Source organism: Cellulosimicrobium cellulans (assembly GCF_016921195.1).
In the GTDB taxonomy this organism is placed as follows: domain Bacteria; phylum Actinomycetota; class Actinomycetes; order Actinomycetales; family Cellulomonadaceae; genus Cellulosimicrobium; species Cellulosimicrobium cellulans_F.
The window spans coordinates 1-57,671 of sequence record NZ_JAFGYF010000006.1; the positions used below are offsets into that span (position 1 = coordinate 1).

Annotated in this window: 50 protein-coding genes (1 of these 50 running past the window's edge); 38 read left to right on the plus strand and 12 right to left on the minus strand. The window is 73.5% G+C overall.

Going from position 1 to position 57,671, the window contains the following annotated elements; translation table 11 throughout:
* Nucleotides 1-606 precede the first annotated feature (606 nt).
* The 7 genes from gatC to pucL all read left to right on the plus strand — a co-directional run bounded on the left by gatC (nt 607) and on the right by pucL (nt 6,679).
* A complete protein-coding gene (gatC, locus tag JN535_RS13230) occupies nt 607-903 on the plus strand; it encodes an Asp-tRNA(Asn)/Glu-tRNA(Gln) amidotransferase subunit GatC (RefSeq protein WP_047232578.1) in 297 nt (98 codons plus the stop codon).
* A gap of 1 nt (nt 904) precedes the next feature.
* A complete protein-coding gene (gatA, locus tag JN535_RS13235; RefSeq protein ID WP_205206031.1) occupies nt 905-2,446 on the plus strand; it encodes an Asp-tRNA(Asn)/Glu-tRNA(Gln) amidotransferase subunit GatA in 1,542 nt (513 codons plus the stop codon).
* The gene (gene gatB, locus JN535_RS13240; protein ID WP_205206032.1) at nt 2,443-3,948 is read left to right on the plus strand and encodes an Asp-tRNA(Asn)/Glu-tRNA(Gln) amidotransferase subunit GatB; all 1,506 of its coding nucleotides are present in this window, start codon (nt 2,443-2,445) and stop codon (nt 3,946-3,948) included. Before gatA ends, gatB begins: the two co-directional genes overlap by 4 nt.
* A 4-nt stretch (nt 3,949-3,952) precedes the next feature.
* Nucleotides 3,953-4,558, plus strand: a complete 606-nt coding sequence (locus tag JN535_RS13245; RefSeq protein ID WP_307868695.1) for a GNAT family N-acetyltransferase — start codon at nt 3,953-3,955, stop codon at nt 4,556-4,558.
* Nucleotides 4,559-4,876: 318 nt separating this feature from the next.
* Entirely contained in the window at nt 4,877-5,374 is a 498-nt protein-coding gene (uraD, locus tag JN535_RS13250) for a 2-oxo-4-hydroxy-4-carboxy-5-ureidoimidazoline decarboxylase (RefSeq protein ID WP_205206033.1), read from the plus strand.
* Nucleotides 5,371-5,739, plus strand: coding sequence for a hydroxyisourate hydrolase (gene uraH / locus JN535_RS13255; RefSeq protein WP_205206034.1), 369 nt, complete (start codon nt 5,371-5,373; stop codon nt 5,737-5,739). Before uraD ends, uraH begins: the two co-directional genes overlap by 4 nt.
* 1 nt (nt 5,740) lies before the next feature.
* Nucleotides 5,741-6,679, plus strand: coding sequence for a factor-independent urate hydroxylase (gene pucL / locus JN535_RS13260; RefSeq protein WP_205206035.1), 939 nt, complete (start codon nt 5,741-5,743; stop codon nt 6,677-6,679).
* 121 nt (nt 6,680-6,800) lie between these two features.
* Here the strand turns inward: pucL and JN535_RS13265 are convergent, their stop codons facing one another.
* Nucleotides 6,801-7,613 (minus strand): IclR family transcriptional regulator, encoded by an 813-nt coding sequence (locus tag JN535_RS13265; RefSeq protein WP_205206036.1) that lies wholly within the window; start codon nt 7,611-7,613, stop codon nt 6,801-6,803.
* Nucleotides 7,614-7,742: 129 nt separating this feature from the next.
* Between JN535_RS13265 and JN535_RS13270 the strand changes: the two genes are divergently transcribed.
* The 8 genes from JN535_RS13270 (at nt 7,743) to allB (ending at nt 18,433) form a co-directional block, all read left to right on the plus strand.
* Nucleotides 7,743-9,239 carry an NAD-dependent malic enzyme gene (locus JN535_RS13270; protein ID WP_205206037.1) on the plus strand — a complete coding sequence of 499 codons (1,497 nt, stop codon included), beginning with the start codon at nt 7,743-7,745 and terminating at the stop codon, nt 9,237-9,239.
* Nucleotides 9,240-9,281: 42 nt separating this feature from the next.
* A complete protein-coding gene (gene aceB / locus JN535_RS13275; protein ID WP_205206038.1) occupies nt 9,282-10,928 on the plus strand; it encodes a malate synthase A in 1,647 nt (548 codons plus the stop codon).
* Nucleotides 10,928-12,298: a DUF6986 family protein gene (locus JN535_RS13280; RefSeq protein ID WP_205206039.1), complete on the plus strand. Its 1,371-nt coding sequence runs from the start codon at nt 10,928-10,930 to the stop codon at nt 12,296-12,298. Before aceB ends, JN535_RS13280 begins: the two co-directional genes overlap by 1 nt.
* Before the next feature lie 80 nt (nt 12,299-12,378).
* Nucleotides 12,379-13,209, plus strand: a complete 831-nt coding sequence (locus tag JN535_RS13285) for a bifunctional allantoicase/(S)-ureidoglycine aminohydrolase (protein WP_205206040.1) — start codon at nt 12,379-12,381, stop codon at nt 13,207-13,209.
* Between the two features lie 198 nt (nt 13,210-13,407).
* Nucleotides 13,408-14,214, plus strand: a complete 807-nt coding sequence (locus JN535_RS13290; protein ID WP_205206041.1) for a hydroxypyruvate isomerase family protein — start codon at nt 13,408-13,410, stop codon at nt 14,212-14,214.
* A complete protein-coding gene (locus JN535_RS13295) occupies nt 14,190-15,179 on the plus strand; it encodes a 2-hydroxy-3-oxopropionate reductase (protein WP_307868697.1) in 990 nt (329 codons plus the stop codon). The genes JN535_RS13290 and JN535_RS13295 overlap by 25 nt, the downstream gene beginning before the upstream one ends.
* Before the next feature lie 42 nt (nt 15,180-15,221).
* The gene (gene gcl / locus JN535_RS13300) at nt 15,222-16,997 is read left to right on the plus strand and encodes a glyoxylate carboligase (RefSeq protein WP_205206043.1); all 1,776 of its coding nucleotides are present in this window, start codon (nt 15,222-15,224) and stop codon (nt 16,995-16,997) included.
* Nucleotides 16,998-17,074: 77 nt separating this feature from the next.
* The gene (gene allB / locus JN535_RS13305; RefSeq protein ID WP_205206044.1) at nt 17,075-18,433 is read left to right on the plus strand and encodes an allantoinase AllB; all 1,359 of its coding nucleotides are present in this window, start codon (nt 17,075-17,077) and stop codon (nt 18,431-18,433) included.
* A gap of 196 nt (nt 18,434-18,629) precedes the next feature.
* Here the strand turns inward: allB and JN535_RS13310 are convergent, their stop codons facing one another.
* From JN535_RS13310 to JN535_RS13320, 3 genes are all read right to left on the minus strand, one after another.
* The gene (locus tag JN535_RS13310) at nt 18,630-19,118 is read right to left on the minus strand and encodes an SRPBCC family protein (RefSeq protein ID WP_205206045.1); all 489 of its coding nucleotides are present in this window, start codon (nt 19,116-19,118) and stop codon (nt 18,630-18,632) included.
* Nucleotides 19,115-19,480: an ArsR/SmtB family transcription factor gene (locus JN535_RS13315; RefSeq protein WP_307868699.1), complete on the minus strand. Its 366-nt coding sequence runs from the start codon at nt 19,478-19,480 to the stop codon at nt 19,115-19,117. Before JN535_RS13315 ends, JN535_RS13310 begins: the two co-directional genes overlap by 4 nt.
* Before the next feature lie 108 nt (nt 19,481-19,588).
* Nucleotides 19,589-20,968 (minus strand): cryptochrome/photolyase family protein, encoded by a 1,380-nt coding sequence (locus JN535_RS13320; protein WP_205206046.1) that lies wholly within the window; start codon nt 20,966-20,968, stop codon nt 19,589-19,591.
* 51 nt (nt 20,969-21,019) lie between these two features.
* On the opposite strand from JN535_RS13320, the gene JN535_RS13325 reads away from it, so the two are divergent.
* Nucleotides 21,020-22,651 (plus strand): peptide MFS transporter, encoded by a 1,632-nt coding sequence (locus tag JN535_RS13325; protein ID WP_205206047.1) that lies wholly within the window; start codon nt 21,020-21,022, stop codon nt 22,649-22,651.
* Nucleotides 22,652-22,737: 86 nt separating this feature from the next.
* On the opposite strand, the gene JN535_RS13330 is transcribed toward JN535_RS13325, so the two are convergent.
* Nucleotides 22,738-23,337, minus strand: a complete 600-nt coding sequence (locus JN535_RS13330; protein WP_205206048.1) for a DoxX family protein — start codon at nt 23,335-23,337, stop codon at nt 22,738-22,740.
* Nucleotides 23,338-23,656: 319 nt separating this feature from the next.
* On the opposite strand from JN535_RS13330, the gene ilvD (JN535_RS13335) reads away from it, so the two are divergent.
* From ilvD (JN535_RS13335) to JN535_RS13350, 4 genes are all read left to right on the plus strand, one after another.
* On the plus strand, nt 23,657-25,522 hold the full coding sequence (ilvD, locus tag JN535_RS13335) for a dihydroxy-acid dehydratase (RefSeq protein WP_205206049.1): 1,866 nt from the start codon (nt 23,657-23,659) through the stop codon (nt 25,520-25,522).
* Nucleotides 25,523-25,948: 426 nt separating this feature from the next.
* On the plus strand, nt 25,949-27,667 hold the full coding sequence (gene ilvD / locus JN535_RS13340; RefSeq protein WP_205206050.1) for a dihydroxy-acid dehydratase: 1,719 nt from the start codon (nt 25,949-25,951) through the stop codon (nt 27,665-27,667).
* An 80-nt stretch (nt 27,668-27,747) separates the two neighbouring features.
* Nucleotides 27,748-28,422 (plus strand): 4a-hydroxytetrahydrobiopterin dehydratase, encoded by a 675-nt coding sequence (locus JN535_RS13345; RefSeq protein WP_205206051.1) that lies wholly within the window; start codon nt 27,748-27,750, stop codon nt 28,420-28,422.
* Nucleotides 28,423-28,500: 78 nt separating this feature from the next.
* Nucleotides 28,501-29,313 (plus strand): hypothetical protein, encoded by an 813-nt coding sequence (locus JN535_RS13350; RefSeq protein ID WP_205206052.1) that lies wholly within the window; start codon nt 28,501-28,503, stop codon nt 29,311-29,313.
* 38 nt (nt 29,314-29,351) lie between these two features.
* On the opposite strand, the gene JN535_RS13355 is transcribed toward JN535_RS13350, so the two are convergent.
* Complete coding sequence (locus JN535_RS13355; protein WP_307868701.1) at nt 29,352-30,671, minus strand: cytochrome P450; 1,320 nt, start codon at nt 30,669-30,671, stop codon at nt 29,352-29,354.
* A gap of 128 nt (nt 30,672-30,799) precedes the next feature.
* On the opposite strand from JN535_RS13355, the gene JN535_RS13360 reads away from it, so the two are divergent.
* The 10 genes from JN535_RS13360 (at nt 30,800) to JN535_RS13405 (ending at nt 43,545) form a co-directional block, all read left to right on the plus strand.
* Entirely contained in the window at nt 30,800-31,891 is a 1,092-nt protein-coding gene (locus JN535_RS13360) for a 3-oxoacyl-ACP synthase III family protein (protein WP_307868702.1), read from the plus strand.
* Entirely contained in the window at nt 31,888-32,679 is a 792-nt protein-coding gene (locus tag JN535_RS13365) for a glycosyltransferase family 2 protein (RefSeq protein WP_205206053.1), read from the plus strand. Before JN535_RS13360 ends, JN535_RS13365 begins: the two co-directional genes overlap by 4 nt.
* Nucleotides 32,676-33,983, plus strand: a complete 1,308-nt coding sequence (locus tag JN535_RS13370) for a cytochrome P450 (protein ID WP_307868703.1) — start codon at nt 32,676-32,678, stop codon at nt 33,981-33,983. The genes JN535_RS13365 and JN535_RS13370 overlap by 4 nt, the downstream gene beginning before the upstream one ends.
* Nucleotides 33,980-35,734, plus strand: a complete 1,755-nt coding sequence (locus JN535_RS13375) for a class I adenylate-forming enzyme family protein (protein ID WP_205206054.1) — start codon at nt 33,980-33,982, stop codon at nt 35,732-35,734. Before JN535_RS13370 ends, JN535_RS13375 begins: the two co-directional genes overlap by 4 nt.
* Nucleotides 35,731-36,711 (plus strand): NAD-dependent epimerase/dehydratase family protein, encoded by a 981-nt coding sequence (locus JN535_RS13380; RefSeq protein WP_205206055.1) that lies wholly within the window; start codon nt 35,731-35,733, stop codon nt 36,709-36,711. The genes JN535_RS13375 and JN535_RS13380 overlap by 4 nt, the downstream gene beginning before the upstream one ends.
* A 161-nt stretch (nt 36,712-36,872) precedes the next feature.
* On the plus strand, nt 36,873-38,741 hold the full coding sequence (locus JN535_RS13385; protein WP_205206056.1) for an alpha-glucosidase: 1,869 nt from the start codon (nt 36,873-36,875) through the stop codon (nt 38,739-38,741).
* Nucleotides 38,742-39,117: 376 nt separating this feature from the next.
* On the plus strand, nt 39,118-41,031 hold the full coding sequence (locus tag JN535_RS13390; protein ID WP_205206057.1) for an acetolactate synthase large subunit: 1,914 nt from the start codon (nt 39,118-39,120) through the stop codon (nt 41,029-41,031).
* Between the two features lie 13 nt (nt 41,032-41,044).
* Nucleotides 41,045-41,569: an acetolactate synthase small subunit gene (ilvN, locus tag JN535_RS13395; protein WP_205206058.1), complete on the plus strand. Its 525-nt coding sequence runs from the start codon at nt 41,045-41,047 to the stop codon at nt 41,567-41,569.
* A gap of 122 nt (nt 41,570-41,691) precedes the next feature.
* The gene (gene ilvC, locus JN535_RS13400) at nt 41,692-42,717 is read left to right on the plus strand and encodes a ketol-acid reductoisomerase (protein ID WP_205206059.1); all 1,026 of its coding nucleotides are present in this window, start codon (nt 41,692-41,694) and stop codon (nt 42,715-42,717) included.
* A 288-nt stretch (nt 42,718-43,005) separates the two neighbouring features.
* On the plus strand, nt 43,006-43,545 hold the full coding sequence (locus JN535_RS13405) for an ASCH domain-containing protein (RefSeq protein ID WP_205206060.1): 540 nt from the start codon (nt 43,006-43,008) through the stop codon (nt 43,543-43,545).
* Between the two features lie 68 nt (nt 43,546-43,613).
* Here JN535_RS13405 and JN535_RS13410 read toward each other — a convergent pair whose 3' ends face one another.
* Nucleotides 43,614-44,831 carry an ROK family transcriptional regulator gene (locus tag JN535_RS13410; protein ID WP_205206061.1) on the minus strand — a complete coding sequence of 406 codons (1,218 nt, stop codon included), beginning with the start codon at nt 44,829-44,831 and terminating at the stop codon, nt 43,614-43,616.
* Nucleotides 44,832-44,963: 132 nt separating this feature from the next.
* On the opposite strand from JN535_RS13410, the gene JN535_RS13415 reads away from it, so the two are divergent.
* Entirely contained in the window at nt 44,964-46,007 is a 1,044-nt protein-coding gene (locus JN535_RS13415; RefSeq protein ID WP_205206062.1) for a 3-isopropylmalate dehydrogenase, read from the plus strand.
* Nucleotides 46,008-46,215: 208 nt separating this feature from the next.
* Nucleotides 46,216-47,349 (plus strand): branched-chain amino acid aminotransferase, encoded by a 1,134-nt coding sequence (locus tag JN535_RS13420; protein WP_205206063.1) that lies wholly within the window; start codon nt 46,216-46,218, stop codon nt 47,347-47,349.
* Nucleotides 47,350-47,449: 100 nt separating this feature from the next.
* On the opposite strand, the gene JN535_RS13425 is transcribed toward JN535_RS13420, so the two are convergent.
* Complete coding sequence (locus tag JN535_RS13425) at nt 47,450-48,043, minus strand: hypothetical protein (RefSeq protein ID WP_205206064.1); 594 nt, start codon at nt 48,041-48,043, stop codon at nt 47,450-47,452.
* Between the two features lie 336 nt (nt 48,044-48,379).
* Here JN535_RS13425 and cimA point away from each other — a divergent pair, with 336 nt between their 5' ends.
* Both cimA and JN535_RS13435 read left to right on the plus strand, forming a co-directional pair.
* A complete protein-coding gene (cimA, locus tag JN535_RS13430) occupies nt 48,380-50,038 on the plus strand; it encodes a citramalate synthase (RefSeq protein ID WP_205206065.1) in 1,659 nt (552 codons plus the stop codon).
* Between the two features lie 112 nt (nt 50,039-50,150).
* Nucleotides 50,151-51,200: a lipoate--protein ligase family protein gene (locus JN535_RS13435; RefSeq protein ID WP_205206066.1), complete on the plus strand. Its 1,050-nt coding sequence runs from the start codon at nt 50,151-50,153 to the stop codon at nt 51,198-51,200.
* A gap of 24 nt (nt 51,201-51,224) precedes the next feature.
* On the opposite strand, the gene JN535_RS13440 is transcribed toward JN535_RS13435, so the two are convergent.
* On the minus strand, nt 51,225-51,971 hold the full coding sequence (locus tag JN535_RS13440) for a YggS family pyridoxal phosphate-dependent enzyme (protein ID WP_205206067.1): 747 nt from the start codon (nt 51,969-51,971) through the stop codon (nt 51,225-51,227).
* Nucleotides 51,972-52,080: 109 nt separating this feature from the next.
* Between JN535_RS13440 and JN535_RS13445 the strand changes: the two genes are divergently transcribed.
* Nucleotides 52,081-52,479: a YccF domain-containing protein gene (locus JN535_RS13445; protein ID WP_205206068.1), complete on the plus strand. Its 399-nt coding sequence runs from the start codon at nt 52,081-52,083 to the stop codon at nt 52,477-52,479.
* A gap of 81 nt (nt 52,480-52,560) precedes the next feature.
* On the opposite strand, the gene ybaK is transcribed toward JN535_RS13445, so the two are convergent.
* Together ybaK and JN535_RS13455 are read right to left on the minus strand one after the other, a co-directional pair.
* Nucleotides 52,561-53,064 (minus strand): Cys-tRNA(Pro) deacylase, encoded by a 504-nt coding sequence (gene ybaK, locus JN535_RS13450; protein WP_205206069.1) that lies wholly within the window; start codon nt 53,062-53,064, stop codon nt 52,561-52,563.
* Nucleotides 53,065-53,089: 25 nt separating this feature from the next.
* Entirely contained in the window at nt 53,090-53,815 is a 726-nt protein-coding gene (locus JN535_RS13455; protein ID WP_205206070.1) for a VIT1/CCC1 transporter family protein, read from the minus strand.
* Nucleotides 53,816-53,888: 73 nt separating this feature from the next.
* Here JN535_RS13455 and JN535_RS13460 point away from each other — a divergent pair, with 73 nt between their 5' ends.
* The 3 genes from JN535_RS13460 (at nt 53,889) to JN535_RS21290 (ending at nt 56,017) form a co-directional block, all read left to right on the plus strand.
* On the plus strand, nt 53,889-54,545 hold the full coding sequence (locus JN535_RS13460) for a GNAT family N-acetyltransferase (RefSeq protein ID WP_240201145.1): 657 nt from the start codon (nt 53,889-53,891) through the stop codon (nt 54,543-54,545).
* 61 nt (nt 54,546-54,606) lie between these two features.
* The gene (locus JN535_RS13465) at nt 54,607-55,521 is read left to right on the plus strand and encodes a GNAT family N-acetyltransferase (RefSeq protein WP_205206071.1); all 915 of its coding nucleotides are present in this window, start codon (nt 54,607-54,609) and stop codon (nt 55,519-55,521) included.
* A gap of 70 nt (nt 55,522-55,591) precedes the next feature.
* The gene (locus tag JN535_RS21290) at nt 55,592-56,017 is read left to right on the plus strand and encodes a carboxymuconolactone decarboxylase family protein (RefSeq protein ID WP_307868706.1); all 426 of its coding nucleotides are present in this window, start codon (nt 55,592-55,594) and stop codon (nt 56,015-56,017) included.
* A gap of 83 nt (nt 56,018-56,100) precedes the next feature.
* Here JN535_RS21290 and JN535_RS13475 read toward each other — a convergent pair whose 3' ends face one another.
* Nucleotides 56,101-57,671 carry the 3' portion of a DEAD/DEAH box helicase gene (locus tag JN535_RS13475; RefSeq protein WP_205206072.1) on the minus strand. The gene runs 1,162 nt beyond the window's last position, so only the last 1,571 of its 2,733 coding nucleotides appear in the window; its start codon lies beyond the right edge, outside the window; its stop codon occupies nt 56,101-56,103.

The window sequence follows — 57,671 nt, forward strand, 5'->3', positions numbered from 1 at the left end:
GTGGTGCCGCGTCTACCATCCGCCGCTCGTTCCTCGCGGCTCCCGCCAGGCCCGACCACGACGCGGCACCACCACCCACCCCGCCCTACGTCGTCTCGCCCTAGTCTCCGCTCACCCGGGCGACCGCCCGCGGTGGCGGTCTCGCACACGCAGTTTCCGCAGTGCATCCGGTCGCCGCACGACGCCGCTGCACCGCTGCACTGCCGTACCGCGGCTGTGGGTCGGGGATAGCCAGACCGTCGCGACCGTCCCTGATCGTGGCGACTTCACGCCGCGTCGTAGCGACGAAGGTGGGCCGACGGCTCAGGGTGGGGGTGGGCTCAGATGCGAACGAGCGTCAGAGCGGCGCTCCGTGATCCCACGGCCGCCGGACCGGGGTGAGTGCGCCGCAGCCCCGAGCACCGAGCCCACCCCACCGCGGACCCGACCACGCGGGCATGAATCCTGACCGCGGTTCTATCTCGCGGGACCAGGGTTCTATGTTGGCGACCACGCGTCTGTCCCATGCGGCTGGGCCTTCTCTTCGGTGGCACGGCCTCGGACACCGTGCCAGGAGGGCCGGCGACGCGGGTGGGCACGGGTGCTGGCCCCACTAGAATGGCGGTCATGTCCACCATCTCCCGTGACGAGGTCGCGCGCGTCGCCGCGCTGGCCCGCATCGATCTGCGACCCGAGGAGCTGGACCGGCTCTCCGGCGAGCTCGACGTGATCGTCGACGCCATCGCCAAGGTCAGCGAGGTCGCGACGCCCGACGTCCCTGCCACGAGCCACCCGCTCCCGATGACCAACGTCTTCCGGGACGACATCCCCGAGCCGCCGCTGCCGGTCGAGGACGTCCTGGCCGCGGCGCCGTCGGCCGAGGACGGGCGCTTCGCCGTCCCGCAGATCCTCGGGGAGGAGTGAGATGAGCGAGGACCTGACTCGCCTGTCCGCCGCCGAGCTGGCGGAAGGGCTCACCGCTCGTGACTTCTCGAGCGTCGACGCGACCCAGGCGCACCTGGACCGGATCGCCGCGGTCGACGGTGCCGTGCACGCGTTCCTGCACGTGAACGCCGAGGAGGCGTTGGCGACGGCACGCGCGGTCGACGAGCGGCGCGTGGCGGGCGAGGAGCTGCACCCGCTGGCCGGCGTCCCGATCGCCGTCAAGGACGTCGTCGTGACCCAGGGCATGCCGACGACCGCCGGCTCCAAGATCCTCGAGGGCTGGATCCCGCCGTACGACGCCACGCTCGTGGAGAAGGTCCGCGCCGCGGGGCTGCCGATCCTCGGCAAGACGAACATGGACGAGTTCGCCATGGGCTCGTCGACCGAGCACTCCGCGTTCGGCAACACGCGCAACCCGTGGGACCTCGATCGCATCCCGGGCGGGTCGGGTGGCGGGTCCGCCGCGGCGGTCGCCGCGTTCGAGGCACCGCTCGCGATCGGTACGGACACGGGCGGCTCGATCCGCCAGCCCGGTGCCGTCACCGGCACCGTCGGCGTGAAGCCCACGTACGGCGGGGTGTCGCGCTACGGCCTCATCGCGATGGCGTCGTCGCTCGACCAGGCGGGTCCCGTGACCCGTACCGTGCTCGACTCCGCGCTGCTGCACGAGCTGATCGGGGGCTACGACCCGCGCGACTCGACGTCGATCCCCGGCCGCGCGCCGGCGCTCGTCGAGGCGGCGGTCCAGGGCGCCACGGGCGACCTGTCGGGCGTGCGCGTCGGTGTGGTCAAGGAGCTCAACGGCGAGGGCTACCAGGAGGGCGTGAGCGCGCGGTTCGCGCAGTCGCTCGACCTCCTGCGCGGCCTGGGCGCGGAGATTGTCGAGGTCTCCTGCCCGCACTTCGAGTACGCCCTCGGCGCGTACTACCTCATCATGCCGTCGGAGGCGTCGAGCAACCTCGCGAAGTTCGACGGCATGCGCTTCGGCCTGCGCGTCGAGCCGGAGGAGGGCCCGGTGACCGCGGAGCGCGTCATGGCCGCGACCCGCGGGGCGGGCTTCGGCGACGAGGTGAAGCGCCGCATCATCCTCGGCACGTACGCGCTGTCGGCGGGCTACTACGACGCCTACTACGGGAGCGCGCAGAAGGTCCGCACGCTCATCCAGCGCGACTTCGCCGCGGCCTTCGAGCACGCGGACGTCCTGGTCTCCCCGACGGCGCCGACCACGGCGTTCCGGTTCGGTGAGAAGCTCGACGACCCGCTGGCGATGTACCTCAACGACGTCGCGACGATCCCCGCGAACCTCGCGGGCGTCCCGGGCATGTCAGTCCCGGCGGGCCTGTCGGACGACGGGCTGCCCGTCGGGTTCCAGGTCCTCGCGCCGGCCAAGGCCGACGACCGCATGTACCGGGTAGGCGCCGCGCTCGAGTCCGCGCTGCTCAGCGCGTGGGGCGGCCCGCTCCTCGACCGCGCGCCGGCGCTGCCCACGGCCACCATCGAGAAGGAAGGCCAGGTCGGATGACCGCCACGACCGTCGACCTCGTCGACTTCGCCGACGCCACGCGCCGCTACGACCCCGTCATCGGGATCGAGGTGCACGTCGAGCTCGGCACGCTGACCAAGATGTTCTGCCCGGCCGAGGTGAGCTTCGGCGCCGAGCCGAACACCCAGGTGACCCCGGTCTCGCTCGGGCTGCCGGGTGCGCTGCCGGTCGTCAACGGCAAGGCCGTCGAGTACGCGATCCGCATCGGGCTCGCGCTCAACTGCCAGATCGCCGAGACGTGCCGGTTCGCGCGCAAGAACTACTTCTACCCGGACGTCCCCAAGAACTTCCAGACGTCGCAGTACGACGAGCCCATCGCCTACGACGGGTGGATCGACGTCGAGCTCGAGGACGGGACCGTGTTCCGCGTCGAGATCGAGCGCGCGCACATGGAGGAGGACGCCGGCAAGAACACCCACGTGGGTGGCGCGACCGGCCGCATCCACGGCGCGGAGTACTCGCTCGTCGACTACAACCGGGCCGGTATCCCGCTGGTCGAGATCGTCACGCGGCCCATCACGGGGGCGGGTGACCGCGCCCCGGAGGTCGCGCGCGCCTACGTCCAGACGTTGCGCGACATCTTCCGCGCGCTCGACGTGTCGGAGGCCCGCATGGAGCGCGGCAACGTCCGCGCCGACGTGAACCTGTCCTTGCGCCCGACGCCGGAATCGCCCCTTGGCACGCGGACGGAGACGAAGAACGTCAACTCGTTCCGCTCCGTGGAGCGCGCGGTCCGTTACGAGATCTCGCGCCAGGCCGCCGTGCTCGACGCGGGCGGCACCGTGATCCAGGAGACGCGGCACTGGCACGAGGACACCGGCATCACGACGTCGGGGCGCGTGAAGTCCGACGCCGAGGACTACCGGTACTTCCCGGAGCCGGACCTCGTCCCGATCGCGCCCCCGCGCGAGTGGATCGAGGAGATCCGTGCCGGGCTCCCGGAGCTGCCGGTCGCGCGCCGCCGTCGTCTCCAGGGCGAGTGGGGCTACGCGGACGCCGAGATGCGCGACGTCGTCAACGCGGGCGCGATCGACCTCATCGAGGCCACCGTCGCCGCCGGCACGAGCCCGGCCGGCGCACGCAAGTGGTGGATGGGCGAGCTCGCCCGTCGCGCCAAGCAGGACGAGGTCGCCCTCGAGGCCCTGCCGGTGACGCCCGCCCAGGTCGCGGCGCTCCAGGGGCTGGTCGACGCGGGCCGGATCAACGACAAGCTCGCCCGCCAGGTCCTCGACGGCGTGCTCGCCGGCGAGGGAGACCCGGAGGCCGTCGTGACCACCCGCGGGCTCGAGGTCGTGTCCGACGACGGCGCGCTGCTCGCCGCGATCGACGAGGCGCTGGCCGCGCAGCCGGACGTCGTCGAGAAGGTCCGGGGCGGCAACCTCGGACCGGTCGGCGCGATCATCGGTGCGGTCATGAAGGCGACGCGCGGACAGGCGGACGCCGGTCGCGTGCGCGAGCTCATCCTCGAGCGGATCGGCTGACGCCGTGACGCGCGGACCGGTCCTGCTCGGGGAGATGGTGCGCCTGCGCCCGATCGAGGCGCGGGACGCCGACCGCATGTGGGAGTCGCTCCAGGACCCGGAGTCGAACCGGCTCACGGGGACGACGGCGACGTTCACGCGCGACCAGATCGACGCGTGGTCGGCGACGATCAGCGACCGCGAGGGTCGGTACGACTGGGCCATCACCGCCGGCGCGGTGCGCGACGGTCAGCCTGTGAGCGACGAGATGATCGGCGAGATCGTCCTCAACGACCTCGACGAGGACGCCCGCTCGGCGAACCTGCGCCTCGCGCTGCTCCCGAACTACCGGGGCCGCGGCTACGGCCGTGAGGCGATCTTCGAGGTGCTGCGGTTCGCGTTCGAGGGCGCGACCGACGTCGAGGGGATCCGGCACGAGGGGCCGCACCTGCACCGCGTGAGCCTCGACGTGCTGAGCATCAACCCGCGGGCGCGGATGCTCTACGAGTCGCTCGGCTTCCGCGAGGAGGGCCGGCTGCGCGACGTCTACCGCGACGGGGACGGGTGGGCGGACGCGACGGTCATGAGCATCCTCGAGGACGAGTTCCGGGCGGGCCTCGGCGCACCCTGAGCCGTCGGGTGACGCGGTCGCGCGCAAGGACGAGACGGGAGGGCCCGGCAGCATCCGCTGCCGGGCCCTTCGTCGTCCCCGGGGACGCGCAGCTCTCGGGCACGTGCGGTCCTCGGGGAAGGTGCTCCGGGGCGCGCGGTCCCGCGGTGGGTGGACTCGTGACGTGCGCCGCGGCCCGCCGCGGAGGACCGTGGTTGACAGGGGTCAGGGCCGGGACGTACATTCATAAGACGGAAACAAACTTCCGAGATGTGAAATCGGAGCCTGAGGCTGTGTCGGACACCGCCGACGGGCGGACGTCGAGAGGGACACGCAGCGATGACGCTGGACGAGTTCAACCGGTTGTCGCCGGAGGAGGCGCGCGAGGCGCTCCTCGCGTGCGCGCACGTCGCGCGGTGGGCAGACGCGGTCGCCGCGGGACGCCCGTACCCGACCGTGGAGGACGCCGCGGACGCGGCGCTCACCGCGGCGGACCCGTGGACCGACGACGAGGTCGACTCGGCGCTGTCCCGCCACCCCCGGATCGGGGAGCGCGCGCAGGGGGACGCGGCGGACGCGAGCATGTCGCGGTCCGAGCAGTCCGGCGTCGACACGTCCGACGACGACCTCCAGCGCCGACTGGCCGAGGGCAACCGCGCGTACGAGGAGCGGTTCGGGCACGTGTTCCTCATCCGGGCCGCAGGGCGCAGCGCCGAGGAGATCCTCGAGCAGCTCACCGAGCGGCTCGGCAACGACGCCGACACCGAGCGGGCGAACGCCGCCCGCAACCTGCGCGAGATCGCCGCGCTGCGGCTGAAGGGAATGCTGACGGCATGAGCACCCACGCCAGCCACATCACCACGCACGTACTCGACGCGGCCAGCGGTAGGCCCGCCGAGGGGATCGCCGTCCGCCTGGAGGCGGCTCCGGAGATCGCGGTCGGGACGACGGGGCAGGGCTGGTCCCTGGTGGCGTCCTCCCGCACGAACGACGACGGTCGCGTGCCCGAGCTCGGGCCCGAGACCCTCGTCCCCGGTACGTACCGGCTCGTGTTCGACACGGGCGAGTACTTCGACCGGCGAGACACCGTGTCCTTCTACCCGGAGGTCGTCATCGTCTTCCGGGTGGCGAGCGCCGAGCAGCACTACCACGTCCCCGTCCTGCTCAGCCCGTTCGCCTACTCGACCTATCGAGGGAGCTGACATGAGCACCACCACGACCGCCGAGCAGCCGGCGGCCACGCGGAGCAGCGGGGCCATCGTCCTGGGCGACAACCAGTGGGGCAAGGCGGAGGTGCGCCTCGTGCGCGTCGACCGCGCCACGCCGCGCCACGAGATCACGGACCTCAACGTCTCCTCGCAGCTGCGGGGCGGGCAGGAGGCCACGCACCTGGAGGGCGACAACTCCAAGTGCGTCGCCACCGACACGCAGAAGAACACGATCTACGCGTTCGCCCGCGACGGCGTCGGCGCGATCGAGGACTTCGCGATCCGCCTCGGCCGGCACTTCGTCGAGGACTTCGAGTGGATCGAGGGCGGTCGCTGGGAGATCGAGCAGTACTCCTGGAACCGCATCGAGACCGCCGACGGCGAGCACGACCACGCGTTCGTGCGGAACAACCAGGAGACGCGCACGACCGTCGTCCAGCGCGACGGCGACGAGGTCTTCGTCGTCTCGGGCCTCACGGACCTCGTCGTGCTGAAGTCGACGGGCTCGGAGTTCCACGGGTTCCCGCGCGACCGCTACACGACCCTCGTGGAGACGAACGACCGCATCCTCGCGACGTCGGTCACCTCGCGGTGGCGCTACACGACGACGGACGTCGACTTCGACGCCGTGTACGCGAAGGTCCGCGCGATCCAGCTCGAGGCGTTCGCGACCACGCACTCGCTCGCCCTGCAGCAGACGCTGTTCGCGATGGGCAAGGCCGTGCTCGAGGCCGTCCCGGAGATCGCCGAGATCAAGTTCTCGATGCCGAACAAGCACCACTTCCTCGTGGACCTCGCCCCGTTCGGCCTCGACAACCCGAACGAGGTCTTCTACGCGGCCGACCGCCCGTACGGCCTCATCGAGGCCACGGTCCAGCGCGAGGGCGAGCCGGCCGAGCCGCGCGCCTGGGCGACCGTCACCGGGTTCTGCTGAGCCGACCGTGACGGACGGACGCGCCCTGCCCGACCGCGGAGCACCCGCGGTCCGGCAGGGCGCGCCCGCACCGTCGCGTCCCGGCTCGTCGGCCCCGGGCACCGCCTCGGGGCCTCGCGCCTCAGGGTGCCGCGGTGATGAGCTCGCGCGTCAGCTCGCTCGCGACGTCGCGCAGCACCGGCACCGCCCGCTCCCCGAACTCGTACGTCACGCGTGCCGCGGGGCCCGAGACGGACAGGGCGGTGGGGGTCGGGGCGTCGGGCACCGCGACGGCGAAGCAGCGCACGCCGAGCTCCTGCTCGCCGTCGTCGATCGCGTACCCGCGCTCGCGCGTCGCCGCGAGCTCCGTGAGGAGCGCGTCGACGTCGGTGATCGACTGGTCGGTCGCGGGCGGCATGCCGACCCGGCCCATGATCTCTCGCACGGTCTGGTCGGGGAGCTGGGCGAGCACCGCCTTGCCCACGCCTGTGCAGTGCGTGTAGACGCGTCGGCCGACCTCGGTGAACATCCGCATCGAGTGGCTCGACGAGGCCTGGGCGACGTAGACGGCCATGTCGCGGTCGATCATCGCGAGGTTCGCCGACTCGCCGAGGTCGTGCGCGAGCCGCTCGAGGTAGGGCCGTGCTCCGGCGCCGAGCTGGCGACCGGCCGACTCGCCGAGGCGGATGAGCCGCGGGCCGAGCGTGTAGCGCCGCGACGGCGTCTGGCGGACGTAGCCCTGGGCGAGCAGCGTCCGCAGCAGCCGGTGGATCGTCGGCAGGGGCAGCCCGGCGTGCTGCGCGAGCTCGCTGAGCCCGGACTCGCCGCCGAAGTCGGCGAGCAGCTCGAGCAGCTCGATCGCCCGGTCCACGGACTGCACGCCCCCGGCGGGCTTCGCCGCCCGCGTGCCCGGGGCGGTCTCCGTCGGCTCCGTCGCCGCCGAGGTCTCGGCCATCTCACCATCTCCTGTCCACCAGGTGCCGCCCGACGGCGGGTGCACCTCGCCTGAGCAGTGCGGGAACCTCCCGCGCTCCCTTCCGCATCACGGAAGACACGCATCAGCATACGAGAAGAAGGAACGAACATGACGTCCGAGACGAAGGCTCCAGAGACGCAGGCCGCGACGGCGAAGAGCGCCGCGACCAGCCCGAGCTACTCCATCACGCTGCGCGTCGAGGCCCCCAGCGGGCACCGCACCGCGAGCGACCTGGTCGCGGCGGTGAGCGCGACCGGCGCCGCGATCACGGGCGTCGACGTCTCGGAGTCGGGCGCGGACCGGCTCGTCGTCGACGTCACGGCGGACACCGTCGACGCCGCGCACGTGGAGCGCATCCGTGACGCGCTGAGCGCGCTCGACGGCATCACCGTGCGGCACGTGAGCGACGCGACGTTCCTCATGCACCTCGGGGGCAAGCTCGAGGTCAACCCCAAGGTGCCGCTGCGCCACCGCGCCGACCTCGCCCGGGCCTACACGCCCGGCGTCGCGCGCGTGTGCCTCGCCATCGCCGAGCGCCCCGAGGACGCGCGTCGCCTGACGGTCAAGCGCAACACGGTCGCGGTCGTGACCGACGGCACCGCCGTGCTCGGCCTGGGCGACATCGGCCCGGCCGCCGCGCTCCCGGTCATGGAGGGCAAGGCCGCGCTGTTCAAGCAGTTCGCGGGCGTCGACGCCTGGCCCGTGTGCCTCGACACGACGGACACCGAGGAGATCATCCGCACGGTCAAGGCGATCGCGCCGGTGTACGGCGGGATCAACCTCGAGGACATCTCGGCGCCGCGCTGCTTCGAGATCGAGCGCCGCCTACGCGAGGAGCTCGACATCCCGGTGTTCCACGACGACCAGCACGGCACGGCGATCGTCGTGCTCGCGGCGCTGACCAACGCGCTGCGCGTCGTCGGCAAGTCGATCGAGGACGTGCGCATCGTCGTCTCCGGCGTGGGTGCGGCGGGGAACGCGATCATCTCGCTGCTCCAGGGCCAGGGCGCCCGACGCATCGTCGCGTTCGACCGACACGGCGCGATCCACCCGGGCGCGAACCTCACGGACGACCACCGCCGGCGCCTCGCCGAGACGACCAACGCCGAGGGCTTCACGGGCACGCTCCGCGAGGGCCTGGCCGGGGCCGACGTGTTCATCGGTGTCTCCGGTCCCGACATCCTCACGGGCGACGACGTCGCGACGATGGCCGACGACGCGATCGTCTTCGCGCTCGCCAACCCGACGCCCGAGGTCGACCCCATCGCCGCGGCGCAGCACGCGACCGTCGTCGCGACGGGCCGCAGCGACTACCCGAACCAGATCAACAACGTGCTCGCCTTCCCGGGGCTCTTCCGCGGTCTGCTGGACGTCGGCGCGAGCGAGATCACCGACGAGATGCTGCGCGCCGCGGCCGTCGCCATCGCGGACGCCGTCGCCCCCGAGGAGCTCAGCGCGAGCTACATCGTGCCGAGCGTGTTCGAGCCCGCGGTCTCCAAGGCCGTCGCGCGCGCCGTCGCCGAGGTCGCGGAGCGCGGCCGTGCGGAGCAGGCTCAGGGGAGCACCACGTCGGGCCACCACGTCGGGTCGGCGCCCCGGTCCTGACGCACCGTCGTCAGCCCGGCCGCCCCGCAGAAAGGACACACCATGACCACCACCACGGCCGTCGCCGTCCACGGACCCGCCGTCGAGCGGTCCGACGAGATCCTCACGCCCGACGCGCTCGACTTCGTCGCCGCGCTCCAGCGCCGGTTCGGTGCGCGCCGCGACGAGCTGCTCGCCGCGCGCGCCGCGCGGCGCGAGGAGGTCGCCCGCACCGGCCGCCTCGACTTCCTGCCCGAGACCGCCGACGTGCGAGCGGGGGAGTGGACGGTCGCCGGTGCGCCCGCCGACCTCCGCGACCGCCGCGTCGAGATCACCGGCCCGCCGACGCCCAAGATGGCGATCAACGCGCTCAACTCGGGCGCGAAGGTGTGGCTCGCGGACCTCGAGGACGCGTCGACGCCGCACTGGGCCAACGTCGTCGGCGGCCAGGTGGCGCTGCACGACGCCACGCGCCGCACGCTCGCGTTCACCTCGCCGGAGGGCAAGCAGTACGCGCTGCGCCCCGAGACCGACGGCGACGCGCTCGCCGTCATGGTCGTGCGACCGCGCGGCTGGCACTTCGACGAGGTGCACCTGACGGTGGACGGGACGCCCGCCGTCGGCGCGCTCGTCGACTTCGGCCTGCACTTCTTCCACAACGCCGCGGAGCTCCTCGCGCGCGGGTCCGGGCCGTACTACTACCTGCCGAAGATGGAGTCCCACCTCGAGGCGCGCCTGTGGGACGAGGTCTTCACGTACGCGCAGGAGGCGCTCGGGATCCCGCACGGGACGATCCGCGCGACGGTCCTCATCGAGACCATCCCGGCCGCGTTCGAGATGGACGAGATCCTCTACGAGCTCCGCGACCACGCGTCGGGGCTCAACGCGGGTCGGTGGGACTACCTGTTCTCCGTCATCAAGTACTTCCGCGACTCGGGACCGTCGTTCACGCTGCCCGACCGCGGCGCGATCACCATGACCGCGCCGTTCATGCGCGCGTACACCGAGCTGCTCGTGCAGACGTGCCACAAGCGCGGGGCGTTCGCGATGGGCGGCATGGCCGCGGTCATCCCGAACCGGCGCGAGCCCGAGGTCACGGCCCAGGCGTTCGACAAGGTGTGCGCGGACAAGCAGCGCGAGGCCGGCGACGGGTTCGACGGCTCGTGGGTCGCGCACCCGGACCTCGTGCCCGTGTGCCGCGAGGTGTTCGACGGCGTGCTCGACGAGCGGCCCAACCAGCTCGACCGGCAGCGCCCCGAGGTCCACGTCACGGCCGACCAGCTCCTCGACGTGTCGTCGGCGCAGGGCGACGTCACCGAGGCCGGGCTGCGCAACAACCTGTACGTGTCCGTCGCGTACGTCGCGGCGTGGCTCGCGGGCAACGGCGCGGTCGCGATCCACAACCTCATGGAGGACGCCGCGACCGCGGAGATCTCGCGCTCGCAGGTGTGGCAGTGGGTGCGCTCCGGTGCGTCGTTCACGGCGGGCGAGAGCGCGGGCACGACGGTCACCGCGGACCTGGTCCGCACGCTCCTGCGCGAGGAGACCGCGCGGCTGCGCGACGACGTCGGGCACGAGGCCTACGACGCCGGCCCCTACGACCGGGCCGCCGCGCTCGTCGAGGACATCGCGCTCAACGAGCACTACGTCGACTTCCTCACGCTCCCGGCGTACGAGGACGTCGTCGCGCACGAGCAGGACGCCTCCTGATGCCGGCGGGGCTCCCGGAGGGTTCGGGCTCGGCGTCGGGGACGGCCTTCAGCGAGCAGGGGATCGACGCGCTGCACGCGACGCTCGACGGTCTGCTCGGGCCCTGGGACGCGGAGCTCGAGGCGCGGTACCCGGGCGACGACGGCTCGCGCCAGCCCGTGCACACCGTCTACGTGCCGGGCGACCGGTACGCCGCGGGGCTCGCGCCCGAGTGGGCGGCGCGGGCGCGCGAGGCGGTCGACGCGGCGGGCGGCGGTGCCGACGGGGTGCGTCGCCTCGTCGACCTGCTCGGGATCGGCGCGGGGTCCGGGTGCGACCTCGCCGACGCCGTGGCGGAGCGCGTGCGCGCCAAGCTCGCCGTCGAGGCGATCGAGGACCTGCGGATCGACTTCGAGGACGGGTTCGGCGACCGCGGCGACGCGGCCGAGGACGCCGCGGTCGCGGCGGCCGCGCGCGAGCTCGCTCGCGCCGAGGCGCAGGGCACCGCGACGCCGTTCAGCGGGATCCGCATCAAGTGCCTCGAGGCCGCGACGCGCCGGCGCGGGGTGCGCACGCTCGCGCTGTTCGTGGCCGAGCTCGTCGCGGCGCGCGCGGCCCAGGGCCACGCGGGCCTGCCCGACGGCTTCGTCGTCACGCTCGCCAAGGTCACCGCGCCGGAGCAGGTCGAGGCGATGGCCCTCGCGTGCGAGCGCCTCGAGCAGGCGAACGGCCTGGAGCCGGGCAGCCTGCGGTTCGAGGTGCAGGTCGAGACGCCGCAGGCGCTGCTCGCGGCGGACGGCACGGCGACCGTGGCGCGCCTGGTGCACGCGGCGCCCGGGCGCGTCACCGCGTTGCACTACGGCACGTACGACTACTCGGCGTCGCTCGGGATCGCCGCGGCGTACCAGTCCATGGAGCACCCCGCGGCCGACCACGCGAAGTCGGTCATGCAGCTCGCGGTCGCGGGCACGGGCGTGCGCCTGTCGGACGGGTCGACCAACGTGCTCCCCGTCGGTGACCCGCAGGCCGTCGACGCGGCGTGGCGCCTGCACGGGCGGCTCGTGCGCCGCTCGCTCGAGCGCGGCTACTACCAGGGCTGGGACCTGCATCCCGCGCAGCTCCCGAGCCGGTTCGCGGCGACGTACGCGTTCTACCGCGAGGGCGCCGCCTCGGCGCTCGCGCGGCTCGCCGCGTACGTCGGGTTCGTGCCCGACGCCGGCGGCGTGCTCGACGAGCCCGCCACGGCCAAGGCGATGGCCTGGTTCCTCGGGCGCGGCGTCGACTGCGGCGCGCTCACCGAGGCCGAGGTCCGCGCCGCGACCGGTCTCGACCGTGCCGGGCTCGACGCCGTCCGCGTCTCGGGCCACGCCCCGCAGCCCGTCGCGGGCTGACCCACGCCCCACCTTCCCGTCCACCCGCCACGACGACAGACCGTCGTCGGGTCGGGCCCATCATCTCGAGGAGTGCCCCCATGACCCAGACCACCCCCTACTACACCCCGCAGGGTGGCCTGCCCGGCCAGACCGAGCTGCTCACCGACCGCGCGATCGTCACCGAGGCCTACACGGTGATCCCGCGCGGCGTGCTGCGCGACATCGTCACGAGCAACCTGCCCGGCTGGGAGAAGACCCGGCTGTGGGTGCTCGCCCGGCCGATCGAGGGGTTCGCGACGACGTTCGCGCAGTACGTCATGGAGGTCTCGCCGGGCGGCGGGTCGGACCAGGGTGAGGACGAGGAGACCGTGCAGTCCGTCGTCTTCGTCACCGAGGGCACGCTCGTGCTCACGCTCGCGGGCGTCGAGCACGTGCTGGAGCCCGGCGGGTACGCCTACCTCGCGGCGGGGGAGCGGTGGGCGCTGCACAACCGCTCGGACGCCAAGGCGGCGTTCCAGTGGATCCGCAAGGTGTACGAGCCGATCCCGGGTCACACCGCGACGTCGTTCGTCACGCGCGAGCAGGACGTCGAGCCGCGCGCGATGCCGGACACCGACGGCGCGTGGGCGACGACGCGGTTCGTCGACCCCGACGACCTCGCGCACGACATGCACGTCAACATCGTGACGTTCCAGCCGGGCGGGTCCATCCCGTTCGCGGAGACGCACATCATGGAGCACGGCCTGTACGTGCTCGAGGGCAAGGCCGTCTACCGCCTCAACGGGGACTGGGTCGAGGTCCAGGAGGGCGACTTCATGTGGCTCCGGGCGTTCTGCCCGCAGGCCTGCTACGCGGGCGGCCCCAAGCCGTTCCGTTACCTCCTCTACAAGGACGTGAACCGGCAGGTCAAGCTCGACCGCCGGCGCTGACGCAGGACCCGGTGGGGCACGAAGAGGGCCCGGTTCCGCTCGCGGGACCGGGCCCTCTTCGTGCCCACGACCGGACGGGGCCGGCTCGGCTGTTGACGCTCCGCAGCGAGGAGGCCTACACTTCCATACAGCAGAAGAAAAGTTCCGCACAATGGAATCGCAACGCAGCGAGACGCGGACGGACCCAGGGAGACGACGATGAGCCCCGCACCGACGTACACCGTCAACTGCTCGATCCTGCTCACGGACCTGCCGCTGCTCGAGCGGCCGGCCGCCGCCGCGGCCGCGGGCTTCCGTGGCGTCGAGTTCTGGTGGCCGTTCGCGTCGCCCACGCCGGCGCAGGACGAGGTGGACGCGTTCGTCGGTGCGATCGAGGCGGCGGGCGTCCAGCTCACCGGCCTCAACTTCTACGCCGGCAACATGCCCGGCGGCGACCGCGGCCTCGTGTCGTGGCCCGCGCGCTCGGCCGACCTGCGCGCCAACCTCGACGTCGTCACCGCGATCGGTGAGCGCACCGGCTGCCGCGCGTTCAACGCGCTCTACGGCAACCGCCAGGAGGGCGAGACGCCCGAGGCGCAGGACGAGCTGGGGGCCGAGAACCTCGCGCTCGCGGCCCGGGCCGTCGGGCGCATCGGTGGCACGGTGCTCGTCGAGCCCGTGAGCGGCGCGCCCGCCTACCCGCTGAAGACGGCCGCGGACGCCGTGCGCGTCATCGACCGGGTCGCGACCGACCACGGCGAGACGAACCTCGGCCTCCTGTTCGACGTCTACCACCTGGCCGTCAACGGCGACGACGTCGACCAGGCCCTCTCCACCTACCGTGGCCGCGTCGCGCACGTGCAGATCGCGGACGCGCCCGGGCGCGGCGAGCCCGGCACGGGCGACCTGCCGATCGAGCGCTGGACCAAGGACCTGCGCGCCGGCGGCTACGACGGGTGGATCGGCCTCGAGTACAAGACGGAGGCCGCCGACCCGTTCGCGTGGCTCCCCGCCGCCGAGCGCTGACGCGACCCGCGGTCGTTCGTACGCCGTCCGCCGCCCGCCCCAGAACCCCCCGACCCGACCCCACCGCAGAGGAGCACACCATGGCCTCCATCGCCTTCATCGGACTCGGCATCATGGGCAGCCCCATGGCCGTCCACCTGCAGAACGCCGGCCACGACGTCGCGGGCTACAACCGCAGCCCCGAGAAGGCGGCGCCGCTCGTCGAGGTCGGCGGGCGCGCGGCCGAGTCGGTCGCCGACGCCGTCTCCGGAGCCGACGTCGTCGCGATCATGGTGCCCGACTCGCCCGACGTCGAGGCCGTCCTCACCGGCGACGACGGCGTCCTCGCGAACGCCAAGCCCGGCGCGCTCGTCGTCGACTTCTCCTCGATCCGTCCCGACGTCACGGTCGCGCTCGCGCGGCAGGCGACGGACGCGGGCCTGCGCATCGTGGACGCCCCCGTCTCCGGCGGCGAGCCGGGCGCGATCAACGCGGCGCTGTCGATCATGGTCGGCGGTACGCCCGAGGACTTCGAGTCGGCCAAGCCTTTCCTCGACGTCGTCGGCAAGACGGTCGTGCACGTGGGCCCGAACGGCTCCGGCCAGACCGTCAAGGCCGCCAACCAGCTCATCGTCGCCGCGAACATCCAGGCGCTCGCCGAGGCGATCGTGTTCCTGGAGGCGTACGGCGTCGACACCGACGCCGCGGTCCAGGTGCTCGGCGGCGGGCTCGCGGGCTCGGCCGTGCTGAACCAGAAGGCGCGCAAGATGCTCGACCGCGACTTCGGCCCCGGCTTCCGCATCGAGCTGCACCACAAGGACCTCGGCATCGTCACCGCCGCGGCCCGCGAGGCGGGCGTCGTGGCGCCGCTCGGCGGCCTCGTCGCCCAGCTCATGGCCTCCGCCCGGGCCAACGGCGACGGCGGCCTCGACCACTCCGGCCTGTTCCGCGGCGTCGAGCGCCTGTCCGGCCGCGACGGCTCCTGACCTTCCCTGACGGCGACGTCACCTCCAGCAAGGAGAGAAACCATGCCTCGTATGCGTGCGGTGGATGCCGCAGTGGCGATCCTCGAGATCGAGGGCGCGACCCAGGCCTTCGGCCTGCCCGGTGCCGCCATCAACCCCTTCTACTCCGCGATGCGCGCCCACGGCGGCATCGACCACGTGCTCGCCCGCCACGTCGAGGGCGCGTCGCACATGGCCGACGGCTTCTCGCGCGCGAAGCCTGGCAACATCGGCATCTGCATCGGCACGTCGGGCCCCGCGGGCACCGACATGATCACCGGCCTCTACGCCGCGTGGGCCGACTCGATCCCGATGCTCTGCATCACGGGCCAGGCGCCGGTCGCCAAGCTCGACAAGGAGGACTTCCAGGCCGTCGACATCGCGAGCATCGCCGCTCCGGTGACCAAGATGGCCAAGACCGTCCTCGAGGCCGGCCAGGTCCCGCAGGTCTTCCAGCAGGCGTTCCACCTGATGCGCTCGGGCCGCCCGGGCCCGGTGCTCATCGACCTGCCGATCGACGTGCAGCTCGCGGAGATCGAGTTCGACCCGGCGACGTACCAGCCGCTGCCCGTGCACCGCCCGACGGCGACGCGCGCCCAGGCCGAGAAGGCGATCGACCTGCTGCTCGCCGCCGAGCGACCGCTCCTCATCGCGGGTGGCGGCATCGTCAACGCGGGCGGCGAGGACCTGCTCGTCGAGCTCGCCGAGACGCTGGGCGTCCCGGTGATCCCGACGCTCATGGGCTGGGGCGTGATTCCCGACGACCACGCGCTCATGGCCGGCATGGCCGGGCTCCAGACGTCGCACCGCTACGGCAACGCGAACCTGCTCGCCTCCGACTTCGTGCTCGGGATCGGCAACCGCTGGGCCAACCGCCACACGGGCGGCCTCGACACCTACCGCGAGGGCCGCACGTTCGTCCACGTCGACATCGAGCCGACGCAGATCGGACGGGTGTTCGCGCCCGACTACGGCATCGTCTCCGACGCGAAGGCCGCCCTCGAGCTGTTCGTCGAGGTCGCGCGCGAGCGCCGCGACGCGGGGCGGGCGCGCGACTACTCCGGGTGGGCCGCCGAGTGCGCCGAGCGCAAGCGGACGCTCCAGCGCAAGACGCACTTCACCGAGGTCCCGATCAAGCCGCAGCGTGTGTACGAGGAGATGAACAAGGCCTTCGGGCCCGAGACGCGCTACGTCACGACGATCGGGCTCTCGCAGATCGCGGGCGCGCAGTTCCTCCACGTCTACAAGCCGCGGCACTGGATCAACGCCGGGCAGGCGGGTCCGCTCGGCTGGACCGGCCCTGCGGCGCTCGGCGTCGCGAAGGCCGTGCCGGACGAGCCGGTCGTCGCGCTCTCGGGCGACTACGACTTCCAGTTCATGATCGAGGAGCTCGCGGTCGGCGCGCAGTTCAACCTGCCGTACGTCCACGTCGTCGTGAACAACTCCTACCTCGGCCTCATCCGGCAGTCCCAGCGTGCCTTCGACATGGACTACCACGTCCAGCTCTCGTTCGAGAACATCAACTCTCCCGAGACGAACGGCTACGGCGTCGACCACGTCAAGGTGGCCGAGGGCCTGGGGTGCAAGGCGATCCGCGTGACGGACCCCGAGGAGCTGGGCGACGCGTTCGCCAAGGCGCAGGGCATGGCGGCCGAGTTCCGCGTGCCCGTCGTGGTCGAGGTCATCCTCGAGCGCGTGACGAACATCGCGATGGGCGTGGAGCTCACGGGCGTCAACGAGTTCGAGGACCTCGCGATCTCGGCCGAGGACGCGCCCACTGCGACCGCGCTGCTCGACTGAATCGTCGACCGCCGAAGTAGAACGCTGGTACGCGAAGTAGAACGCTGGTCAGAGCCCTGGAAGAGAGGGAGGGTGGGATGAGCACGACCGTCCCGCAGGAGCACGAGTACGACCTCGTCGTCCGCGCCGAGCGCGTGCTCGTCGCGTCGGGGGAGCAGCCGCGCGAGGTCGGGGTCAGCGGGGGAGTGGTCCGCGCGATCGAGCCGCTCGGTGCGGGGCTCGACGGCGCGCGCGTCGTCGAGCTGGAGCCGCACCAGGTGCTCATCCCCGGGCTCGTGGACACGCACGTGCACGTCAACGAGCCCGGGCGCACCGAGTGGGAGGGCTTCGCGTCCGCCACGCGGGCCGCCGCCGCGGGCGGTGTGACGACGATCGTCGACATGCCGCTCAACTCGATCCCGCCGACCGTCGACGTCGAGGCGCTCGAGACCAAGCAGAAGGTCGCGCGCGACCAGGCCTTCGTCGACGTCGGGTTCTGGGGCGGGGCCGTGCCCGGCAACGCCGACGAGCTGCGGCCCCTGTGGGACGCGGGCGTGTTCGGGTTCAAGTGCTTCCTGCTGCACTCGGGCGTCGAGGAGTTCGGGTACCTCGAGCCCGACGAGCTCGAGGCCGACCTGCGCGTCCTCGCCGACTTCGACGGCCTCATGCTCGTGCACGCCGAGGACTCGCGCGCGATCGAGCGGGCGCCCACCCCGCACGGCGACCACTACGACACGTTCCTCGCGTCGCGTCCGCGCGGCGCGGAGAACGTCGCGATCGCCGCGGTGATCGAGGCCGCGCGCTGGACCGGGGCGCGCGCGCACGTGCTGCACCTGTCGAGCTCGGACGCGCTGCCCATGATCCGCAGCGCGAAGCGCGAGGGCGTGCGCCTCACGGTCGAGACGTGCCCGCACTACCTGGCGCTCGCGGCCGAGGAGATCCCCGACGGCGCGACGCAGTTCAAGTGCTGCCCGCCCATCCGGGAGATCGACAACCGCGAGCTGCTCTGGGAGGGGCTGCTCGACGGGACGATCGACTGCATCGTCTCCGACCACTCCCCGAGCACGCCCGACCTCAAGGACCTCGACACGGGCGACTTCGGGACCGCGTGGGGCGGGGTGTCGTCGCTCCAGCTCGGGCTCGCGATCGTGTGGACCGAGGCCCGGACGCGGGGCGTACCGTTCGCGCGCGTCGTCGAGTGGATGTCGTCGCGCCCGGCCGGCATCGCGGGACTCCAGCGCAAGGGCTCGATCGCGCTCGGGTTCGACGCCGACCTCGCGGTCGTCGAGCCGGACACGGCGTTCGTCGTCGACCCGAAGGCCCTCCACCACAAGAACCCCATCACGCCGTACGCCGACCGCGCGCTCTCGGGCGCCGTCGTCGCGACGTACCTGCGGGGCGAGGAGATCACCCTGGACCGCCCCACGGGCCGACTGCTCGCGCGCGGCGAGGCCTGAGGGGCGCAGACTCCCGTGCCCGGCCGCGGGGGCCGGGCACGGGGAACCACCCATCTTTGAGCACGACGACGGGGCGGCACCGCTGGTGGGCGCCGCCCGGTCTCGCGAGGTAGAACCCTGGTCCCGCGAGGTAGAACCCTGGTCATGACCAGGGTTCTACCTCGGGTTACCAGCGTTCTACTTCGCACGGTGGGGGTCAGGACTCCGCGAGGAGCTCGTCGAGCTGTTCGTAGCCCTCGCGGACTCCGACCTCCATGCCGCTCGCGACGAAGCCGTCGCGACCCTCGAACGAGTCGACGAGCGACGTCGCGGTGAGGCGGCTGCGCCCGTCGGGCAGGTCCTCGAACACGAGGCGGTCCAGCGAGACGCCGTCGGGGAAGCCCTCGTACGTGAACGTCTGGACGATGAGCTCGTCCGGGCGCACCTCGTGGACGCTGCCGAAGAACGCGTACTCGTTGCCGTCGGGGTCCACCTGGACGTAGCGGTAGGCGCCGCCCGTGCGCACGTCCCAGTGCTCGTTGCGCTGGGTGAGGTAGCGCGGGCCGTTCCAGCGCGCGAACAGCTCGGGGTCGAGGTGGGCGCGGAAGACCTTTGCCGCGGGCGCGTCGAACTCGCGCACGATGCGGACGATCGGGAGGTCCTTCGGGACGACGATCTCGGTCTCGTGGGTGCCGGTGGTGGTCATGACGGTGCTCCTGTCATCGGGTCGTTCGGGGGCGCGGCCTGGTCGGGCAGGTCGCGCAGGACGTCGTCGAGGCGGCGGTAGCGGTCCTCCGCCTCGCGCCGGTAGCGCTCGATCCACTTCGTCATGAGGTCGAAGACCTCCGCCTCGAGGTGCACGGGGGCGCGTCGGGCGTCCGTCGTGCGGGTCACCAGGCCGGAGTCCTCGAGCACGCGCAGGTGCTTGGACACCGCCTGGACGGACATGTCGTACGGCCGGGCGAGCTCGCCCACGCTGGCGTCGCCCGACGCGAGCCGGGCCACCATGTCGCGGCGTGTGGGGTCGGCCAGCGCCGAGAACACGCGGGAGAGCGGGTCGGCCGTCACGGGACCTCCTCGTCGGGCACCGCGATGCGGCGTCCGTTCATCAACTGCTTGGTTGACTACGACGCTACGCCCACGTCGCCTCGTAGTCAACCCTTTGGTTGAGAAATCTCAGAGGCGCCGTGCGCGCTCGAAGTCGTCGAGCGAGACCGTGCGCTCGACGGCGTGGTCGACGATCCGCTCGGGGTAGCCGGCCGGTTGCTCGCGCAGCGTCCAGGGCTCGTGGACCGCCCGTCCTTCGATGCTCCGCAGCTCCGGCACCCAGCGGCGCACGTACGCGCCGTCCGGGTCGAACTTCCTGCCCTGCGCCACCGGGTTGAAGATGCGGAAGAACGGCGCGGCGTCGCGCCCCGTCCCGGCGACCCACTGCCAGTTGAGCTGGTTCTGCGAGACGTCGCCGTCCGCGAGGTGCGCCATGAAGTGCGCCGCGCCGCGCTGCCACCGCACGTGCAGGTCCTTGACGAGGAACGACGCGACCACCATCCGCACGCGGTTGTGCATCCACCCCTCGCCGAGGAGCTGGCGCATCCCCGCGTCGACGAGCGGGTAACCGGTGCGTCCGGCAGCCCAGGCCGCGAGGTACCGGTCCTCGTCCGCGCCGGTCGCCCACGCGTCCTCGGGCACGACGGTCCGCAGCGACCGCTGTGCCGCCTCCGGGTGGTGGAACAGGACGTCCGCGTGGAACTCGCGCCACGCGAGTTCGGAGCGGTAGGCGAGCGCGTCGTCGGACGGCGCGAGCCCGTCGTGCAGGGCGCTCCGCACGTCGGCGAGCAGGGTCCGGGGATGAAGCTCGCCCCACTTGAGCGGGATCGACATGCCCGACGTCGCCGGCCGGTCGGGGCGGTCGCGCTCGGTCGCGTAGTCCGCGAGGTGGTCCTCCAGGAAGTCCCGCCACCGGCGGCGCGCGGCCGCCTCGCCCGCGGCCGGGAGACGGGCGTCGGTCCCCGGGTCGTCCGGGACGCCGTCGGAGCGCAACGACGCCCACGGCACGTCGCGCGGGCGCGGCACCGGGTCGCGCCACCCGTGCGCGACCCACGCCTCGCGGAACGGCGTGAAGACCTGGAACGGGGTCCCCGTGCGCGTGAGCACGCGTCCGGGCGAGACGGCGTAGGACGAGCCGGTGCGCACGAGGCGAGCCCCGCCGTCGGTCAGCACCTGCGCGACCGCCTCGTCCCGCGCGACGCCGTAGGGCTCGTAGGACGCCGCGACGTGCACCTCCGCCGCGCCCACCTCACGCGTGAGCGCGGGCACGACCGCGCGCGGGTCCCCGTGCCGCACCACGAGCCGCCCGTCCGTCGCGGCGTCGAGCGCGGCGAGGCTGCGCGCCAGGTACGACCGGCGCGGGTCGCCGGCGCCGCGCCAGAGGGGCGGGTCGAGCACGTAGAGCGCGACGACGTCGTCGCCCGCCTCCCGGGCGGTCTCGACGGCCGCGACAAGGGCCGGGTTGTCGGCGAGCCGCAGGTCGCGGCGGCACCACCAGATCGTCGGCATCCGGCCACGCTAACGGTCGCCTGCCGCGCACGCCGGTGGGAGCATCGCAAGATGGACGGCGACGACCCGCAGGGGAAGGACGACGCCCGGCGCCGCGCGCTCGGGCGCGAGGCGCGTACCGAGCCCGAGCCGGGCGCACCGCCGTTCGGGACGGGCGCTGCGGCGGGCGTCGGCGCGGCCGAGGGCCCGGCAGCGGGGGTGATCGAGGGGGACCACGCGTTCTTCGGGCACCCGCGCGGCCTGCTGACGCTCTTCACCACGGAGCTGTGGGAGCGGTTCAGCTACTACGGGATGCGCGCGATCCTGCTCTTCTACCTCACCGACACCGTGGCGAACGGCGGCCTCGGCATCGACGAGACGACCGGGCTCGCGCTCGTCTCGGTCTACGGCACGAGCGTCTACCTGCTCTCGGTCGTCGGCGGCTGGCTCGCAGACCGGGTGATCGGCTCGCGGCGCTCGGTCCTGTACGGCGGCATCATCATCGCGGCCGGGCACGTGAGCCTCACGATTCCCGGCACGGGCTTCTCGATGGCCGGGATCGCGATGGTCGCCCTCGGGACCGGGCTGCTCAAGCCCAACGTGTCCTCGATGGTCGGCGAGCTCTACGCGCGCGACGACCCGCGGCGCGACTCGGGCTTCTCCATCTTCTACATGGGCATCAACCTCGGGTCGTTCGTCGCGCCGTTCCTCGTCGGCGCGGCACGTGCCTGGGGTGGCTACCACGCCGGGTTCGCCGTCGCGGCGGTCGGCATGGCCGTCGCGCTCGTGTTCTTCGTCGCCGGCCGCCGCTACCTGGGCGAGGCGGGCGCGCACGTGCCCAACCCGGTGCGCCCCGAGGAGCGGGCGAAGATCGCGCGCATCTTCCTGCTCATCGCCGCGGGCGTCGTGCTCGTCGGGCTGTTCGCGGTCCTGGTGGCCGGCGGCTTCGACATCTCGACGTTCATCGACACGATGTCCTACCTGGCGTTCCTCGCGCCGATCGCGTACTTCGTCGTCATGTACCGCTCGCCGCGCGTGACCGACGCCGAGCGGCCGCGCGTCATCGCGTACATCCCGCTGTTCGTCGCGGCGATGCTCTTCTGGATGATCTTCGAGCAGGCGGCCACCACGCTCTCCGCGTTCGCGAAGGACCGGACCGACCTCACCTTCTTCGGCGTCGGCATCAGCCCCGAGTTCTTCCAGTCGGTCAACCCGCTGTCGATCATCGTCCTGGCGCCGGTGTTCGCGTGGATCTGGCTCAAGACGGGCGACCGCCCGACGACCGCCAACAAGTTCGCGATCGGCCTCACGCTCGCGTCGGTCTCGTTCCTCTTCCTCGCCGTCGCGTCCGCGGTCGTCGGCGACGGCAAGGCGCCGTCGTGGGTGCTCGTGCTCGTCTACGTGATCCAGACCCTCGGCGAGCTGTGCCTCTCGCCCGTCGGCCTCGCGGCCACGACGCTGCTCGCGCCCAAGGCGTTCCGCTCCCAGGCGATGGCCCTGTGGTTCCTCGCGCCCGCGGCCGGGCAGGCCATCACGGCGCAGGTCGTGCAGGTCACCGAGGGGGCGTCGGACACCGCGTACTTCGGCAGCATCGGCGCCGTGACCCTCGTGTTCGCCCTCGCGCTGTTCGCGCTCGCGCCGTGGGTCACGCGGCACATCCGACACGCCGACGAGCTCGAGGGAGCCCACACGGCCGGGGCCTGACCGGGCATCGCCGTATGCACGACGACCGCGGTCGCGCGAGGTCGCGCCGTCGCGACCCCGCGCGGTTCCGGCCCCGTGTCCTGCCGTCAGCGCAGCCAGGGCGCCCGGCGGACCAGGGGCAGCGCGGCCCAGCGACGTCCGAGCCCCCAGGTGTCGCCCGCGAGCGTCGTCGTGAGGACGACGAGGAGCAGGACCACGAGGACGTGCTGGTCGACGACGGGGTTGTTCGATCCCGCCGCTACCGGCCACTGGGACAGCCAGAGCATGCCGAAGAGCAGCGCGCCGCACACGGCGGCGACGCGCAGGCCGATCCCGAGCAGGAGCGCGAGCCCCACGCCGAGCAGCCCGAGCATGAAGAGCCAGTCGGTGACCGGGCCGGCCATCGCGGCGAACGTGCCCGCGAGCGGCCCCTGAACCCCGTGCTCGAGGTACCCCTGGGCCGGGGCTGCGCCCGCGAGCCATGCGCGATCACGCGGCGTCGCGTACCCGAGGCCCAGGAGCTTGTCGGCGAACGGCCAGAGGAACACGACGGCGCCGCCGAGCCGGGCGAGCGCGAGGGCGTGCCGGGCGGCGGAGCGCGTGACGACGTCGTCCTGGGTGACGAGGCCGGGCCCGGCCGCGGCGCCGGGAGCGGCCCCGGACGACGCGTCGGGCGGTGCGGTCGTGCGCGTGGTGGACGTGGACATGAGGTGCCCCCTCGGGAACGGGATCTGAGGATCGGTCGGTGCCGGGACCTGGCCTGCCGCGCCTGCGCGGTGTCGCTCTCCGTCGAGGCGTCGCGGAGGTCCCTGGCCGTGACGTGCTCGCCCACGGTGGCAGGGGTGCCCGCGGCGGTTCAACCCTTACGTAACGTTTAGGTGGAGATCCCTCGGTGGGTAGGGACTCCACGTACGTAGCTCGACGACCACGAGACGGACGCCCGGTTCGTCCGGTCGCCGGCAGGCGTAATGTGACCCGGCGGCCGGAGGATCGGCCGCGGCCACCCGTCGAAGGAGCTGAACCGACATGAGCCGCCCCCTGCGCTCCCGGACGTCCACCCACGGCCGCAACATGGCCGGCGCCCGCGCCCTCTGGCGCGCGACCGGCATGGGCTCGGAGGACTTCGGCAAGCCGATCATCGCGATCGCGAACTCGTACACGCAGTTCGTCCCCGGCCACGTCCACCTCAAGGACATGGGCGACCTCGTCGCGTCGGCGATCCGCGAGGCGGGCGGCGTCTCCAAGGAGTTCAACACCATCGCCGTCGACGACGGCATCGCGATGGGCCACGGCGGCATGCTCTACTCGCTCCCGAGCCGCGACCTCATCGCCGACTCGGTCGAGTACATGGTCAATGCGCACTGCGCGGACGCGCTCGTGTGCATCTCGAACTGCGACAAGATCACACCCGGGATGCTCAACGCCGCGCTGCGGCTCAACATCCCGGTGATCTTCGTGTCGGGCGGCCCGATGGAGGCCGGCAAGGCGGTGATCGCGGACGGCGTCGCCAAGACCCACCTCAACCTCGTCAACGCGATCAACTACTCGGCGGACGACAACGTGTCCGACGCCGCCCTCGCCCAGGTCGAGGAGAACGCGTGCCCCACGTGCGGGTCGTGCTCGGGCATGTTCACCGCGAACTCGATGAACTGCCTCACCGAGGCGCTCGGCCTGTCGCTGCCGGGCAACGGCTCGACCCTCGCCACGCACGCCGCGCGCAAGGAGCTGTTCCTCGAGGCCGGCCGCACGATCGTCGACCTCGCCAAGCGCTACTACGAGGACGAGGACGACTCGGTCGCCCCGCGCTCGATCGCGACCAAGGCCGCGTTCTCCAACGCCATGGCCCTCGACGTCGCGATGGGCGGTTCCACCAACACGGTGCTCCACATCCTCGCCGCCGCGCAGGAGGCCGAGGTCGACTTCGACCTCACCGACATCGAGCGCATCAGCCGCCAGGTGCCGTGCCTGTCGAAGGTCGCGCCGAACCACCCGAACTTCCACATGGAGGACGTGCACCGCGCGGGCGGCATCCCCGCGCTCCTCGGCGAGCTCGACCGTGCGGGGCTGCTCGACCACGACGTCACCAGCGTCCACACCCCGACGCTGCGCGAGTGGCTCGACGACTGGGACGTCCGGGGCGGCAAGGCGACCGAGCGGGCGATCGAGCTGTTCCACGCGGCGCCCGGGGGAGTGCGCACCACGCAGGCGTTCTCGACGTCGAACCGCTGGGAGTCGCTCGACACCGACGCCGCGAACGGCTGCATCCGCGACCTCGAGCACGCGTACACCGTCGAGGGTGGCCTCGCCGTGCTGCGCGGCAACCTCGCCGAGGACGGCGCCGTGTTCAAGACGGCCGGCGTCGACCCGGACGTCTTCCACTTCGTCGGGAAGGCGCTCGTCTGCGAGTCGCAGGACGAGGCGGTCGAGAAGATCCTCACCAAGCAGGTCCAGCCCGGCCACGTCGTCGTCGTGCGCTACGAGGGCCCGGCGGGCGGCCCGGGCATGCAGGAGATGCTCTACCCGACGTCGTTCATCAAGGGTCGCGGCCTCGGCAAGGTGACGGCGCTCATCACCGACGGCCGCTTCTCCGGCGGGTCGTCCGGGATCTCCGTCGGCCACGTCTCGCCCGAGGCCGCCGCGGGCGGCGTCATCGGTCTCGTCGAGGACGGCGACGAGATCGAGATCGACGTCGACACGCGACTCATCCGTCTCAACGTGCCCGACGACGTGCTCGCCGAGCGCCGCGCCAAGATGGAGGCGCGCGAGAACCCGTGGCAGCCGGTCGACCGAGACCGCTACGTCTCGCCGGCTCTCCAGGCCTACGCCGCCATGGCGACGTCCGCCGACCGCGGCGCCGTCCGCGACGTGTCGCTCATCAAGCGCAACCGCTGACCCCGACGACGACGGGCCCGCACCTCCGAGGCGCGGGCCCGTCGTCGCGCTCGGGGCTGCCGCTTGGGCGCCGAGGTAGAACTCTGGTCGGCCGAGGTAGAACCGTGGTCGGCCGAGATAGAACCGTGGTCACGCGAGGTAGAACCGTGGTCGGCCCAGATAGAACCGTGGTCGGCCAGGCGGCGGTGGGGCGCCCGATGCGGCACGCTGCCCGCGACGGCCGGACCGCGACGACGAGACCAACCGGGACGACCGCGCGCCGTCGCGCAGGGACCACGGTTCTACCTCGGCCAACCACGGTTCTACCTCGCGCGACCACGGTTCTACCTCGCGTGACCACGGTTCTACCTCGGCCGACCACGGTTCTATCTCGCGCTACCGCGGTTCTACCTCGCCGGGGCGGGGGTGGGTTCCTAGAGTGGGGGCATGACTGGGCAGACCCCGCGCGCCGACGCCGGACCCGACCTCAAGCCTCGTTCCCGCCAGGTCACGGACGGCCTGGAGGCGACGGCGTCGCGCGGCATGCTGCGCGCCGTCGGGATGGGCGACGAGGACTTCGCCAAGCCGCAGATCGGCATCGCGAGCTCGTGGAACGAGATCACGCCGTGCAACCTGTCGCTCGACCGGCTCGCGCAGGGCGCGAAGGAGGGCGTGCACGCGGGCGGCGGGTACCCGCTGCAGTTCGGGACGATCTCCGTCTCCGACGGCATCTCGATGGGCCACGAGGGCATGCACTTCTCGCTCGTGAGCCGCGACATCATCGCGGACTCGGTCGAGACCGTGGTCCAGGCGGAACGCCTCGACGGGACGGTCCTGCTCGCCGGGTGCGACAAGTCGCTCCCGGGGATGCTCATGGCGGCGGCGCGGCTGAACCTGGCGAGCGTGTTCCTCTACGCGGGCTCGATCATGCCGGGCTGGGTCAAGCTCTCCGACGGCACGGAGAAGGACGTCACGCTCATCGACGCGTTCGAGGCCGTCGGGGCGTGCGCGCGCGGGCTCATGAGCCGCCAGGACGTGGATCGCATCGAGCGGGCGATCTGCCCCGGCGAGGGTGCGTGCGGCGGCATGTACACGGCGAACACGATGGCGTCGGTCGCGGAGGCGATGGGCATGTCGCTGCCCGGCTCGGCGGCGCCGCCGTCGGCGGACCGGCGCCGGGACGCGTTCGCGCACCGCTCGGGCGAGGCCGTCGTCAACCTGCTGCGGCTCGGGATCACCGCACGCGACATCATGACGAAGGAGGCGTTCGAGAACGCGATCGCCGTCGTCATGGCGTTCGGCGGCTCGACCAACGCGGTGCTGCACCTGCTGGCCATCGCGCACGAGGCCGAGGTCGACCTCACGCTCGCCGACTTCGACCGCGTCGCGAGCCGCGTGCCGCACCTCGGCGACCTCAAGCCGTTCGGCCGCTACGTGATGAACGACGTCGACCGCATCGGCGGCGTGCCCGTCGTCATGAAGGCTCTGCTCGACGCCGGGCTGCTGCACGGCGACGCGCTCACCGTCACGGGCCGCACGGTCGCGGAGAACCTCGCCGACATCGACCCGCCCGACCCGGACGGCAAGATCCTGCGGGCGCTCGACAACCCGATCCACCACACCGGCGGCATCACGATCCTGCACGGGTCGCTCGCGCCCGAGGGCGCCGTCGTGAAGTCCGCCGGGTTCGACGAGGACGTGTTCGAGGGGACGGCGCGCGTGTTCGAGCGCGAGCGCGCGGCGCTCGACGCCCTGGAGGACGGGACGATCACGGACGGGGACGTCGTCGTCATCCGGTACGAGGGGCCCAAGGGCGGTCCGGGGATGCGCGAGATGCTCGCGATCACGGGCGCGATCAAGGGCGCGGGGCTCGGCAAGACCGTCCTGCTGCTCACCGACGGCCGCTTCTCCGGCGGGACGACCGGCCTGTGCGTCGGGCACGTCGCGCCCGAGGCGGTCGACGGCGGTCCCATCGCGTTCGTGCGCGACGGCGACCCGATCCGGCTCGACGTCGCGAACAAGACGCTCGACCTGCTGGTCGACGCCGACACGCTCGCCGCGCGCCGCGACGGGTGGGCGCCGCTGCCCCCGACGTTCACGCGCGGCGTGCTCGCCAAGTACGCCAAGCTCGTCCAGTCGGCGTCGCGCGGCGCGATCCTCGAGTGATCCCGGGGCGCGCGGGTGGAGGAGGCGCGCACTAGCGTGGTGTCGCACCTCGCCGCAGCGACGCCGACCGGAGGACCGCCATGACCGAGACCGCCGACGACCGCATTACCGCGCGGCAGTTCCACGACAGCGACGGCGTCGAGGACTGGCGGGTCATCCTCAGGACGGTGCAGACGCTGTTCCGCACGGGCTCGTTCACCGCCGGGGTAGAGCTGGTCGACGCGATCGGCGAGCTCGCCGAGGCCGCGAACCACCACCCCGACGTGGACCTGCGCTACGGGACCGTGACGGTCCGGCTGACCTCGCACGACGTCGGGGGCGTCAGCGCGCGCGACGTCGCGCTCGCGCGGCAGATCTCTGCCGCGGCGCGCGAGCTCGACCTCGTCGCGGACCCGACGGCGGTGCAGGACCTCGAGATCGCGATCGACACGCTCGTCGGTACGGCGGTGCAGCCGTTCTGGCGCGCCGTCCTCGGTTTCGACGAGGGCGCCCCGGAGCTGCCCGCGCCCGAGCTCCGCGACCCGACCGCGCACGCTCCCGCGTTCTGGTTCCAGCAGATGGACGCGCCGCGGGAGCAGCGCAACCGGATCCACGTGGACGTGACCGTGCCGCACGACGTCGCCGAGGCGCGCGTGACCGCCGCCATCGCCGCGGGCGGGCACCTCGTGTCCGACCGGCGCGCGCCCGCCTTCTGGGTCCTGGCCGACGCCGAGGGCAACGAGGCGTGCGTGTGCACGTGGCAGTCGCGCGACTGACGACCTCCTGAGGCGCCCCGGTGGGACGAGGATGAGACGGATGCGGGCGGCGGACTCGTGGCCTGGGAGGCTGGTGCCATGACAGCCCGTCCCGCGAGGTCCACTCCTCGTCGTCCGATCGCGCGCGCCGTCGTGCCCGTGCTCGTCGCCGCTGCCTGCGTCGTCGCGCTCGGAGCGTGCTCGACCGCCACGGAGCCGGGGCCGACGACGTCGGCCGGCGCGCCGAGCCCGTCGCCCACCGAGGACGCGACGGACGTGACCGTCGAGCCGTCGGAGGACCCGACCGACGAGGCCGCCGACCCGCTCGCCGACCGACCGAGCGAGCCACCCGCCCAGGCGGTGGACGCGGGCACGGTCGCGGCCGGCGCGCCCGCTGCCGCGAGCGGCACGGGGAGCGCGGCGGTGTCGTTCGTGCGCGACGGCGACTTCGCCGTCGTCGTGCACCTCGACTGCGGCGAGTGCGCCGGGACCCGGGCGTTCCTGGCGCCCACGGACGTGACCCCGTACCCCGGCACGCTCGGCGAGGCGACGGGCTCCTACCTCATGGACGTGTTCGAGGACTCCGCACCCCAGCAGTCGATCTGGCTCGAGACCGAGGGGGACTGGTCGGTGCGGTTCGAGAGCTGGAACGACCTCCCGCCCGTCACCGGAGCGCAGTCGGGCACCGGGTCGACCGTCCTGCGGCTGGACGGCACGGCGTCGAGCGCGGAGGTGTCATGGGCTCCCGCGGGACCCGAGGACTCGTTCCAGGGCCGGTACTTCGGCGTCACGCGCGAGGCGTCGCGCATGTTCGGCGACACCGAGGCGTTCACCGAGACGTTCGACCTCGTGCTGCCCGGCGTCCTGGCCGTGAAGACCGCGGGCACGTGGAGCGTGACCCCGCAGGGCTGACGACCGGAGCCGGGGGTCGCGGCCCGGGCCTCGCCGCGTCAGGCGCGCGCGACGACGAGCTCGTCGTAGCCCGGCACGAGCACACGCCGCTTGGCCCTGCGGGACACGATGCGCAGGGGAGCGCCGTCGTCCCACAGCGCGTGCAGCAGCGCGGCGATCTCGGCGCGCGCGAGCGCCGCCCCGAGGCACAGGTGGCGGCCCGCGCCGAACCAGAGCTGCCGGGTCTCGCGCACGTAGGGGCGGTCCGCGCGGAAGGGTCCGGCGGCGACGTTCGCGGCCCACGTGAGGATCATGACGCGCTCCCCGGCGCGCAGCGTGCGCCCCGCGACGTCGACGTCCGCGGAGACGCCGCGCCCGATGACCGACGCCGGGCTGGTCACGCGCAGCCCCTCGCGCACGGCGTTCTCGACCGCGTCGGGCTCGCCCGCGGCGCGCTCGACCGGGTGGGCGCGCTCGTCGGCCATCAGCTGGAGCAGGCGGTGCTGCTCGCCCGTGTCGACAAGGAGCGCGGTGGTGCGGGCCATGGCGGACGCCGACGTCTCCGTCCCCGCGACCATGAGCAGGCTCGCGAGCCCCGTGGTCTCCTCCAGCCCGAGGCCGAGCTCGCGGCACCGGCCGAGCAGGCGGTCGGCGGGGGCGTGCAGCCACCCGTCGGGAACGCCCCGGGTCAGCTCGGCGACGATCTCTCGCGCCGCCGCGACCTGCTCCGGCGAGAGGTACGTCGAGCCCGCGCTGCCGAGCGCGATCGACGCGAGGCGCTCGCCCGTCGCGAAGGCCGTGAGCGCGTCGTCGTCGCCGGGGACGACCGCGGCCGCGCCGTCGGGAGCGGCCGCGCCGCCGAGCGTCGGTATGCCGAGCAGGGAGATCATCATCCGACCGACCAGCACGCGGGCCAGCCGGCCGACGTCGACCGATCCGCCCGCCGCGAGGGTGCGGCGCGCGTCGTCGAGGGCTGCCGACCACGCGCCGTCGACCAGCGCGGCGGCGCTCGCCTCCGTGAAGAGCTCGCGCGAGCGCGTGCGCAGGTCGTGGTGGCCTGGGCCGTCGAACAGGTCGAGGACCCAGTCGCCCAGGATCTGCGCCCACAGGTGCCCGACGCCGCCCTCGCCGACGATCGTGAAGTGCCGGTGGTCGGTGAGGATGCGGCGCCCGACCGTCGGGTCGGCGGTGACCCAGCCGAGCCCCGGGACCTTGCGCAGCCCACCGCCCGCGCGCGCTCCGGCGAGCGCGCCGCCCGCGAGCAGGACGCCCGCCATCGCGGGCCGCGCGGCGGTGAGCACCTGGAGCTCGCGCCGGGTCGTGGGCAGGGCGTGGCGTCGCTCGCGGGTGTTCACCGGCGCGGTCGTGGTCGTGGTCACCGGGTCAGTGTGGCGCACGTGCGTCGGTCCCGGGCGCGCGCGCCGCGATCTGGGGATGGGCACTTCACCCCATCGGATCCTGTGGACGACCACCGTCGGAGCGGGTCTGCTTGGTTACTGTGTCGCGCGTGCCAGAGAACCCCGCCGGGACGGCGTCCCGCCCGCCCTTCGTGCCCCCGACGGCCGTGATCGCCGCCGTCGGGGTCCACCTGCCTGAGCGCACGGTCGACGTGCGCGAGGCGGAGCGCGCCCTCGCGGCGCGCAACCCGGGTGCGGCGCCGCGCGTGCCGATGGTCTCGCGCCTCACGGGCGTGCGGCAGGTGCACGTGCTCCCGGACGACTGGGACGCGTCCGACCTCGCCGTCGCGGCCGCGGAGAAGCTCCTGGCGACCGAGGGGCTCGCGCCCGACGACGTCGACCTGCTGCTCTTCGCCTCGGCGAGCCAGGACATGGTCGAGCCGGCGACGAGCCACATCGTCGCCGCGAAGCTCGGGGTCCGGGCGCCGGTGATGGACGTCAAGAACGCGTGCAACTCGGTGCTCAACGCGATCGAGGTCGCGGAGGCGCTCATCGGCACCAGGCGTTACGGGACCGTCCTGATCGCGTCGGGCGAGGCGCCGTCGCGTGCGGTGCGGTGGGACGTCCCGGACCGCGCGACCTACCTGCTCTCCGCGCCGGGCTACACGATGTCCGACGCCGGGGCGGCCGTCCTCGTGCGCCGCGCGACCCCGGCGGAGGCCGACGCGCGCGACGCGGCCGGGGCGCCCGCGCCGCGCGGCATCCTCGCGAGCGCGTTCGGCGCGGAGTCGACGCACTGGGACGTCGGCATGCTCCCCGGCGGTGGCACCGCGCACCCGCGCGACCTCGAGCGGACCTACTTCGAGATCGACGGATCACGCCTGCGCGACGCGTTCCTCGCGCTGGGCCCGGGAGTCGTCCTCGACGCGCTGGGCCGCGCGGGCCTGGGGTGGGACGACGTCGCGCTCGTCGCGGTCCACCAGGTCGCGGTCGCCTACCTCGACGACGTGCACGCCGCGCTCGGCCTCCCGACGGGGCGCACGCTCGTCACCGTCGCCGACCACGGCAACGTCGCCTCCGCGACGCTCCCGTTGCAGCTCGCCACGGCGCTGGAGACCGGCCGGGTCGGGCCGGGGGACGTCGTCGTGCTGGTCGGGCTCGCCGGCGGCATCAGCATCGGCGCGACGGTGGTGCGGCTGTGAGCGCGCGCCGGTTCACGCGGCACGTCGCGAGCCCGCAGCGGCTCGCCGTCGTCGTGCCCGCCCGCGACGAGGCGCACGGGATCGTCGCGACGCTCGAGGCGCTGCGGGACCAGCAGGACACCGACTTCGACCTCGTCGTCGTGGACAACGGGTCGTCCGACGGCACGGGAGACCTCGTCCGGGAGACGGCCGCGGCGTGGGGCATGACGCGGTGGCGCGTCGTCGACGAGCCGCAGAAGGGCACGGGCGCCGCGGCAGACACGGGGATGCGGGCGGCGATCGAGCAGGGGGCGACGCACCTCGCGCGCACGGACGCCGACTGCCTGCCGCGGCCGGACTGGACCCGGCGGGTCCGTGCGGCGTTCGCGAGCGGGCACGACCTCGTCGCGGGCCGGCTCGTGGCGCGCACCGACGACCGCCCGGTCTCGCGCGTCCAGCAGGGGGTGCTCTCGGCGGCGGTGAGCGTCGCGAGCACGTTCGGGCGCTTCCGGCCCGGCAACCAGGACCCGTCCTACCTCGGCCCGTACGTCATGGCGCCGGGCTGCAACATGGCGATCACGGCCGAGCTCTACGAGGCGGCGGGAGGGTTCCCGCGCACGGCGATCGAGGACGTCCACGAGGACCGGGCGCTCGTCAACGCGGTGCGCCGCCTGACGCGGCGGTACGGGGCGCACCGCGAGGTCGTCGTGCTCGCGTCGGCGCGCCGTGCGCACGCGTGGGGCCTCGTGCGCACGCTCGGCTGGTACGCCGACCACCGGTACCGGCCCGAGGTGGTGGACATCCGGTGACGGGGACGACGGCGGTCGCGCCTGCCCCGGTCGGGCTCGCCGCGGCGATGCGTTGGGAGGAGCGCGTCCAGCGCGGTGCGCACCCGCTCGTCTACCCGGCGATCCGGGCCCTGCGGCACCGCGGCCCGGTCGCGCGCGTCCCGGGTATCGGGGTCATCGTGTCCGACGCCGCGACGGCGCGCGCCGTGCTGCTCGACACCGAGCACTTCTCCAAGGTGGGCCCGGGGTCGCCGTCGGACCTCTGGACGCCCGTGCTCGGCCCGTCCGTGCTCCTCAACATGGAGGGCACCGACCACGCGCGCCTGCGCCGCGCGCTGTCCGGGCTGTTCACGCCGCGCGCGGTGCGCGACCTCGTCGCGGTGAGCGTGCCCGACGTCCTCGCGGGGCTCGCCCCGCGCCTGCTCGCGGGCGAGCGCGTCGACCTCGTCGCGGAGACCGCCACCATGGCGGGCACGGTCATCTGCGCCATGACCGGGCTGCCGCCCACCGACGTCGCCGTGCGCGAGGCGATGACGGCCGCGCAGTCCGTGGTCGGCCTGGTGCGGCTGCACCGGCGCAGCCTCACGCCCGCGCAGGTGCGGCACGCGCGGGCCGTCCTCGCCCGGCTCTCGGCGCCCGCGCGTGACGCGTACCGTGCCGGCGACCCGGCAACCGTGCCCGGGCGCATGCGCGAGCTCGGGCTCTCCGAGGACGAGGCCCTGGGCGCCGTCGGGGCGTTCGTCCTCACGGGGACCGAGACCATCCAGTCGTTCGTGCCCCGTCTCGTCGCGCTCACGGCGGACACCGGCTGGCTCGACCGGCTCCTCGCGGCCGACCCCGGCGCCGGACCGGAGGCCGCGGCGCTGCGCGGGCGCGTCGTCGAGGAGGCGCTGCGCGTCACGGCGCCGACCCCCGCGATGCTGCGCTCGGTGCGCACCGACGCGACCGTGGGCGACGTCCGTGTCCGCGCGGGGGACCGGGTCGTGATCGCGACGATCTCCTGCTGCAAGGACGCGGGCCCGTTCGACCCGGACGCCCCCGTCGACCCGGCCGTGCGACACCTGTGGTTCGGTGCCGGCCCGCACTTCTGCCTCGGCATGCCGCTCGCCATGGCCCAGGTCGACGCGGTACTGGACGCGCTGCGCCCCGTCGCGGCCGCGGGGCGGAGCGTCGAGGTCGCCGACCGCGCCGTCGCGCGCGGGGTGCTCATCCCCGCGTACCGCTCGCTCGTCGTGCGAGCGGCCGGCGGCGGGGTGCGCGCGTCGGGTGCGGCCACGCGCCCGATCGCGGGACCGGCCGCGTCGTCGGCGGGGGAGGCGGCGTGACCGCGCCCGACGGCGTGGCCCGCCACCTGCTCGCCCCGATCCTCGAGCGGGGCGCCCCCGGCCATGCGTCCGCCGACGCCGTCGCGCTCCGGCGCTGGACGCGGCCCGGGCGCCGCGGCGCACGCGTGCGCGAGGAGGTCACGTACGCCGACCTCGCGCGCCGCGTCGAGGCGACCGCCACGGCGCTCGCGGCCGACGGTCTCGCGCCCGGCGATCGGGCGCTGTTCTCGGTGCGGCCCCGGCCTGCGGGCGTCCTCCTCGCGTTCGGGGTCGTCCGGGCGGGCGGCACGATCGCGTTCGTCGACCCCGGCTCGACGCCCGAGCTGTTCGCTGCGCGCGTGGAGGCGGCCGGGCCGTCGCTCGCGACGACCGAGTCGCTGCTCTACGCCGTCTCGCGCGGGCCGCTGCGCCGTCTGGCCCGCTCGCGCGGCCTGCTCCTGCCGGACTACGCGGGCCTGCCGCTGCGGCACGTGCACGCGGGGCCGTGGCTCCCCGGGGTGCCGCGCGGCTCGCGCGCCGCGCGCCGTCTCGCGGTGGGGCCGGTCGACCGCGGCGTCCTCCCGGAGCTCGACCCGCACCGCGAGGCGCTCATCGTCTTCACGTCGGGCACGACGGCGCAGCCCAAGGCCGTCGTGCACACGGCCGGGTCGCTGCTCGCCGGGTGCGACCTGCTGCGCGACGTGTTCGCGCTCGTGCCGGGCGACGTCGTGCACACCGACCAGATGCTCCTCGGCGTCCCGGCGCTGCTCGCGGGCGCCACGTGGTCCGTGCCCGCCGACCCGCCGGGCCGCGACATCACGACCTTCGCGCGTCAGCTCGACGGCGCCGCCGGCACCTACCTCGTGCCCGCCGACGTCACGGCGCTGCTGGACGCGGTCGAGGCGGGGACGGTTCCCCCGCGCGGACCGCGGGTCGCGCTCGTCGGCGGCGCGCCCGTGACCCGCGCGCTCCTGGGGCGCGCGACGCGCGTGCTGCCCGGCACGCGGTGGGTCGCGGTGTACGGGATGACGGAGATCCTGCCCGTCGCGGTCGTCGGGGCCCGCGAGAAGCTCGCGTACGCGGGCGACGGCGACCTCGTCGGCGCGCCGCTGCCCGGCACGGTCGCGCGGCTCGACCCGGTCGACGATGAGCAGCCGGGGGACGACGGGGACGCCGTCGGTGAGCTCGTGCTGTCCGGGCCGTCGCTCATGGCGGGCTACCTGCACGACCTCGACGCCCCCACCCGCGGCGCGGGGTCACGGGCGGCGGTGCACCGCACGGGTGACCTCGCGCGCCTCGACGACGCCGGACGGGTCGTGCTCGTCGGGCGCACGCGGGACATGATCATCCGGGGCACGACGAACATCTACCCCGGTCTGCACGAGCCGCGCGTCGCGGCGCTGGAGGGCGTCGGCGAGGCGCTGCTCGTCGGGGTCCCGCAGGTGGACGGGGACGAGCGGGTCGCGCTGGTCGTCACCGCGGCGACGGGGAACGTGCGGCCGGACCAGTCGTCGGCCGGCGATCCAGGTCCCGACGGCGGCGCGCCGGTCCGCCTCGACCCGAGCCACCCGCTCGTGGCCCGGGTACGCGCTGCCCTGCCGGACGTGCTCGACCACGACGCGCTCCCGGACGTCGTGCTGCACGCCGACCGCGTGCCGCTCGCCGGGCGCTCGCGCAAGCCCGACCGGGCGGCGCTCTCCCGGGCCGCCGCGTCGTTCGTGCCCGCCGAGCCGACCGTCGTCGGCCGGGACACCCGCGGCGCCCGCGCGTGAGGGTCGTCGTCACCGGGGCGTCGGGGTTCGTCGGGGGAGCGGTCGCGCGCGGCCTCGTCGCCGACGGCCACGAGGTGTGGACGTCCTCCCGCCGCGACCCGCACGTCCGGGGCGCGCGGCACCTCGCGTGGGACCTCACCACCGGTCCGCTCGCGGACCCACCCACGGTGGACGCCGTCGTGCACGCGGGTGCCGCCGTGTCCGACTGGTGCGCGCTCGACGTCGCGCGCGCGACCAACGTCGGCGGGACGCTCGCCGTCCGTGCGACCTTCCCGGGCGCGCGGTTCGTCCACGTGTCCTCCGGCAGCGTGTACGACCCGTTCCGTCCGAGCGTGCGCGCCCGCGAGCACGAGGCGCCGGTCGAGCGGTACCTCGACGCCTACGGGACGACGAAGGCAGAGGCCGAGCGCGTGCTGGCCCACGACGTCGCACGCCACCCCGACCGGGGTGCCGTCGTCGTGCTGCGCCCGCACGCCGTCTACGGCCCGGGCGACACGACGCTCCTGCCGCGTGTGGAGGCGGCCGTGCGCCGCGGGTGCCTCGTCCTGCCCGGCGGCGGGCGCGTGCTCCAGTCGCTCACGCACGTCGACACCCTCCTCGCCGCGGTGCGCGCCGCCGTCGTGCTGCCCGACGACACGGCTCGCGCGCAGGTCGGCGACGGGCCGACCCGGGGGCTGCTCGTCGTGAACGTCGCCGACGCCGGGCCGGTCGTGCTGCGCGACGCGCTCGTCGACGCGCTGCGCCGCCGCGGTACCGACGTGCGGGTCGTCGCCGTCCCGGTCCGACCCGCGTGGGCGCTCGCCGGCGCGGTCGAGACGGTCGCGCGGCGGCTCCGACGCCCCGAGCCGCCGCGCCTCACCAGGTACGCACTGAGCCATCTCGCGATGGAGCGGACCTTCGACCTCACGGTCCTGCGGGACGTCCTGGGCGTCGAGCCGGCTCCGACGTCGTTCGCGTGGCTCGGCCTCGCCGAGTGATGCGCTCCGGCGCGAGCGATGCGTCCGTGGCCGCAGCACTCGCGCGCTGACGCAGCGCTCGGCGCGGGCGGCGAAGGTCCCACCACGGGCCGTCGCGTCGCCGGGTCGCGCAGCATCGGGCAGGGTGGGACAGGACCCGTGACCCGAGAGGAAGCCGTGCGATGACCTCACCCGCACCCACCCCGGACGCCCTGCCCCGCGGCGGGTGGCCCGGTGCCGAGACGCCCGGCGACGCGCCGTGGTGGACGCGCTCGGTCGTGTACCAGGTGTACCCGCGCTCGTTCCAGGACACCGACGGCGACGGCATCGGCGACCTCCCGGGGATCACCCGGCGCCTCGACCACCTCGAGCGGCTGGGCGTGGACGTCGTGTGGCTGTCCCCGGTGTACCGCTCGCCGCAGGCGGACAACGGGTACGACATCAGCGACTACGAGGACGTCGACCCGCTGTTCGGGTCGCTCGCAGACCTCGACGCCCTGATCGAGGGCCTGCACGAGCGCGGCATGAAGCTCGTCATGGACCTCGTCGTCAACCACACGAGCGACGAGCACCCGTGGTTCGTCCAGTCGCGATCGTCCGCCGAGAGCCCGCGACGCGACTGGTACTGGTGGCGGCCTGCGCGCGCCGGCATGGAGCCCGGGGCGCCGGGCGCCGAGCCGACCAACTGGCGGTCCTTCTTCGGGGGCAGCGCGTGGCGGTTCGACGAGGCCTCGGGCGAGTACTACCTGCACCTGTTCGACCCCAAGCAGCCGGACCTCAACTGGGAGAACCCCGACGTCCGCGAGGCGGTCTACGCGATGATGCGGCGGTGGCTCGACCGCGGCGTCGACGGGTTCCGCATGGACGTCATCAACCTGATCTCCAAGGACGTCGCGCCCGACGGCTCGCTGTCCGACGGCGAGGTGCACTGGGGCACCTACGGGGACGGGAGCCCGCACTACACCGACGGGCCGCGCGTGCACGAGTTCCTCGCCGAGATGCACCGGGAGGTGTTCGCGCCGTACCTCGCGCAGGGCCGGGAGATCCTCACGGTGGGGGAGACGCCGGGGGTGACGGTCGAGCACGGCGTCCGGTACACCGACCCCGACCGCCGCGAGGTCGACATGGTGTTCCAGTTCGAGCACATGGGCATCGACCACGGCGCGACGCGCTACGACCCGGTCCGGTGGGACCTCGCCGACCTCAAGGCGACCCTCGGCCGGTGGCAGGCGGGCCTCGCCCACCGGGGCTGGAACGCCCTCTACTGGGACAACCACGACCAGCCGCGCGTCGTCTCCCGGTTCGGCGACGACTCCCCGGAGCACCGCGTCGCCTCGGCGAAGGCGCTCGCGCTCCTGCTGCACCTGCACCGCGGCACGCCCTACGTCTACCAGGGCGAGGAGCTCGGCATGACGAACGCGCCGTTCACGCGCATCGAGCAGTACCAGGACGTCGAGTCGCTCGGGTACTTCCGTGAGCTCACGGGCCGCACCGGCGGGCCGCGGCTGCGCACCGACGGTGAGATGCTCGCCGTGCTCGCGCACGCGAGCCGTGACCACGCCCGCACGCCCGTGCAGTGGGACGCGAGCGCGAACGCCGGGTTCACGACGGGGACGCCGTGGCTCGAGGTCAACCCGAACCACACCCGGATCAACGCGGAGGCGGCATGGGCCGACGAGGACTCCGTGCTGCACTTCTACCGTCGGCTCGTCGCCCTGCGCCGCGAGGAGCCGGTCGTCGCGCTCGGCGACTTCCACATGCTCCTGCCCGACCACGAGGCGGTCTACGCGTTCACGCGCGGCCTCGACGCTCCCGGCCCCGGCGGCTCGACCGTCCGGGACGAGCTCCTCGTGCTCGTGAACGTCGGTGGCGTACCGCAGGACGTCCCGGCCGAGGCGCTCGCCGGCTGGGAGGACGCGCCGGTCCTCGTGACCACGCACCCCGGGCGGGCCGACGTGGGCGCCCGGCCGGGCGCCGTCGGGCACCTGGAGCCGTGGGAGGGACGGGTGCTCCGGCGCACCGGGCCGTGCACCGAACGTCCCAGTGCGTGAGACGGCCGCCTCGACACGTGACATCACCGGGACATGGGCGTACAGTCCCATGACGTGCAGACGATCCTCCTTGTAGTACTTCCTGAGCGCGCCGGCTGAGGCCACGCAACCAGGCTTCGTCAGCGCGCTCACCCCTCGTCCAGCCCGGCATCCCGGGTCCGAGGGGTTTTTTGTTGCCACCACACCGGCACGACAACACCACACAGGACCGCGGAGGGCCCACCCGGCCACCGCGAGCGCCGCACTCGCGAGACCCGTGAGGCCCGGCACCGCACACCGCGACCAGCACGACCGCACCACCACGGTCGGCTCCGGTACCCGGCGGAGCGCCCCCAGGGCGCCCGCCGGGCCGAGGCCACGACACGCAGGAGACACCATGGCCCAGGGTCCCACCCCGGCACCTCCGCGACCGGGCGCCCCGACGCCCGCCGCCGCGGCGCCGAAGCCCGCCCCGACACCCGCGTCGGTCGCCCCGCGCGGCGACGTCCGGCGCGCTGCCACGGCTCGCCCGGCCGGCAGCGCGCAGGGCACCTCGACGGGTGAGGAGATGACCGGCGCGCAGTCGATCGTCCGCTCGCTCGAGGAGGTCGGCGCCGAGGTCGTCTTCGGCATCCCGGGTGGTGCGATCCTCCCGACGTACGACCCGCTCATGGACTCCCAGCGCCTGCGGCACATCCTCGTGCGTCACGAGCAGGGGGGCGGCCACGCCGCGCAGGGCTACGCCCACGCGACCGGCAAGGTCGGCGTCACGATGGCCACCTCGGGCCCGGGTGCGACCAACCTCGTCACCCCGATCGCCGACGCCAACATGGACTCGATCCCGCTCGTCGCGATCACGGGCCAGGTGGCCGAGTCGCTGATCGGCACGGACGGCTTCCAGGAGGCCGACATCGTGGGCATCACCATGCCCATCACCAAGCACTCGTACCTGGTCACCGACGCGGCCGACATCCCGCGCACCATCGCCGAGGCGTTCCACATCGCCTCGACCGGCCGCCCCGGCCCCGTGCTCGTGGACATCGCGAAGTCGGCGATGCAGTCGCGCACGACGTTCTCGTGGCCGCAGGACGTGCAGCTCCCGGGCTACCACCCGGTGACGAAGCCGCACAGCAAGCAGATCAAGGAGGCCGCGCGCCTGCTCGCGTCGGCCCGCCGCCCGGTGCTCTACGTGGGCGGCGGTGTGATCCGCGCGAACGCGTCCGCCGAGCTGCGCCGGCTCGTCGACCTGTCCGGCGCGCCCGTCGTCACGACCCTCATGGCCCGTGGTGCCGTGCCCGACAGCCACCCCCAGAACCTCGGCATGCCCGGCATGCACGGCACCGTGCCCGCCGTCGCCGCGCTGCAGAAGGCCGACCTGGTCGTGTCCCTCGGCGCCCGCTTCGACGACCGCGTCACGGGCAAGCTCTCGAGCTTCGCGCCGCACGCCCAGGTCGTGCACGCCGACATCGACCCCGCCGAGATCGGCAAGAACCGCGACGTGGACGTCCCGATCGTCGGAGACCTCAAGGAGGTCATCGCGGACCTGCTCCCGGAGCTCGAGCGCGAGCACGAGGCGAAGGGCAAGCCGGACGTCGAGGCGTGGTGGCGCCAGATCGACGACTGGCGCGAGACCTACCCGCTCGGCTACACGGAGCCCGACGACGGCCACCTCGCGCCGCAGCACGTCATCACGCGCCTGGGCGAGATCTCCGGGCCGGAGTCCGTGTACGTCGCGGGCGTGGGGCAGCACCAGATGTGGGCGGCGCAGTTCATCCGCTACGAGCACCCGCGCACGTGGCTGAACTCCGGCGGCCTGGGGACCATGGGCTTCTCGATCCCCGCGGCCATGGGCGCGAAGGTCGGCCGCCCCGACGCCACGGTGTGGGCGATCGACGGCGACGGCTGCTTCCAGATGACCAACCAGGAGCTCGCGACCTGCACGATCAACGAGATCCCCATCAAGGTCGCGCTGATCAACAACAGCTCGCTCGGCATGGTGCGCCAGTGGCAGACGCTGTTCTACGACCAGCGCTACTCGAACACGGACCTGCACACGGGACACGGCACGGCGCGCGTCCCCGACTTCGTCAAGCTCGCCGACGCGTACGGCTGCGAGGGCATCCGCGTCGAGTCGATGGGCGAGGTGGACGCCGCGATCAAGCGCGCGATGGAGATCGACGACCGCCCCGTGGTCGTCGACTTCAACGTCTCGCGCGACGCGATGGTGTGGCCGATGGTCGCCGCCGGCGTGAGCAACGACGACATCCAGTACGCGCGCGGCATCTCGCCCGCGTGGGACCGCGAAGACTGAGGAGCGCGCCGACATGTCCCGCCACACCCTCTCCGTGCTCGTCGAGAACAAGCCCGGCGTGCTCACGCGCGTCGCGGGCCTGTTCGCCCGTCGCGCGTTCAACATCCACTCGCTCGCGGTCGGCCCGACCGAGCACGAGGAGATCTCGCGCATCACCGTCGTCGTCGACGTCGAGGAGCGCCCGCTCGAGCAGGTGACGAAGCAGCTCAACAAGCTGGTCAACGTCATCAAGATCGTGGAGCTCGACGCGGCCGCGTCCGTGCAGCGCGAGCTCCTGCTCGTCAAGGTCCGGGCCGACGGCGCGAACCGCACCGGCGTGCTCGAGGTCGTCAACCTGTTCCGCGCCAAGGTCGTCGACGTCGTGCCCGACGCCGTGACCATCGAGGCGACGGGCACGGGGGACAAGCTCAACGCCCTGCTCGGCGCGCTCGAGCCGTACGGCGTGCGGGAGATCGTGAAGTCGGGGACCGTCGCCGTCGGGCGCGGCTCCCGTTCGATCACCGACCGCGCGCTGGAACGCGTGGTCCGCTCCGCCTGACCATCGCCTACCCTCGCACCGAGACCCGCACGGGCGTCGGTGCGTCCCGACCGATCGCGTCCCACCGCGAGACGTCGCCAACAGACCCCCTGCACCGCAACGAAGAACCGAGGAGATCCATCGTGGCTGAGCTGTTCTACGACGACGACGCCGACCTGTCCATCATCCAGGCCAAGAAGGTCGCGATCGTCGGCTACGGGAGCCAGGGCCACGCGCACGCCCAGAACCTGCGCGACTCCGGCGTCGAGGTCGTCGTCGCCCTCCGGGAGGGCTCGAAGTCGACGGCCAAGGCCCAGGACGAGGGCTTCGAGGTGAAGTCCGTCGCCGACGCCGCGGCGTGGGCGGACCTGATCATGATCCTCGCGCCGGACCAGCACCAGCGCTCGATCTACAACGACGAGATCAAGCCGAACCTCGCCGCCGGCAAGACGCTCGCGTTCGCGCACGGCTTCAACATCCGGTTCGGCTACATCGAGGCCCCGGACGGCGTGGACGTCATCCTCGTCGCCCCCAAGGCGCCGGGCCACACCGTGCGTCGCGAGTTCGTCGCGGGCCGCGGCATCCCCGACATCATCGCCGTCGAGAAGGACGCGTCGGGCGAGGCGTGGGACGTCGCGCTGTCGTACGCCAAGGCGATCGGCGGCACGCGCGCCGGCGTCATCAAGACGACGTTCACCGAGGAGACCGAGACCGACCTGTTCGGCGAGCAGGCCGTCCTGTGCGGCGGCGTGTCGCAGCTCGTCCAGTACGGCTTCGAGACCCTCACCGAGGCCGGCTACCAGCCGGAGATCGCCTACTTCGAGGTGCTGCACGAGCTGAAGCTCATCGTCGACCTCATGTGGGAGGGCGGCATCGCCAAGCAGCGCTGGTCCGTCTCCGACACCGCCGAGTACGGCGACTACGTCTCCGGCCCGCGCGTCATCGACGCCCACGTCAAGGAGAACATGCAGGGCGTCCTCGCGGACATCCAGTCCGGCGCGTTCGCCAAGCGCTTCATCGACGACCAGGACGCCGGCGCGCCGGAGTTCACCGAGCTCCGCGAGAAGGCCGCGCAGCACCCGATCGAGAAGGTCGGCAAGGAGCTGCGCTCGCTGTTCGCGTGGAAGCAGCAGGACGCCGACTACACCGAGGGCAGCGCCGCACGCTGATCCTCGACCTCTGAGCTCGGCTCACCTCTGGGGGTGGGTGACCCCTGTCGCGCGATCTACCATCCGCGGTGCTCGTTCCTCGCACCGCTCCCGCCAGGCCCGCCACGATCGCGCGACAGGGGTCACCCACCCCCTTGCTGTCGGCTCACGCGGGCGCGGGCCAGCAGGCCGCCAGGCCCGGAACTGGTCGCGGCGTCCGAGGAGGTTGGGGATTGCGCCGGCGCGACACGGGCGGGACGAATGGCGGGAGACCGGGCAGATCGACCTCCGGTACGCCACGATAGGGGCATGACCCGACAGGCGGACGAGGGGGACCCGGTGACGGACGACGTGGTGGTGGACGAGAGGGCGGCGGAGATCCTCGCGTTCTGGGAGCTGGCGCGGCCGAGCGCCGGGATGGCGCGCGTGGGCGTGGTGACCGGCACCACGGTGTCCGAGACGGTGCCGCCGCCCGCGTGGTCGTTCGGCGACAACCCCGAGCTCGCCGACGACCTCCTCGCGGCGGTCCTGAGCGGCGAGAAGACGGCGACGTCCTCCGCCCTGTGGGAGTACGAGGACTCGGGGGAGCCCGTCCCGCGCGTCGGGGAGCTGTCGATCCTGCTCGACGGTGAGGGGCACCCGCGGGCCCTCGTTCGCACGACGTCGGTCGAGATCGTCGCGTTCGAGGACGTCGACGCGGACTTCGCCCTGGCGGAGGGGGAGGACGACGGCTCGCTCGAGGCATGGCGTGACGGTCACGAGACGTACTTCCGCCGCGTGCTGGAGCGCGAGTTCGCTCCCGACATGCCGCTCGTGTGCGAGCGGTTCGAGCTGCGCTACCCGCGCTGAGCGGGGATGAGCGGTGGCCGGCCGTGCCACGGTCGGTCGGCCACCGCTCGCGGGGCAGGTGAAGAGGACTACCCCGGGACTGATGACGCGCCGACCGGGTGGTCCGGCCGGCCCGCCGCGGCGAGCAGGAGCGTGCGCACGTCCTGCGCGACGACGGAGCGTGCGCCGCGCAGGACCGCGAGCTCGGGCACGGCGCTCGCGAGGACCGCACCCGTGCGCTGGTCGGTGCCCCGGAGCACGGCGGTCGTGGCCTCGGCGAGCTCCGCACCGCACGCGACCCCCGTCGGCCCGCCGAGCACGACGGCGTCGGGCTCGAGGATCGCCACGACGGGCTGGAGCACGATCGCGACGCGGCGGGCGAGGTCTTGGACGAGCCCGTGGACGGCGTCGGTGCCGCGGTGCTCCTGGACGGCGGCGACGGCCGCAGCGTAGGGGGTGCCCTCCGTGACCCCGGGGACGCCCGCACGTGCGCAGAGCTCGACGAGCCGCAGGCCCCCGACGAGGTCCTGCACGTTGACGGAGTCGTCGATCTCGGCGGCGGGGACGGGAAGGTAGCCGATCTCGCCGGCGCCGCCGCTGGTGCCGTGGTGGACGCGGCCGTCGAGCCACGCGCCCATGCCGATGCCCTCCCCGAGCCACAGCAGCGCGAAGCTCTGCTCGCCCCGCCCGGCGTCGCGCTCGGCGATCGCGGCGAGATTGACGTCGTTCTCGACCCGCACGTCGATGCCGAGGGCCTCCTCGAGGTGGCCCCGCAACCCCTCGCGCGGCCAGCCGGGCAGCTCGCCGACGAGGGCGATGTCGCCCGTGCGCGGTGCGACGGCCGCCTGGACGCCGACGACGGCGGTCGCCACGCGGGCGACCGGGATGCCGGCGTCCGCGCAGGCCTCGTCGCGCGCCGTGCGGACGTCGGTCGCGGCGGCGCGGTCCGGGCCCGCGGCGACGGTCGTCTCGCCGAGCGTCCGGCCGAGCGCGTCGACGACGCTCGCCCGCACGCCGTCGGGCACGACGTCGAGCGCCAGCCCGACGAGGACGTCGGTGCGCGCGGCGTACTGTGTCGCCTGCGGCCCGCGCGCCCCCTGCACGGAGCCGGTCGGCTCGATGAGCCCGGACTGCTCGAGCCGTGCGACGATCTGCGAGGCCGTCGGACGGGACACACCCGTGCTGTCGCCGATCTGGGACCGGGTGAGCGGTCCGGCGTCGAGCAGGAGCTCGAGCGCCGCCCGATCGTTGATGGTGCGCAGCAGTCCCGGCGTGCCGGGGACCCTCGACGAGGTGGGCGCGGTCATGGTGGTCCTTCGAACGGGCTATAGGAAAGTTTCCTAATAGTGCCTCCTGCCTCCCGGTTGCGCAACTCGGGACGCCGTCCGAGACGTGAGACCGCCGTCCCGAGGGGTGGCAGGGCGGCGTAGGCTCGCCGCATGACGCGCACCATTGATCTGGCAGTCGTGGCCGGGGACGGCATCGGGACCGAGGTCGTCGAGCAGGGTCTCGCCGTGCTCGAGGCCGCCGTGTCCGGCTCGGACGTGAAGGTCTCCACGACGCCGTTCGACCTGGGTGCGCGCCGCTGGCACGCGACGGGCGAGACGCTCACCGATGCGGACCTCGACGCGATCCGCGGACACGACGCGATCCTCCTGGGCGCGATCGGCGACCCGAGCGTCCCGTCGGGCGTGCTCGAGCGCGGTCTGCTGCTCAAGCTGCGCTTCGCGCTCGACCACTACGTGAACCTGCGTCCGGGCAAGCTCTACCCGGGCGTCACGTCGCCCCTCGCCGACCCGGGCGAGATCGACTTCGTCGTGGTGCGCGAGGGCACCGAGGGCCCGTACGTCGGCAACGGCGGCGCGCTGCGCGTCGGCACGCCGCACGAGATCGCGACGGAGGTGTCGGTGAACACCGCGTTCGGCGTGGAGCGCGTGGTGCGCGACGCGTTCGCGCGCGCCCAGGCGCGCCCGCGCAAGCACCTCACGCTCGTGCACAAGCACAACGTGCTCGTGCACGCGGGCCACCTGTGGCGCCGCACGGTCGAGGCCGTCAACGCCGAGTTCCCCGACGTCACGACGGACTACCTGCACGTCGACGCGGCGACCATCTTCCTCACCACGAAGCCGTCGCGCTTCGACGTGATCGTCACGGACAACCTGTTCGGCGACATCCTCACCGACCAGGCCGCCGCGATCACGGGCGGGATCGGTCTCGCCGCGTCCGCGAACATCAACCCCGACCGCACGGCTCCGTCGATGTTCGAGCCCGTGCACGGCTCGGCACCGGACATCGCCGGCCAGGGCAAGGCCGACCCGACCGCCACGGTGCTGTCGGTCGCGCTGCTGCTCGACCACCTGGGCCTCGGTGACGAGGCGAAGCGCGTCGAGGCGGCCGTCGCGGCCGACCTCGCCGAGCGGGGGAGCCGAGTACGCTCGACGGCCGAGGTGGGCCGCGAGCTCGCCGCTCGCGTCGCCGGCTGACACCCTGGCCCGGGTCCCGACGGACCCGGAACCGGTTCGCCCGCAGTCCCCGCACCTCGGTCGTCATCGCCCCAGGACCGGATCCCTCCAGTTCTGACCCGGTGACGCCCCTGCCGTCGTCGTACCCTCACGCGGATCGCCGCACGAGCCGTACGGTCGTGGAAAACTAGGCGGAGACCACCCGGGTCGCCAGGTGAAAGGCCCCATCATGAGCACCCTTGCAGCGCAGCAGCAGCCGTCCTCCTCGGCGGAAGACCTCGTCGCCCTGTTCGACGTCCGCCCCACGGACTCCCCGACGCCCCCCGCGGAGCGCGAGGCCGCGATCGCAGCCCCGAAGTTCGGCACGGTCTTCACGGACCACATGGCGCGGATCAGCTGGAACTCGACCGACGGGTGGGTCGACCGCCGCATCGAGAAGTACGGCCCCCTCCAGCTGGACCCGGCGACCGCCGTCCTGCACTACGCGCAGGAGATCTTCGAGGGCATGAAGGCCTACCGGCACGCCGACGGGTCGGTGTGGACGTTCCGCCCCGAGGCCAACGCCGCCCGGTTCGCGCGCTCCGCGCACCGGCTCGCCCTGCCCGCCCTCTCCGTCGACGACTTCGTCGGCTCCATCACCGCTCTCGTGCGCACCGACGTGGACTGGGTCCCGTCGGGCGAGGAGGCGAGCCTGTACCTGCGTCCGTTCATGTACGCGTCCGAGGCGTTCCTCGGCGTGCGTCCCTCGCTCGAGGCCGAGTACCTGGTGATCGCCTCGCCGGTCGGGCCCTACTTCTCGGGCGGCGTGAAGCCCGTGTCGATCTGGGTCGACCGCGAGTACAGCCGCGCGGGCGCGGGCGGCACGGGCGACGCGAAGTGCGGCGGCAACTACGCCTCGAGCCTCCTGCCGCAGGTGGTCGCGCAGCAGCACGGGTGCGAGCAGGTGTGCTTCCTCGACTCCGGGACGCGCACGTTCCTCGAGGAGCTCGGCGGCATGAACGTCTTCGTCGTCAAGGCCGACGGCTCGGTCGAGACGCCCGAGCTCAGCGGCTCGATCCTCGAGGGCGTCACGCGTTCGTCGATCATCCGTCTCCTCACCGACCGTGGGCACGAGGTGGTCGAGCGCCGCATCCCGCTCACCGAGGTGCTCGCCGGGATCCGGGACGGCTCGGTGACCGAGGTGTTCGCGTGCGGCACGGCCGCCGTCATCACGCCGATCGGGCGTCTTGCGGGCTCCGACTTCGACCACACCATCGGCGGCGGGGAGGCCGGGACGCTCACGATGGCGATCCGGACGGAGCTCACCGACATCCAGACAGGGCGAGCGGCCGACCGCCACGGCTGGCTGCGCCGCCTCGCCTGAGGCGCGTCTTCCGCTCCCCCCACGCGACGACGGGGCGCCCTCCCCACGGGAGGGCGCCCCGTCGTCGTGCGTCGGCGCTCAGGACGCGCCGCGCGACGAGTCAGATGGTGCTCGTCGGCCGCACGACGATCGTGCGCCCGGCGACGCCGGCGAGCAGCGACCAGACCGCGATGCCGATGAGCAGGTTGATGAGCCCCGACAGGGCCGCGGCGGTGACGTCGCTCGACCACGCGAACGGGAGCACCGCGATCACCACGACGACGAGCGCCATGATCCAGCCGAAGAACGCGCGCGGGCGCGGGGTGCTGAGGATGAGCAGGTGCAGGACGCCGGCTGCGAGGACCGCGAGGATCGCGCCGTCGATCGCCCACGCCGCCTGGCGCGACCCCGTGCCGAACAGGTCCGGCGGCGGCACGAGGGTGATCGAGAAGATCCGCTCGAAGATGATCACGCCCAGCAGCCCGATGAGGGCCGCGACGAGCGCGGTCGCCGCGGCGCCCGCCCAGAACCGCCCGGCCTCGACCGCGAGGCGCGGGTCCGCGGGGTTGACGGGCGGCCGCTGCTCGGGGAAGCCGGCCTGCGGGTCGGTCGGCGGGATCGCGGGCGGCGGGGCGTGCTGCGGTACGGGCGGCTGCCCGTATCGTCGCGTCGGCGGGTTCTGCGGGTCGTACCCGCCCGGGGTCGGGTCGCTCATCGTCACTCCTCGCTCGGTCGCCGCCGCGCCCGAGGGCGGTGGCGGCTCAGTGGATGGACGCTCCTGTCCATCCTCGCGGAACCTGTGGCACCATGTGCCCTGTGACACACCTCGTCTCCCAGCTCATTATCGAGTAGCGCGCCCGGTAGCACCCACCGGACGCGCAGACCTCCCGCACCCTCGGGGGGTTTTTTTGTTGCTGGGCACCACCTCCGCCCGGCGGCACGGATGCCGGGCCCACCGCCTCACGAGGGCCTCACCCGGCGTCCTGGGAGACGGACCAGAGGAACGGGCGCAGCGGCGTCCGCGACACGACGAACGGCAGGAAGAGGCAGCATGACCTCGGCGACGACCCCCGTGACCGGCCCCCGCGAGCCCCGGGTCTTCCACGTCTACGACACGACCCTGCGCGACGGCGCGCAGCAGGAGGGCATGAACCTCTCCGTCGCCGACAAGCTCGCGATCGCTCCGCTGCTCGACGAGCTGGGCGTCGGGTTCATCGAGGGCGGCTGGCCCGGAGCGGTGCCGAAGGACACGGAGTTCTTCCGTCGCGCGGCCAAGGAGCTCGACCTGCGCCACGCCGTGCTCGCGGCGTTCGGCTCGACCCGCAAGGCAGGGCTGCGCGCGTGGGACGACCCGCAGGTGCGGGCGCTCGTCGACTCCGAGGCGCCGGTCGTGACGCTCGTCGCCAAGTCGGACGTGCGGCACGTCGAGCGCGCGCTGCGCACGACGCCGGACGAGGGCCTCGCCATGATCACCGACACCGTGTCGTTCCTCGTGGGCGAGGGCCGACGGGTCGTCGTCGACGCCGAGCACTTCTTCGACGGCTACCGGTACGACGCCGCGTTCACGCGGTCCGCCGTGCAGGCCGCGTTCGAGGCCGGGGCGGAGGTCGTGGCCCTGTGCGACACCAACGGCGGGATGCTGCCCACCTGGGTGGCCGAGATCGTCGGGGAGCTGCGCGACGCCGTCGGGCTCCCGCACGGGCGCGACGCCCTGCCGGGTGACGCGCTGCTCGGCATGCACGCGCACAACGACTCGGGCTGCGCCGTCGCGAACACCCTCGCCGCCGTCGAGGCGGGCGCCGCCCACGTGCAGGGGACGGTCAACGGGTACGGGGAGCGCACCGGCAACGTCGACCTGCTCACGGTCGTCGCGAACCTCGAGCTCAAGCACGGGCTGCGCACGCTGACGGGCGAAGGCCTGGAGGAGTCCACGCGCATCTCCCACGCGATCAGCGAGATCACCAACATCTCCCCGTACGCGCGCCAGCCGTACGTCGGCTCGAGCGCGTTCGCGCACAAGGCCGGCCTGCACGCGAGCGCGATCAAGGTCGACCCGGACCTGTACCAGCACATCGACCCGACGGCGGTCGGCAACGACATCCGCATGCTCGTCTCCGACATGGCCGGTCGCGCGTCGATCGAGCTCAAGGGTCGCGAGCTCGGGTTCGACCTGTCGGGCCAGGGCGAGCTGCTGACCCGCGTGACCAACCGGGTCAAGGACGACGAGGCGAACGGCTACACCTACGAGGCCGCGGACGCCTCGTTCGAGCTGCTGCTCCGCGAGGAGATCACGGGCGAGCGACCGCCGTACTTCCGGGTCGAGAGCTGGCGCACGATCGTCGAGCGCGCGGGGTCGCGCGGTACGGAGGCGACGGCCGAGGCCACCGTCAAGCTCCACGCGGGCGGCGAGCGCATCGTCACGACCGGCGAGGGCAACGGGCCCGTCAACGCGCTCGACCACGCGCTGCGGCTCGCGCTCGGCCGCGTCTACCCCGAGATCGACGTGTTCGAACTCATCGACTTCAAGGTCCGCATCCTCGACACCGAGCAGGGCACCGACGCGATCACGCGCGTGCTCATCGAGACGACCGACGGCTCGACGTCGTGGTCGACGGTCGGCGTCGGGCCGAACCTCATCGAGGCGGCCTGGGAGGCGTTGACCGACTCCGCGATCTACGGCCTGGTGCACGCGGGCGTCGACCCCCGCTGAGCGCGTCCTGTTCTGCCGCGGTCGCGGCCCGGGCGTCCGCGACGGGGGTCCTCAGCGGCGGGTGACCGACGTCTCCCGCCGAGCCGCGGCCTCGCGGGCTTAGGGTGGACGGGTGCGTGGTGAGTACAAGGTTCCCGGTGGCAAGCTCGTGGCGGTCGACGTCGAGGTGGAGGCCGGGCGGCTCGCCCGCGTCGCACTGAGCGGCGACTTCTTCCTCGAGCCGGACGACGCGCTCGAGGACATCGACGGAGCGCTGACCGGCATGCCGGAGACGGCGACGGTCGCGCAGCTCGCGAGCGCCGTGCAGGGCGCGCTCGGCGAGGGCGTCACGATGATCGGCTTCTCGCCCGAGGCCGTCGCGATCGCGGTGCGCCGCGCGCTCGGGCACGCGACGGGCTGGGACGACCACACCTTCGAGATCGTGCACGAGGGCCCCCAGGAGCCGGCGATGCACCTCGCGCTCGACCAGGTGCTCACGGAGGAGCTCGACGCCGGTCGGCGCGGCCCGACGCTGCGGATCTGGGAGTGGGCGTCGCCCGCGGTGATCATCGGGTCGTTCCAGTCGCTGCGCAACGAGGTGGACCCGGAGGGCGCGGAGCGCCACGGGGTGACCGTCGTGCGCCGCATCTCCGGCGGGGGCGCGATGTTCGTCGAGCCGGGGAACACCATCACCTACTCGCTCTACGTCCCCGGCTCGCTCGTCGAGGGGCTGAGCTTCGAGCGCTCGTACGCGTTCCTCGACGACTGGGTGCTGGGCGCCCTCGCCGACCTGGGGGTGGAGGCGACGTACAAGCCGCTCAACGACATCGCGTCGCCCGCGGGCAAGATCGCGGGGGCGGCGCAGAAGCGGCTGCGCGGGGGAGCGGTGCTCCACCACGTGACGATGGCGTACGACATCGACGCCGACAAGATGACCGAGGTGCTGCGCATCGGCCGCGAGAAGCTCTCGGACAAGGGCACGACGAGCGCGAACAAGCGCGTCGACCCGGTGCGCTCGCAGACGGGCATGGCCCGCGAGGACGTCATCGAGGCGTTCAAGGCGCACTTCCGGTCGCGGTACCGGACGGTCGAGGGCAAGGTCACGCCCGAGGAGCGCGAGCGCGCCCAGGAGCTCGCGCGGACGAAGTTCTCGACGCCGGAGTGGACCGCGCGCGTGCCGTGACGCGGGCGCTCGCGACCGAGGGCTCTATCTCGGCGTGGGGCGCGGGCCGAAGACGGCGGTGCCGACGCGGACGATCGTCGCGCCTTCCGCGACGGCGAGCTCGAGGTCGCCGCTCATGCCCATGGAGAGCTCGCGCGCGTCCGTGGTGCCCGGGGCGCCCGAGCCCACGACGGCGTCGCGCACCTCGCGCAGGCGCGCGAAACCCGCGCGGACCACCGTCTCGTCCGGCGAGTTCGCGCCGATCGTCATGAAGCCCCGCAGGCGCAGACCCTCGAGCGTGGCGACGGCGGTCGCGAGAGCGGGCGCGTCGTCGGGCCGGACGCCCGACTTGGACTCCTCTCCCGAGACGTTCACCTGGACCAGGACGTCGAGCGCGCGGCCGTCGCGCGCGCAGCGCGCCGCGAGCGCCTCGGCGAGCGCGAGCGAGTCGACGCTCTCGACCCCCGTCGCCGTCGCGAGCACCGGGTTGACCTTGTTGCGCTGCAGGTGGCCGATCATGTGGACCTCGACGCGGCCGGCCGCCACCAGGTCGGCGAGGTCGGGCGCCTTCGCGACGAGCTCCTGCACGCGGTTCTCGCCGATCAGGTCCGCCCCCGCCTCGACGACCGCGCGCACGGCGTCCGCGGGCTGCGTCTTGGTCGCCACGAGCAGCCGCACGTCCGACGGTGCGCGCCCGGCCGCACGGGCGGCGTCGTCGACCCGGGACCGCACCCGGGCGAGGTTCTGCGCGATCTGCGCGGGCAGCACGGACGACGGCTCGGGGAGGGGCATGCGGTCAGTCTAGGTCGGGCGGGCCGTCCGGGATCCGGGCCGTCTCAGGGTGGTCCCCGATCGGCACCGACGGTCCGATCGGCGAGAATGACGGGGAAAGGACGGTGCCGTGAAGACACTGCTCAACATCATCTGGCTCGTGTTCGCCGGGCTGTGGCTCGCACTGGGCTACGTCCTGGCGGGCGTCATCTGCTGCATCCTCGTCGTGACGATCCCGTTCGGCATCGCGTCGTTCCGCATCGCGGGCTACGCGCTGTGGCCGTTCGGTCGCACGGTCGTCGACAAGCCGACCGCCGGCGCGTGGTCGACGATCGGGAACGTCATCTGGGTGATCGTGGCCGGCATCTGGCTCGCGATCGGGCACGTCGTCACCGCGATCCCGTTGTTCGTGTCGATCATCGGCATCCCGCTGGGCATCGCGAACCTCAAGATGATCCCGGTCTCGCTCCTGCCGCTCGGCAAGGACATCGTCCCGACCGACGCCCCGTACACCGCCTACCAGCGGTGACCGCCCCGCCGAGGTAGAGGCCTGGTACCGCGAGGTAGAGGCCTGGTCATGACCAGGCCTCTACCTCGGCCTACCGGGCCTCTACCTCGCGAGGGGGGCGGTGGCGCCGTTCGTGAGGCGCAGGAGGTCCTGCGGCGCGAGGCCGACGTCGAGGCCGCGGCGGCCGCCCGAGACGTAGACCGTGCCGAACGCGAGCGCGGTGTCGTCGAGGAACGTGCGGTGGCGCTGCTTCTGGCCGAGCGGCGAGATACCGCCGACGACGTAGCCCGTCGCGCGCTCGGCCGCGGCGGGCTCGGCCATGGTCGCCTTCTTGCCGCCCGCCGCCTTGGCGAGGGCCTTGAGGTCGAGCTGGCGGTCGACCGGCACGATCCCCACGACGAGCGGACCGCCGTCGACCACGGCGAGCAGCGTCTTGAACACCTGCTCCGCAGGCACCCCGATCGCCGCCGCGGCCTCCAGGCCGTACGACAGGTCGCTCGACGGGTCGTGCTCGTACGGGTGCAGCGTGTGGGCGACCCCCTCGCGCTCGAGGAGCGCGACCGCGGGCGTGCCGGCGTGCGCGGACGACTTCGACTTCTTGGCCACGGGCCGATTCTGCCGCAGCGCCGTGCTACACGTTGACGTCGAGCAGGGAGCCGATCGCGTAGGTCACGCCCATCGCGACCGCGCCGCCGACGACGGTCCGGACCGTCGCGCGCCGGGTCGGCGCGTTCCCGAGGCGAGCCGAGCCCCAGCCCGTGAGCACGAGCGCGAGCACGACCGCGACGAACGTCACCGGGACGCGCACGCTCGCGGGGGCCAGGAGGATCGCCGCGAGCGGCAGCAGCCCCCCGACCGTGAACGACGCGATCGACGCGCCGGCGGCCTCCCACGGGCTCGTGAGCTCGTCCGGGTCGAGGTGCAGCTCGGCATCGGCGTGCGCGGCGAGCGGGTCACGCTCGGTGAGCTGGACGGCCACCTGGCGTGCGAGGTCCGGCGTCAGTCCCTTCGCCTCGTAGATGCCCGCGAGCTCGTCGAGCTCCTCGTCCGGCATCTCGGCGAGCTCACGGCGCTCGGTCGCGAGCAGCGCCTTCTCCGTGTCGCGCTGCGTGCTCACCGAGACGTACTCGCCTGCCGCCATGGACAGCGCGCCCGCGAGCAGAGCCGCCCCGCCCGCCGTCGCGATGACAGGGATCGACGTGCTCGTCGCCGCGACACCCACGACGACGCCCGCCGTCGAGACGATGCCGTCGTTCGCGCCGAGCACCCCGGCCCGCAGCCGGTTCAGTCGTGACCCGGTGCTCTCCGGGTGATGGGGCTCGCCGGGGTGCCGACCGGTCCGTGGCGCGTCGCTCATGGGATCACCGTAGGTGCCCGACGGCGGGGCGCGACCGGGAGCGCGGACGGGTCCTTCGGCGTAGCGTCGGGGCGTGACGAACCGTGGCGGGACGCGAGCCGGCAGGCCCGGGGTCGTCACGGTGCGCCCGGCGAACGAGGTGACGTGGGACCACCTCGCGACCGTGTTCGGGGACCGTGGCTACCCCGCGAGGTGCTGGTGCCAGCGCCAGGTGCTGGGCGACCGGGTCTGGTACCGGACGCCGCCCGAGGAGCGTGCCCGCCTGCTGCACGAGCAGACGAGCTGCGGCGACCCGGGAGCGCCGACGACCAGCGGCCTGGTCGCGTTCCTCGACGCCGACCCCGCTGGCTGGGTCGCTGTCGGTCCGCGCCCGACCTACCGACGGCTGCGCGGTAGCCCTGTCCCGTGGCGGGGCCGGTCCGTCGGCGCGGCGCAGGACAAGGACGACCCCGGCGTGTGGGCCGTCGCGTGCTTCGTGGTGCGGGCGGGCTTCCGCGGGCTCGGCCTCAGGTACGACCTCGCCCGCGCGGCGGTGGGCTTTGCACGCGAGCACGGGGCGGTCGCCGTCGAGGGATACCCGATCCTCGACCCGTCGGGAGCGCCCATCACGTGGGGCGAGAACTCCGTCGGCAGCGTCCAGGCGTTCCGCGCGGCGGGCCTCGTGGAGGTGGCGAGGCCGACGGCGCGGCGCCGGGTCATGCGCCTCGACCTGCGTCCCGGGGACCGCTGAGGAGAAGCCGCGCGCCGCAAAGGGCGTGCCCGACGCCGGTGCCGTGGTGTCTGATCGAGCCATGACGATCCAGGCGTGCACCCCGGAGGTCGGCGAGCTGGGCGAGGTCGTGGACGTGCTGCGCACGTGGCAGGACGACGCGGTACCGCTGCAACTTCACCCCGGCGACGTGGGCTGGTACTGGCGGTTCGGCGCGGCCGCGACGGCCGCCGCGCTGCGGACGTGGCGCCGCGACGCGCGGGTCGTCGCCGTCGGGCTGCTCGACGGCCCGGACCTGCTCCGGCTCGCGATCGCCCCCGACCTGCTGCACGACGAGGAGCTCGCGCACCGCCTCGCCGACGACGCCGCCCGACCCGAGCGCGGCGTTCTGGGGAAGGGTGCGGCGTCGGTGGAGGCGCCGGTGGGAGCCCTCGTGGACGAGCACCTGGCCGCGGCGGGCTGGCGCGTCGGCGAGCGGTGGGCGCTCCTGCGCCGCGACCTGGCCACCCCGGTCGAGGACCCGGGCGTCCGGGTCCGCGAGGTCGGTCCGCCCGAGGCCGCCGCGTGGGCCGAGACGCTCCGCTCGTCGTTCGGCGGGACGCGGGCCGCGCCGGAGCGCTGGCACGCGCTCGCGTCCGGGATCCCGTACGCCGACGCGCGGTGCCTCGTCGTGCACGACGGCCCGTCCGACGGCGGCCCGTCCGACCGCGAGGCCGCGGAGGTCCGCCCCGAGCGTGCCGTGGCGGTGGTCGGCGTCTGGTCGGCCGGCTCGGGCCGACCCGGGCTGATCGAGCCCATGGGAGTGCACGCCGACCACCGAGGCCAGGGTCTCGGCCGAGCGGTCACCCTCGCCGGCCTGGCAGCGCTCCGCGAGCTGGGCGCCCCGAGCGCGCTCGTCGCGACGCCGGCGTCCAACGTCGCCGGCGTCGCGACGTACGCCTCCGCGGGATTCACCCACCTGCCGGAGCGGTTCGACCGGCAGCGCGACGGCTCCTGACCGCGCCGCCGGCGCCGCCAGGAGTGAGACCGTCGACACGGGTCGCGCCCCGTCCCTTACGCTGCTCGGCGTGACGCAGGGGAACTTCACGGACGACCGACCGACCACACGCGCGGAGCGCTACGAGCACGGGCGAGAGGTGTTCGGCTCCGTCAACGCGACGGCGGGCGCCGTCCTCGCCGAGGCGCTCGCGGACGTGTCGCCCGAGCTCGAGCACCAGATCTCGGCCTGGGCGTACGGGGAGATCTACGCGCGCCCGCACCTGGAGCCGCGCGACCGGCAGCTCGTCACGCTCGGGATGCTCAGCGCCCTCGGCGGGTGCGAGCCCCAGCTCGAGATCCACGTCCGCACCGCGCTCGACGTCGGTCTCACGCCGACCGAGATCGTCGAGGCGCTCCTCCAGTCGGCCGTCTACTGCGGGTTCCCGCGGGCGCTCAACGCGACCGCCGTGGCGAAGCAGGTCTTCGCCGAGCGCGGGCTGCTGCCGCTCTCCTGAGCGCGGCGGGGCGCCAGGGCGCTCCGACCCGGGGCGCGCGGCCGTGGCGCCCGTCCGGTCGCCTCCGTCCCGTGGCGCCCGGCCTACAGCGGCCCGACGGCCAGGACCGTCACGACCGGCTCGCCCGCCTCGTCGCTCGCGGCGAGGTCGACGCTCGCCGTGATCGCCCAGTCGTGGTCGCCCGCCGGGTCGTCGAGCACCTGCCGCACGAGCCACGTGCCCGCGGGGACCACGCCGCCGGGGGCGTGCTCCGCCGTCGGGCCCTCGTGGCCCGCGGGCAGCGCGGCGCCCGCCTCGACGACCCGGAACAGCGCCGCCGAGCGTGCTCCGGGCCCGATGCCGATCGCGTCGTCGCCCTGGTCCTCGAAGAGCGGGTCGAGCGCGTCGCCCCACGCGTCCGCGTCCCAGCCCGCGCCGCCGTCGAGCGCGCCGAGCGCGCGGTAGTCCTCGCGCGCGGCGAGCTCGACGCGCCGGAACAGCGCGTTGCGCACGAGGCGGCGGAACGCGCGCGGGTTGCCCGTGACGGGACGCGTCGGCGCCTCGGCACCCGCCCCGGAGAGCGGGCCGTCGCCCACCTCGGTGTCCGCGTCGTCGTCGACCGGGTGCGCGAGGCGCTCCCACTCGTCGAGGAGAGAGGAGTCGACGCCGCGCACGAGCTCGCCGAGCCACTCGACGATCTCCTGCACCTCCTCGGTGCGGTGCTCCTCGGGGACGACCTGGCGCAGCGCGCGGTAGGCGTCCGCGAGGTAGCGCAGCACGACGCCCTCGGTGCGCTCGAGCCCGTAGACCGACACGAACTCGGCGAACGTCATGGCGCGCTCGACCATGTCGCGGACCACGGACTTGGGGGAGAGCTCGGCGTCGGCGACCCACGGGTTGGACCGCTTGTACATCGCGAACGCGGGCGCCAACAACTCCTCGAGCGGCTTGGGCCACGTGATCTCCTCGAGCAGCGCCATGCGCTCCTCGTACTCGTACCCCTCGGCCTTCATCGCCGCGACGGCCTCGCCCTTGGCGGCGTTCTGCTGGGCGTAGAGGACCTGGCGCGGGTCGTCGAGCGTGGCCTCGATGACGGAGACGACGTCGAGCGCGTGGGTCGCGCCCTCCACGTCGAGCAGGTCCAGGGCCGCGAGCGCGAACGGCGACAGCGGCTGGTTGAGGGCGAACTCGCGCGGCAGGTCGCCCACGAGACGCACGCTCGGGCGGTAGCCGGCGGGGCGCGACGGGTCGGGGAGGCGCACGCGCTCGACGATCCCCGCGACGCGCAGCGAGCGGTAGATGCGGAACGTCTGGCGCACGTGCTCGCGGCGCTGCGACTCGGTGTCGTGGTTCGCGAGGAGCAGGTGCCGCATGGCCTCGACCGGGTCGCGGCGCGGGTCCGTCGCGTCGACCTGCCCGCCGCGCCCGTGCTGCGCCGTGCGCGCGAGGACGTTGAGCACCATGGCGTGCGTGACGGTGAAGTGGCTGGTCAGTGGCTCGGGCTCGGCGTCGCGCAGGCGCTCGAACGTCGCGTCGGTCCAGTTCACGGACCCCTGCGGCGCCTTCTTGCGGACGATCTTCTTGAGCTTCTTCGGGTCGTCGCCCGCCTTGGCGAGCATCTTGCGGTTCTCGATGACGTGCTCGGGCGCCATGACGAGCACCTCGCCCACGGTGT

Bases quoted from the DNA above. Each gene is read 5' to 3' on its own strand.
- uraD (WP_205206033.1), top strand. From the start codon at position 4,877: ATGACGCTGGACGAGTTCAACCGGTTGTCGCCGGAGGAGGCGCGCGAG.
- gatB (WP_205206032.1), top strand. From the start codon at position 2,443: ATGACCGCCACGACCGTCGACCTCGTCGACTTCGCCGACGCCACGCGC.
- JN535_RS13325 (WP_205206047.1), top strand. From the start codon at position 21,020: ATGGACGGCGACGACCCGCAGGGGAAGGACGACGCCCGGCGCCGCGCG.
- pucL (WP_205206035.1), top strand. From the start codon at position 5,741: ATGAGCACCACCACGACCGCCGAGCAGCCGGCGGCCACGCGGAGCAGC.
- JN535_RS13350 (WP_205206052.1), top strand. From the start codon at position 28,501: ATGACAGCCCGTCCCGCGAGGTCCACTCCTCGTCGTCCGATCGCGCGC.
- JN535_RS13265 (WP_205206036.1), bottom strand. From the start codon at position 7,613: ATGGCCGAGACCTCGGCGGCGACGGAGCCGACGGAGACCGCCCCGGGC.
- cimA (WP_205206065.1), top strand. From the start codon at position 48,380: ATGACCTCGGCGACGACCCCCGTGACCGGCCCCCGCGAGCCCCGGGTC.
- JN535_RS13310 (WP_205206045.1), bottom strand. From the start codon at position 19,118: ATGACCACCACCGGCACCCACGAGACCGAGATCGTCGTCCCGAAGGAC.
- JN535_RS13390 (WP_205206057.1), top strand. From the start codon at position 39,118: ATGGCCCAGGGTCCCACCCCGGCACCTCCGCGACCGGGCGCCCCGACG.
- JN535_RS13280 (WP_205206039.1), top strand. From the start codon at position 10,928: ATGCCGGCGGGGCTCCCGGAGGGTTCGGGCTCGGCGTCGGGGACGGCC.
- JN535_RS13320 (WP_205206046.1), bottom strand. From the start codon at position 20,968: ATGCCGACGATCTGGTGGTGCCGCCGCGACCTGCGGCTCGCCGACAAC.
- ilvD (WP_205206050.1), top strand. From the start codon at position 25,949: ATGACTGGGCAGACCCCGCGCGCCGACGCCGGACCCGACCTCAAGCCT.
- JN535_RS13405 (WP_205206060.1), top strand. From the start codon at position 43,006: ATGACCCGACAGGCGGACGAGGGGGACCCGGTGACGGACGACGTGGTG.
- JN535_RS13385 (WP_205206056.1), top strand. From the start codon at position 36,873: ATGACCTCACCCGCACCCACCCCGGACGCCCTGCCCCGCGGCGGGTGG.
- ilvD (WP_205206049.1), top strand. From the start codon at position 23,657: ATGAGCCGCCCCCTGCGCTCCCGGACGTCCACCCACGGCCGCAACATG.
- JN535_RS13330 (WP_205206048.1), bottom strand. From the start codon at position 23,337: ATGTCCACGTCCACCACGCGCACGACCGCACCGCCCGACGCGTCGTCC.
- gcl (WP_205206043.1), top strand. From the start codon at position 15,222: ATGCCTCGTATGCGTGCGGTGGATGCCGCAGTGGCGATCCTCGAGATC.
- JN535_RS13270 (WP_205206037.1), top strand. From the start codon at position 7,743: ATGACGTCCGAGACGAAGGCTCCAGAGACGCAGGCCGCGACGGCGAAG.
- JN535_RS13425 (WP_205206064.1), bottom strand. From the start codon at position 48,043: ATGAGCGACCCGACCCCGGGCGGGTACGACCCGCAGAACCCGCCGACG.
- JN535_RS13290 (WP_205206041.1), top strand. From the start codon at position 13,408: ATGAGCCCCGCACCGACGTACACCGTCAACTGCTCGATCCTGCTCACG.
- aceB (WP_205206038.1), top strand. From the start codon at position 9,282: ATGACCACCACCACGGCCGTCGCCGTCCACGGACCCGCCGTCGAGCGG.
- allB (WP_205206044.1), top strand. From the start codon at position 17,075: ATGAGCACGACCGTCCCGCAGGAGCACGAGTACGACCTCGTCGTCCGC.
- JN535_RS13415 (WP_205206062.1), top strand. From the start codon at position 44,964: ATGACGCGCACCATTGATCTGGCAGTCGTGGCCGGGGACGGCATCGGG.
- JN535_RS13410 (WP_205206061.1), bottom strand. From the start codon at position 44,831: ATGACCGCGCCCACCTCGTCGAGGGTCCCCGGCACGCCGGGACTGCTG.
- ilvN (WP_205206058.1), top strand. From the start codon at position 41,045: ATGTCCCGCCACACCCTCTCCGTGCTCGTCGAGAACAAGCCCGGCGTG.
- JN535_RS13455 (WP_205206070.1), bottom strand. From the start codon at position 53,815: ATGAGCGACGCGCCACGGACCGGTCGGCACCCCGGCGAGCCCCATCAC.
- gatC (WP_047232578.1), top strand. From the start codon at position 607: ATGTCCACCATCTCCCGTGACGAGGTCGCGCGCGTCGCCGCGCTGGCC.
- gatA (WP_205206031.1), top strand. From the start codon at position 905: ATGAGCGAGGACCTGACTCGCCTGTCCGCCGCCGAGCTGGCGGAAGGG.
- JN535_RS13465 (WP_205206071.1), top strand. From the start codon at position 54,607: ATGACGATCCAGGCGTGCACCCCGGAGGTCGGCGAGCTGGGCGAGGTC.
- JN535_RS13420 (WP_205206063.1), top strand. From the start codon at position 46,216: ATGAGCACCCTTGCAGCGCAGCAGCAGCCGTCCTCCTCGGCGGAAGAC.
- JN535_RS13345 (WP_205206051.1), top strand. From the start codon at position 27,748: ATGACCGAGACCGCCGACGACCGCATTACCGCGCGGCAGTTCCACGAC.
- JN535_RS13285 (WP_205206040.1), top strand. From the start codon at position 12,379: ATGACCCAGACCACCCCCTACTACACCCCGCAGGGTGGCCTGCCCGGC.
- uraH (WP_205206034.1), top strand. From the start codon at position 5,371: ATGAGCACCCACGCCAGCCACATCACCACGCACGTACTCGACGCGGCC.
- JN535_RS13440 (WP_205206067.1), bottom strand. From the start codon at position 51,971: ATGCCCCTCCCCGAGCCGTCGTCCGTGCTGCCCGCGCAGATCGCGCAG.